At 74.4% G+C, this 56,960-nt stretch carries 49 protein-coding genes and 2 pseudogenes (1 of these 51 running past the window's edge); 28 read left to right on the top strand and 23 right to left on the bottom strand.

The features are described from left to right. Positions 1-547 carry the 5' portion of a branched-chain amino acid aminotransferase gene (locus tag ACFV04_RS02475; RefSeq protein WP_380526283.1) on the bottom strand. It extends 542 nt beyond the left edge of the window, so 547 of the gene's 1,089 nt are visible here — the first part of the coding sequence; it begins with the start codon at positions 545-547; the stop codon falls past the left edge of the window. A gap of 722 nt (positions 548-1,269) precedes the next feature. On the opposite strand from ACFV04_RS02475, the gene ACFV04_RS02470 reads away from it, so the two are divergent. The 4 genes from ACFV04_RS02470 to ACFV04_RS02455 all read left to right on the top strand — a co-directional run bounded on the left by ACFV04_RS02470 (position 1,270) and on the right by ACFV04_RS02455 (position 3,573). Beyond that, positions 1,270-1,623, top strand: a complete 354-nt coding sequence (locus tag ACFV04_RS02470; RefSeq protein WP_380526281.1) for a hypothetical protein — start codon at positions 1,270-1,272, stop codon at positions 1,621-1,623. Further along, positions 1,623-2,234 (top strand): hypothetical protein, encoded by a 612-nt coding sequence (locus tag ACFV04_RS02465; protein ID WP_380526279.1) that lies wholly within the window; start codon positions 1,623-1,625, stop codon positions 2,232-2,234. The genes ACFV04_RS02470 and ACFV04_RS02465 overlap by 1 nt, the downstream gene beginning before the upstream one ends. Beyond that, a complete protein-coding gene (locus tag ACFV04_RS02460) occupies positions 2,213-2,743 on the top strand; it encodes a hypothetical protein (protein ID WP_380526278.1) in 531 nt (176 codons plus the stop codon). Before ACFV04_RS02465 ends, ACFV04_RS02460 begins: the two co-directional genes overlap by 22 nt. Before the next feature lie 410 nt (positions 2,744-3,153). Continuing rightward, positions 3,154-3,573 carry an ArsR/SmtB family transcription factor gene (locus ACFV04_RS02455; protein WP_380336254.1) on the top strand — a complete coding sequence of 140 codons (420 nt, stop codon included), beginning with the start codon at positions 3,154-3,156 and terminating at the stop codon, positions 3,571-3,573. Positions 3,574-3,577: 4 nt separating this feature from the next. On the opposite strand, the gene ACFV04_RS02450 is transcribed toward ACFV04_RS02455, so the two are convergent. From ACFV04_RS02450 to ACFV04_RS02425, 6 genes are all read right to left on the bottom strand, one after another. Continuing rightward, entirely contained in the window at positions 3,578-5,071 is a 1,494-nt protein-coding gene (locus tag ACFV04_RS02450; protein WP_380526276.1) for a nitrate/sulfonate/bicarbonate ABC transporter ATP-binding protein, read from the bottom strand. A 17-nt stretch (positions 5,072-5,088) separates the two neighbouring features. Beyond that, entirely contained in the window at positions 5,089-7,059 is a 1,971-nt protein-coding gene (locus tag ACFV04_RS02445) for an ABC transporter permease (protein ID WP_380526275.1), read from the bottom strand. A gap of 147 nt (positions 7,060-7,206) precedes the next feature. Beyond that, positions 7,207-7,752: a hypothetical protein gene (locus tag ACFV04_RS02440; RefSeq protein ID WP_380526273.1), complete on the bottom strand. Its 546-nt coding sequence runs from the start codon at positions 7,750-7,752 to the stop codon at positions 7,207-7,209. A gap of 173 nt (positions 7,753-7,925) precedes the next feature. Next, the gene (locus ACFV04_RS02435; protein WP_380336264.1) at positions 7,926-8,324 is read right to left on the bottom strand and encodes a winged helix-turn-helix domain-containing protein; all 399 of its coding nucleotides are present in this window, start codon (positions 8,322-8,324) and stop codon (positions 7,926-7,928) included. A 40-nt stretch (positions 8,325-8,364) separates the two neighbouring features. Then, a complete protein-coding gene (locus tag ACFV04_RS02430; RefSeq protein ID WP_380526271.1) occupies positions 8,365-8,646 on the bottom strand; it encodes a hypothetical protein in 282 nt (93 codons plus the stop codon). A 211-nt stretch (positions 8,647-8,857) separates the two neighbouring features. Next, the gene (locus tag ACFV04_RS02425) at positions 8,858-10,510 is read right to left on the bottom strand and encodes an NRAMP family divalent metal transporter (RefSeq protein ID WP_380526269.1); all 1,653 of its coding nucleotides are present in this window, start codon (positions 10,508-10,510) and stop codon (positions 8,858-8,860) included. Between the two features lie 623 nt (positions 10,511-11,133). On the opposite strand from ACFV04_RS02425, the gene ACFV04_RS02420 reads away from it, so the two are divergent. Then, entirely contained in the window at positions 11,134-12,444 is a 1,311-nt protein-coding gene (locus ACFV04_RS02420) for a YhgE/Pip domain-containing protein (RefSeq protein ID WP_380526267.1), read from the top strand. 133 nt (positions 12,445-12,577) lie between these two features. Here the strand turns inward: ACFV04_RS02420 and ACFV04_RS02415 are convergent, their stop codons facing one another. The 4 genes from ACFV04_RS02415 to ACFV04_RS02400 all read right to left on the bottom strand — a co-directional run bounded on the left by ACFV04_RS02415 (position 12,578) and on the right by ACFV04_RS02400 (position 18,277). After that, positions 12,578-14,881 (bottom strand): FdhF/YdeP family oxidoreductase, encoded by a 2,304-nt coding sequence (locus tag ACFV04_RS02415; protein ID WP_380526349.1) that lies wholly within the window; start codon positions 14,879-14,881, stop codon positions 12,578-12,580. 145 nt (positions 14,882-15,026) lie between these two features. Continuing rightward, positions 15,027-15,944 (bottom strand): LysR family transcriptional regulator, encoded by a 918-nt coding sequence (locus tag ACFV04_RS02410; RefSeq protein ID WP_360250796.1) that lies wholly within the window; start codon positions 15,942-15,944, stop codon positions 15,027-15,029. Continuing rightward, positions 15,945-16,904 (bottom strand): formate dehydrogenase accessory sulfurtransferase FdhD, encoded by a 960-nt coding sequence (gene fdhD / locus ACFV04_RS02405; RefSeq protein ID WP_380526265.1) that lies wholly within the window; start codon positions 16,902-16,904, stop codon positions 15,945-15,947. Then, positions 16,892-18,277, bottom strand: a complete 1,386-nt coding sequence (locus tag ACFV04_RS02400; RefSeq protein ID WP_380526263.1) for an MFS transporter — start codon at positions 18,275-18,277, stop codon at positions 16,892-16,894. Before ACFV04_RS02400 ends, fdhD begins: the two co-directional genes overlap by 13 nt. Here ACFV04_RS02400 and ACFV04_RS02395 point away from each other — a divergent pair. Next, positions 18,270-18,473, top strand: a complete 204-nt coding sequence (locus ACFV04_RS02395; RefSeq protein ID WP_380336280.1) for a hypothetical protein — start codon at positions 18,270-18,272, stop codon at positions 18,471-18,473. The genes ACFV04_RS02400 and ACFV04_RS02395 overlap by 8 nt on opposite strands. A 423-nt stretch (positions 18,474-18,896) precedes the next feature. On the opposite strand, the gene ACFV04_RS02390 is transcribed toward ACFV04_RS02395, so the two are convergent. Then, the gene (locus ACFV04_RS02390; protein WP_380336282.1) at positions 18,897-19,367 is read right to left on the bottom strand and encodes a GreA/GreB family elongation factor; all 471 of its coding nucleotides are present in this window, start codon (positions 19,365-19,367) and stop codon (positions 18,897-18,899) included. Positions 19,368-19,532: 165 nt separating this feature from the next. Next, complete coding sequence (locus ACFV04_RS02385; protein WP_380526261.1) at positions 19,533-21,707, bottom strand: UvrD-helicase domain-containing protein; 2,175 nt, start codon at positions 21,705-21,707, stop codon at positions 19,533-19,535. Between the two features lie 660 nt (positions 21,708-22,367). Here ACFV04_RS02385 and ACFV04_RS02380 point away from each other — a divergent pair. From ACFV04_RS02380 to ACFV04_RS02370, 3 genes are all read left to right on the top strand, one after another. After that, a complete protein-coding gene (locus ACFV04_RS02380; protein ID WP_380336287.1) occupies positions 22,368-23,810 on the top strand; it encodes a glyceraldehyde-3-phosphate dehydrogenase in 1,443 nt (480 codons plus the stop codon). A 259-nt stretch (positions 23,811-24,069) separates the two neighbouring features. Continuing rightward, positions 24,070-24,291 carry a hypothetical protein gene (locus tag ACFV04_RS02375; protein WP_380526260.1) on the top strand — a complete coding sequence of 74 codons (222 nt, stop codon included), beginning with the start codon at positions 24,070-24,072 and terminating at the stop codon, positions 24,289-24,291. Positions 24,292-24,324: 33 nt separating this feature from the next. Next, on the top strand, positions 24,325-24,528 hold the full coding sequence (locus ACFV04_RS02370) for a hypothetical protein (RefSeq protein WP_380526258.1): 204 nt from the start codon (positions 24,325-24,327) through the stop codon (positions 24,526-24,528). A 262-nt stretch (positions 24,529-24,790) separates the two neighbouring features. Here the strand turns inward: ACFV04_RS02370 and ACFV04_RS02365 are convergent, their stop codons facing one another. Beyond that, complete coding sequence (locus ACFV04_RS02365; protein ID WP_380526256.1) at positions 24,791-25,318, bottom strand: hypothetical protein; 528 nt, start codon at positions 25,316-25,318, stop codon at positions 24,791-24,793. A gap of 471 nt (positions 25,319-25,789) precedes the next feature. Between ACFV04_RS02365 and ACFV04_RS02360 the strand changes: the two genes are divergently transcribed. Next, positions 25,790-26,323, top strand: coding sequence for a hypothetical protein (locus ACFV04_RS02360; RefSeq protein ID WP_380526254.1), 534 nt, complete (start codon positions 25,790-25,792; stop codon positions 26,321-26,323). 52 nt (positions 26,324-26,375) lie between these two features. Here the strand turns inward: ACFV04_RS02360 and ACFV04_RS02355 are convergent, their stop codons facing one another. After that, the gene (locus tag ACFV04_RS02355) at positions 26,376-26,699 is read right to left on the bottom strand and encodes a hypothetical protein (RefSeq protein ID WP_380526252.1); all 324 of its coding nucleotides are present in this window, start codon (positions 26,697-26,699) and stop codon (positions 26,376-26,378) included. 350 nt (positions 26,700-27,049) lie between these two features. On the opposite strand from ACFV04_RS02355, the gene ACFV04_RS02350 reads away from it, so the two are divergent. The 3 genes from ACFV04_RS02350 to ACFV04_RS02340 all read left to right on the top strand — a co-directional run bounded on the left by ACFV04_RS02350 (position 27,050) and on the right by ACFV04_RS02340 (position 33,335). Beyond that, positions 27,050-28,087, top strand: a complete 1,038-nt coding sequence (locus ACFV04_RS02350) for a hypothetical protein (protein ID WP_380526251.1) — start codon at positions 27,050-27,052, stop codon at positions 28,085-28,087. A 233-nt stretch (positions 28,088-28,320) separates the two neighbouring features. Continuing rightward, entirely contained in the window at positions 28,321-30,255 is a 1,935-nt protein-coding gene (locus ACFV04_RS02345; RefSeq protein WP_380526249.1) for an HSP90 family protein, read from the top strand. Then, positions 30,255-33,335, top strand: coding sequence for a hypothetical protein (locus tag ACFV04_RS02340; RefSeq protein ID WP_380526247.1), 3,081 nt, complete (start codon positions 30,255-30,257; stop codon positions 33,333-33,335). The genes ACFV04_RS02345 and ACFV04_RS02340 overlap by 1 nt, the downstream gene beginning before the upstream one ends. A 179-nt stretch (positions 33,336-33,514) precedes the next feature. Here ACFV04_RS02340 and ACFV04_RS02335 read toward each other — a convergent pair whose 3' ends face one another. Then, complete coding sequence (locus tag ACFV04_RS02335) at positions 33,515-34,729, bottom strand: carbohydrate-binding protein (protein ID WP_380526347.1); 1,215 nt, start codon at positions 34,727-34,729, stop codon at positions 33,515-33,517. 561 nt (positions 34,730-35,290) lie between these two features. On the opposite strand from ACFV04_RS02335, the gene ACFV04_RS02330 reads away from it, so the two are divergent. Beyond that, positions 35,291-35,497 carry a hypothetical protein gene (locus tag ACFV04_RS02330; protein WP_380526245.1) on the top strand — a complete coding sequence of 69 codons (207 nt, stop codon included), beginning with the start codon at positions 35,291-35,293 and terminating at the stop codon, positions 35,495-35,497. Between the two features lie 312 nt (positions 35,498-35,809). Then, complete coding sequence (locus ACFV04_RS02325; RefSeq protein WP_380336312.1) at positions 35,810-36,115, top strand: hypothetical protein; 306 nt, start codon at positions 35,810-35,812, stop codon at positions 36,113-36,115. A 174-nt stretch (positions 36,116-36,289) separates the two neighbouring features. Here ACFV04_RS02325 and ACFV04_RS02320 read toward each other — a convergent pair. The 4 genes and pseudogenes from ACFV04_RS02320 to ACFV04_RS02305 all read right to left on the bottom strand — a co-directional run. After that, positions 36,290-36,722: pseudogene (locus ACFV04_RS02320) on the bottom strand (transposase); the annotation flags it as partial. A gap of 244 nt (positions 36,723-36,966) precedes the next feature. Continuing rightward, a complete protein-coding gene (locus tag ACFV04_RS02315; protein ID WP_380526243.1) occupies positions 36,967-37,941 on the bottom strand; it encodes an Lrp/AsnC family transcriptional regulator in 975 nt (324 codons plus the stop codon). Next, positions 37,931-39,508 carry an MFS transporter gene (locus ACFV04_RS02310; protein ID WP_380526241.1) on the bottom strand — a complete coding sequence of 526 codons (1,578 nt, stop codon included), beginning with the start codon at positions 39,506-39,508 and terminating at the stop codon, positions 37,931-37,933. Before ACFV04_RS02310 ends, ACFV04_RS02315 begins: the two co-directional genes overlap by 11 nt. 128 nt (positions 39,509-39,636) lie before the next feature. After that, entirely contained in the window at positions 39,637-40,539 is a 903-nt protein-coding gene (locus ACFV04_RS02305; protein WP_380526239.1) for a LysR family transcriptional regulator, read from the bottom strand. Positions 40,540-40,677: 138 nt separating this feature from the next. Here ACFV04_RS02305 and ACFV04_RS02300 point away from each other — a divergent pair, with 138 nt between their 5' ends. From ACFV04_RS02300 to ACFV04_RS02265, 8 genes are all read left to right on the top strand, one after another. Continuing rightward, positions 40,678-41,796: a DMT family transporter gene (locus tag ACFV04_RS02300; RefSeq protein WP_380526237.1), complete on the top strand. Its 1,119-nt coding sequence runs from the start codon at positions 40,678-40,680 to the stop codon at positions 41,794-41,796. Between the two features lie 54 nt (positions 41,797-41,850). Then, positions 41,851-42,861, top strand: coding sequence for a GNAT family N-acetyltransferase (locus tag ACFV04_RS02295; RefSeq protein WP_380336325.1), 1,011 nt, complete (start codon positions 41,851-41,853; stop codon positions 42,859-42,861). Continuing rightward, positions 42,854-43,642: an aminotransferase class IV family protein gene (locus ACFV04_RS02290; RefSeq protein ID WP_380336328.1), complete on the top strand. Its 789-nt coding sequence runs from the start codon at positions 42,854-42,856 to the stop codon at positions 43,640-43,642. The genes ACFV04_RS02295 and ACFV04_RS02290 overlap by 8 nt, the downstream gene beginning before the upstream one ends. Before the next feature lie 110 nt (positions 43,643-43,752). Beyond that, entirely contained in the window at positions 43,753-44,610 is an 858-nt protein-coding gene (locus ACFV04_RS02285; RefSeq protein WP_380526235.1) for an ABC transporter ATP-binding protein, read from the top strand. Continuing rightward, positions 44,607-47,132: an ABC transporter permease gene (locus ACFV04_RS02280; protein ID WP_380526233.1), complete on the top strand. Its 2,526-nt coding sequence runs from the start codon at positions 44,607-44,609 to the stop codon at positions 47,130-47,132. The genes ACFV04_RS02285 and ACFV04_RS02280 overlap by 4 nt, the downstream gene beginning before the upstream one ends. 468 nt (positions 47,133-47,600) lie before the next feature. Further along, entirely contained in the window at positions 47,601-48,074 is a 474-nt protein-coding gene (locus tag ACFV04_RS02275) for a hypothetical protein (RefSeq protein ID WP_380526231.1), read from the top strand. Next, complete coding sequence (locus tag ACFV04_RS02270; protein WP_380526229.1) at positions 48,071-49,648, top strand: multicopper oxidase family protein; 1,578 nt, start codon at positions 48,071-48,073, stop codon at positions 49,646-49,648. The genes ACFV04_RS02275 and ACFV04_RS02270 overlap by 4 nt, the downstream gene beginning before the upstream one ends. A gap of 156 nt (positions 49,649-49,804) precedes the next feature. Further along, the gene (locus tag ACFV04_RS02265; RefSeq protein ID WP_380526227.1) at positions 49,805-51,163 is read left to right on the top strand and encodes a DUF2252 domain-containing protein; all 1,359 of its coding nucleotides are present in this window, start codon (positions 49,805-49,807) and stop codon (positions 51,161-51,163) included. 82 nt (positions 51,164-51,245) lie between these two features. Here ACFV04_RS02265 and ACFV04_RS02260 read toward each other — a convergent pair whose 3' ends face one another. Further along, positions 51,246-52,184: an LLM class flavin-dependent oxidoreductase gene (locus ACFV04_RS02260; protein ID WP_380526225.1), complete on the bottom strand. Its 939-nt coding sequence runs from the start codon at positions 52,182-52,184 to the stop codon at positions 51,246-51,248. Between the two features lie 85 nt (positions 52,185-52,269). Between ACFV04_RS02260 and ACFV04_RS02255 the strand changes: the two genes are divergently transcribed. Further along, positions 52,270-53,025, top strand: a complete 756-nt coding sequence (locus ACFV04_RS02255) for a helix-turn-helix domain-containing protein (RefSeq protein WP_380336347.1) — start codon at positions 52,270-52,272, stop codon at positions 53,023-53,025. Here the strand turns inward: ACFV04_RS02255 and ACFV04_RS02250 are convergent. Beyond that, positions 53,004-53,441, bottom strand: a complete 438-nt coding sequence (locus tag ACFV04_RS02250) for a hypothetical protein (RefSeq protein WP_380526223.1) — start codon at positions 53,439-53,441, stop codon at positions 53,004-53,006. The two genes, ACFV04_RS02255 and ACFV04_RS02250, sit on opposite strands and share 22 nt — an antisense overlap. On the opposite strand from ACFV04_RS02250, the pseudogene ACFV04_RS02245 reads away from it, so the two are divergent. The 4 genes and pseudogenes from ACFV04_RS02245 to ACFV04_RS02230 all read left to right on the top strand — a co-directional run. Beyond that, positions 53,440-53,757: pseudogene (locus ACFV04_RS02245) on the top strand (hypothetical protein); the annotation flags it as partial. The gene ACFV04_RS02250 and the pseudogene ACFV04_RS02245 overlap by 2 nt on opposite strands. 28 nt (positions 53,758-53,785) lie before the next feature. Then, positions 53,786-54,337: a GNAT family N-acetyltransferase gene (locus ACFV04_RS02240; protein ID WP_380526345.1), complete on the top strand. Its 552-nt coding sequence runs from the start codon at positions 53,786-53,788 to the stop codon at positions 54,335-54,337. A 181-nt stretch (positions 54,338-54,518) separates the two neighbouring features. Then, positions 54,519-55,439 (top strand): DUF6891 domain-containing protein, encoded by a 921-nt coding sequence (locus ACFV04_RS02235; protein WP_380526221.1) that lies wholly within the window; start codon positions 54,519-54,521, stop codon positions 55,437-55,439. A gap of 79 nt (positions 55,440-55,518) precedes the next feature. After that, entirely contained in the window at positions 55,519-55,977 is a 459-nt protein-coding gene (locus ACFV04_RS02230; RefSeq protein WP_380526219.1) for a hypothetical protein, read from the top strand. A 175-nt stretch (positions 55,978-56,152) separates the two neighbouring features. Here ACFV04_RS02230 and ACFV04_RS02225 read toward each other — a convergent pair. Further along, positions 56,153-56,960 (bottom strand): diacylglycerol kinase (locus tag ACFV04_RS02225; protein ID WP_380526218.1); only part of this gene is annotated, 808 nt, incomplete at its 5' end.

The following is a 56,960-nucleotide window of genomic DNA, read 5'->3' as shown; positions in this document are numbered from 1 at the left end:
GCGTGATGCCGGTGACCCCGCCGGGGAAGTACGGCCCGGCCGGGCTCGCGATGACCGAGTAGACGACCTCCTCGGCGGGCCGCACCCCGAGGAAGGCCTCCGAGGCGAACATGTACGGCCGCAGGTAGAGGCTCGCCTCGCCCCCGGCGCCCGGCACCCACGCCTCGTCCGCGCGGACCAGTTCCTCGACGCTCGCGAGGAAGTCCTCCTCCGGCAGCACGGGCAGCGCGAGCCGCTCCGCGGAGCGGGCGAAGCGGCGGGCGTTGAACTCGGGCCGGAACAGCCGGACGCCGCCGTCGGCGTGCCGGTAGGCCTTCAGGCCCTCGAAGATCTCCTGCGCGTAGTGCAGCACCGACGCGCTCGGGTGCAGCGAGAACGGCGCCAGCGGCCCGACCCGGCGGTCGTGCCAGCCCTCGCCCGTCGTCCAGGCGGCGGTGGCCATGTGGTCGGTGAAGTGCTTGCCGAAGCCCGGCTCGGCGAGGACGGCGCGTCGCTCCGCCTCCGGTACGGGGGTGGTCGTCCGGACCAGCGGGAATGCGGGACGCATCGTCAACTCCTGAGCACCGAAGCGGAATCTGCCCGATCGGGCGCCGGTTGCCGACGCCTCGCCCGTCATGCTAATGGCCGTCAGCCGGACGGGATACGGGACGTGGGGGTCCCCCTGGGGCTGCGCCCGGGCCCGGTCCGGTCGCGGTGAGCGTGACGCCGAGCGTGACGCCGACGGCGAGGGCGAGGCGGCCGGGACGAACCGGGCACGGCGAACGGACACGGAGGTTCCCCCGTAGCGGTGGCGGGTGGATCACCTCTCCTGGCAGGGACGGGACTTCCCGGTCGTGAAGGGGTACGCGATCGAGGTCGAGGGCGTGCCCCGCACCGTCCGCACGGTCGCCGTACCGCGGAGCCTCCAGGACGAGTACCGGGTGGCGGTCCGGCGGGGCGGCGCGGTGGCCGAGGAGCGCCTGACGCTGGAGATGGACGGGGTGGACGCCGCCGTGCCGTGCCGAGCGGCCGACGGAGGACGCGGCGGTTTCCCAAGGGATCCCCTCGATCCTGTGATCGTTCCGGGTGGATCGGGCGGGTTGTGCGACCACCCTTCCAAGCGGGTGTTCAGGCCGGGGGCGGGCGGCAGAACTGCCGCTGGGCTGACCGCCGCTCCACGGAGGAACGGCCGGGGGCCGACCGGCGGCCGGGCGGCCGGGCGGCCGGAGACGGACGACCGACCAACGGCCGACCAACGACCGGGCGACGACCGGGAATCGGGGGAGACGCATGAGCGGCAGTGGCAGTGGCAGTGGCAACGGCAGTGGTGGCAGCGGTGCCGGGGCGGGGTTCAGCGCCCATCCGGACAAGCTCGGGGACGCCGGCGACCAGCTGGTGACGGCGAGCACCGACGTGGGATCGGTCAAGGACACGCTCGGCACGCTGGGCATGTCCGGCGAGGACACCTTCGGCGAGTACGGCGCGGGGGACGCGGCGAAGGCGTTCTGGCAGGCCTGGCAGGACGAGTTGGGCGTGAACGTCGACGCGCTGAAGGACCTCGGCGGCCGGGTGCACACCACCGCGGCCAACTACACCGGCACCGACCACGTCGTCGGTGAGCAGTACCGGCAGCAGGGGGCGTGATGGTGCCCGACCACAGCCCGAACCCGCTCGGCCCGTTCGGCATCGACCTGGGCAACCAGCGGGAGCAGGCCGAGCGGCTCAAGAAGACCATCGACGAGTCCCACGGCATGTGGGGCGCCGGAGACCTCAAGTACGCCGTCCACGACGCCCTGCAGCTGCCGGCGCCCAAGGGGGACCCGGGCAAGCTCGGCGAGTTCGCCGCCGCGTACAACACGGCGAACAGTCAGCTGGACATCATCCAGATGAAGGTGGCGCGGGTCGGCGCCGAGCACCTGCCGGACGCCTGGACCGGACAGGTCGGGGAGAAGGCGGCCGAGGTCGTCAAGGCCGCCGCGGTCACCGTCGACCGGCTCGGCGCCCTGCCGCGCGCCCTGGTCTTCCTCGGTGAGGTGGTCCGCTCCGGCGGCACCCGCCATGCCGCCGCGCTCCCCGAACCGCTGCCCGGCCCGGCGGCCGCCGTGGCGCGCGGCTGGCTGGAGGCGGCCTCGATGGTCGCCGGGGACGTGACCGGGGACCTGCTGGTCGCCCGATGGCTGGACGCGGTCGCCGCCGTCCTGGCGCTGCGGGTCACCCACCGGGAGGCGAGCGCGTGCCGTGGCGCCGGATCCTGATCGCGTCGGTCGCCGTGCTGGCCGTCGCGGGCGTGGCGGGCGCGGTGGTGGTGCACCGGATGACCACCGGCAAGCTCGACCACGGCACGGTCTTCGCCCAGACCTCCGGTGAACTGGGCGTCAGGCCGGGCGAGTTGTTCTCCGTCGAGGTCAGCGCACACCGGGTGACCGGGCAGGTCTGGACCGTGGCCGAACCGGACCCGTCGGCCGGTGCGTCGGTCGGTGCGTCGGTCGGTGCGTCGGCTGGTTCGTCCGCCGGCTCGTCCGCCGGTGCGTCGACGGGAGGTGCCTCCGTGCGGGCCGTGGGCGACGAGTACGTCAAGAACGTCGGTCTCGGGGACCTGGTCGGCGCCACCGGCTCGGCGGGCTCCGGCGGCCGCTACTACTTCGTCTTCCGCGCCGGCCCCGATCCGGGCCGCACCACCATCACCCTGCACAACCCCAACCACGTCGGCCGCCCCGGGAGTTCCGACCAGGACGAGCGGCGCTTCACGGTCGACGTGCGCTGAGCGGGCGCCGGACGCCGAGGCGCCCGGTCGGCGGTAGGGGGCCCGGAGGGAGCGCGTCCGGGAGCGCCCGCCGTGCAGCCCGCACCCCCCGGCCGGGGTGGTTCAGACCCACCCCGCCGGGGGTGCAGGTGGACTATCCGGGCGTCCCCGCCCGCCTACTGTCGATCGTGTGCCGCCGGGACGGCGCGGTGGGGCTCGACCAGGGGTGGGACGTGGGGGCGACGGGGCGCGCAGCGCGGGGGAACGGGCGTCCGGTGGGGGTGACGGGGCGTGCGGAACGGGCCGTGTGCGGGCGAGTGCGGGGTGTGCGCGGGCGGTGTGCGCGCCGGAAGCCGGAAGCCGGCGGGGCCGACGGCCCGCGTACGACGGGGGCCGGGATGAGGACGGGGTGGCGTCGGTACGATCGGTGTATGGGTGGTGCGGACGAAGAAGCCTGGGACTCCGAGGCGACGGAGCGGGCGGTGGCGGTGCTGAAGGCGGTCGCCGATCCGTCCCGGTACCGGCTGTTGTGGGCGTTGAGCCGGCGGGAGGCGCCGGTGAGCGAGCTGGCCGAACTGCTGGGCGCGCACGTGGCGGCGACCTCGCAGCACCTGGCGAAGCTGCGGGCGGCCGGGCTGGTGGTGGCGCGCCGGGAGGGGACGCGGATCTTCTACCGCGCCACCGAGGTGCGCGGCCTGCTCACCGAGGCCGCCCTGATCGCCAACGACCTGCCCTCCCGCCGCGACGGTGGCGACGGCGGCGCGGCCCCGGCCGGGGCGACCGCCCCGCAGCCCTTCGCCCGCGCCGTCCGGGCGGTGCGTCGCCGCCCGGCGACCGGCCAGGCCGGGTGAGCCCTCAGCGGGCCGGGGGCGGCGGGTCCGACCGGTCCGACCTGTACTCCTGCCGGTGCTCCGACCGGTACTCCTGCCGGTCCGCGTCGTACGTGAAGAGTCCGGCGTAGCGCCCCCAGTCGGTCGCGGTCTCCAGCTGCCGGTCGGTCCGGTCACCGGTGTAGTGGCGGGCGAGCAGGTCGCGGAGGAAGCCCGCGCGGACGGTCGCGCCGGGCCGGTCGCCGAGGCTGTTGACGATCAGTCTGATCAGCGGGACGCCGAGGGCGGCGCCGGCGAAGACCGCGCGGGCGTCCTGGGCGTCGGCGTCGGCGAACGCGGCACCGTCCGGGGTGAGGACCAGGTCGTCGCCGTGGAGGGCGGCCAGGCCGAGCAGGTCGAGGGCGTCGACCTGGGGGAGCAGGTCGTCGATGTCGAGGCCGAGTTCGTCGGCGAGGTCGACGAGGTCGCAGCGCCCGCCCCGGTGGGCGATCGTCGCGGCGAGTCCGGAGAGACCGTCGACCGTGGCCGTGGGAAGCGGGGTGGTGGCGACCGTCGGGCGCTCAGGGCGGAGGACGTCGTCGTCGGGTCGGGCTCCGTCCGGTGCGCCGTCGTCGGGCCGGGCCCCCTCCGGTGCGCCGTCGTTCCACCCGACGGGCCCGGAACGGCCGTTCGGACGGGGGTCCTTGGGGCGGCCGGTCATGATCCGGTAGACCCGGTCGACCAGGTCGTCGAAGGCGGCGCAGTCGCGGTCGCGCGGCCGTTCCAGACCGACCTCGACGGTCTCCCGGATGGTGCCGTGCGGGCGGGTGCCGAGGACGACGACGCGGTCGGCCATCAGCACCGCCTCCTCGATGTCGTGGGTGACCAGGACGACGGCCCGGGTCGGGAACTGGCCGGAGTCCCATAGTTCCAGCAGCTCGCCGCGCAGGTGCTCGGCGGTGAGGACGTCGAGCGCGGAGAACGGCTCGTCCATCAGCAGCACGTCGGGTTCGACGACCAGCGCCCGGGCGAAGCCCACCCGTTGGCGCATGCCGCCGGAGAGCTCGCGGGGGTAGGCGGACTCGAAGCCGGTCAGGCCGATCAGGTCGATGGCCTGGGCGGCGGCCCGGGCGCGTTCGCGGGGTGCCACCCCGCGCGCCTCCAGGCCGAGCTCGACGTTCTGCCGGACGGTCAGCCAGGGCAGCAGGGCGAAGGTCTGGAAGACCAGCGCGGTGCCGGGGTTGGCCCCGGTGAGCGGGGTGCCGCGGTAACGGACGGTGCCGGTGCCGGGCGGGAGGAGCCCGGCCAGGCAGCGCAGCAGGGTGGACTTCCCGGAGCCGGAACGGCCGAGCAGCGCGACGATCTCGCCGGACCGGACGGTGAGGTCGATGCCGGAGAGCACGGGCAACTCACCGTCGGCCCCGGCGTAGGCCTTGGTCAGCCCGACGGTCTCCAGCAGGACCTCGTCCTGCCCGGGGGGCGGGGCGGGAACGGCCCGGCGGGCCGTCGAGGCGGCGGCGCGGAAGAAGGGGAGGCGCATCGGCGGGGTCTCCGGGACTAGAGCGAGTAGCGGCGCTCGGCCAGCCGGTACAGCCGGCGCCAGAACAGGCGGTTGAGGGCGACGACGTAGAGGCTCATCACCGCCACGCCGGCGAGCAGGTGCGGGTGGTCGCCGCGTTCGGTGGCCCGGGCGATGTACGCGCCGAGGCCGGTGGCGGTGAGCGTGGTGCCGCCGAAGGTGACCACCTCGGAGACGATGGAGGCGTTCCAGGCGCCGCCGGAGGCGGTGATGCCGCCGGTGACGTATGCCGGGAAGACACCGGGGATGATCAGCCGACGCCAGCGCTGCCAGCCGTGCACGCCGAGGTCGTCCATGGCCTCGCGCAGGTCGGTGGGGATGGCCATGGCACCGGCGATGGCGTTGAACAGGACGTACCACTGGGCGCCGAGCGCCATCAGCAGGATGCCGCCGACGTCGATCGACAGACCGGTGCGCAGCAGCAGCCAGACCGCCAGCGGGAAGAGGAAGTTGGCCGGGAAGCTCGCCAGCACCTGGACGACGGGCTGGGCGATCCTGGTCAGCCGGGGCGAGAAGCCGATCCGCACTCCGACCGGCACCCAGACGACGGTGGCCACCGCGACCAGGACGACGACCCGGGCCAGGGTGGCCAGACCGAGCAGCAGCGGTTCGCCGAACACGCCGAGGCCGGTGCGGTCGGCGAGGTAGCGGCCGAGGTCGACCAGGCCCCAGAGCACGATGCCGCCCGCGACGACGGCGAAGACCACGTCGCCGGCCCGCTGTCGCGCGGGGTGGGGGAGGTGACGGGGGCGGTGGCCTGGGTGGCGGGGGTGGCCTGGGTGGCCGTTGCGGCTGGGAACGCCGGGGCCGGGAACGCCGGGGCGGGCGGGGTGTGCGGGTCGGCCCGACCGCGGCCCGCGGCCGGTGCCGGACAGCCGGCCGGCCCGGCCGAGCGCCCGCCCGACCGGGCGCAGCACCCGGCCGAGCAGGGCGGGCAGGTGCGAGCGGCGCAGCAGGTCGAGGACGACGGAGCGCTGGACCGAGGAGGCCTCGGACTGCTCGTTGCGGAACCGTTCGGCCCAGGCGGTCAGCGGTCGCCAGAAGAGGAAGTTGACGCCCACCACCAGCACGACCATGGTGGCGATCGCCCAGCCGACCCGGCCGAGGTCCCCGGCGGCGATCGCCGCGCCCGCGTACGAGCCGACCCCGGGCAGCGCGTACCGCTGGTCGTCGACGCTGATCGCCTCCGACGCGACCAGGAAGAACCAGCCGCCGCCGAAGCTCAGCATGCCGTTCCAGACCAGGCCGATCATGCCCGAGGGCAGCTCGACCCGCCAGAAGCGCATCCACCGGCTGAACCCGAACGAGCGCGACAGCTCGTCGAGTTCACGCGGCAGGGAGACCAACGAGTGGTAGAAGGCGAAGGTCATGTTCCACGCCTGGGACGTGAAGATGGCGAACACGGCGGCGCATTCGAGGCCCACCATCGAGCCGGGGAACAGGGCGAGGAAGCCGGTCACCGCGACGGTCAGGAAGGCGAGCACCGGCACCGACTGGAGGATGTCCAGGGCGGGGATCAGCACGCGTTCCAGGCGGCGGCTGCGGGCGGCGGCGTAGGCGTAGCCGAAGGTGAAGACGACCGAGACGGCGAGTGCGGCGAACATCCGCAGCAGTGTGCGGGCCGCGTCGTACGGCAGCCGGGCCGGGTCGGTGTCGACGACGGCGTCCCGGGCGGTGGCGAACCGGACGGTGGTGTCCCCGCCGAGCCGCAGCCCGGTGTACAGCAGGACCAGGACGGCGGCCGCGACGACCAGGTCCACCCACACGCCCCGGCCGAGGCGGCCGGTCGTGCGGGGGGTGGGCAGCGGCCCCCGGGACAGGATCCGGGACGGGGCCGTGTCCGGGGACCTGCCCGCAGGCCGGACCGGGGTCGTACCCGGGGTCGTGCCCGGGTCCGTGGCCGGATTCGTGGCCGGATTCGTGCCCGGGGCGGGCTTCGGCAGGGTCATGGCGGTACCTCCGGCGCAAACCCCGGCAGTCTGCTCCGTTCGTACGTCTGTGTGCAAATGGACCTTTGCGCATGGGGTGCACCCCGGAGTGTTTCCGGGGTGCGTCCCGGGCCAGGCCGCGGGCCACCTCGTGGATTGCGTCCCGGATCAGGTTCCGGATGGGGTCTCGGGGGAGGTCCCGGGTGGGGTCCCGGGTGGGGTCTTGGGGGAGGGACGGTTCCGGGCGGCAGTGACCAGGAGGCGGGCGGTCGGGGTGGGAAGGTCCAGGTGGTGGGCGATCCACTGCGGGTCCTGGCCGTGGGTGGCGAACATCCAGGCGGTGTAGAGCCGGTTCAGGCCGGGAGCGCCGGGGGCGAGTAGGAGCGGCCGGACCTGCTCCATCGGAAAGCCCTCCAGGGAGCGGGCCGTGAACCACTGGGTGTCGTCGTCGCCCGGTGCGTTCGTCCCGGCCTGCGCGCTCCGTGCGCTCCGTCGGCGCGCCCGGTCCGCCAGGTCCGCCGGGTCCGCCGGGTTCCGCGGGTCCGCTGTCCGGGCCGTGCCCGCCCGCCGCCGGCCGGTGGCCAGCAGCAGGGCGAGCAGCAGGCCCGCGACCGAGGCGCCGATGAGCACACCGGACAGGAAGAGGCGCAGCGGGCCCGGCGCGAGGCCGACGGCGAGGCCCTGGAGGGCGAGCACGAGCAGGACGCCGGACAACGCGGTCGCTCCGCGGCTCCGGGGAGACCTGCCGTTCCGGGAGGACGGACCGTTCCGGGTGAATGGACCGTTCCGGGTGAACGGGGAGCTCCGGGGGAACGAGGCGGAGCGGTGGAACAGAGCGGTGCGGGTCATGGCGGGTCCTCCTTCGGCGGTGCCGGGAGTGGGTGTGCTCAGGCGACGCGGGCCAGCCGGGGGTCGTACTTGTAGCCGATCTGGCGGACGGTGGCGATCGCCTCCCGGTGCCCGGGGCCGAGCTTGCGGCGGATCCTGGCGATGTGGGTGGCGACGGTGCGGCTCTCGCCGGTGTCCGGGCGGCCCCAGACCGCCTCCATCAGCTGGCGGCGGGAGTGGACCCGCAGCGGGTTGCCGACCAGGTGCGCGAGCAGCTCGAACTCCAGGTAGGGCAGCGGGGTGAGCCGGTGGCCGTCGACGGTGACGGTCCGCTGCTCGGTGTCCACCACGAGGCCGGCGGCGGTGGAGCCGGGTCCGGAGCCGGCTGCGGCGCGTCGGGGCGGGGCGGGGGCGTGATCGGAGAAGACGGCGTCGAGCCTGGGGCGGCGCACGACCATGGCGGATGCTCCCTCGGAGGGTTGGGGACAGGAGGGTCGGTCAGCGGGCGGGGTGCCAGGTGGCCTCCAGCCGGGTGGTGCCGTCCGGGGCGGTGGCGGTCCGCCAACGGGCGCGCATCCCGCTCGTGCGGTCGCCCGCCGGTGTGGCGGCCGGGACGACGGCCGACGCGGCGGCGGCCTGCAGGACGGCGTGGTCCGGCGGGCTCGCTGCCAGCCGTCGGCCGACGGCGGCGAGGGCGGCGAGGGCGGCGCGGGTCCGGCCCCGGTCGGTGGACGGACGGGTGGACGGACGGGCGGGTCGGAAAGCGGCGACGATGGTCATGGCAGGTCACCTCCGTGACGGGTCGGTGGTCGGTCGGCGGTCAGCCGTCAGCCGTCAGCCGTCAGCCGTCGGCCGTCGGCCGTCAGCCGTCAGCCGTCGGCCGTCGGCCGTCAGCCGTCAGCCGTCGGCCGTCAGCCGTCAGCCGTCAGCCATGAGCCTTGTGCCGTGAGTGCCGAGCGGTGGACGGGGTCGGGGGTCCGACGGCTCGGGCTCAGTGGCTCAGCGCGGTCTGGACGATCTTGACGATGACCATCACCATCGCCACGAGCAGGTAGGCCCGCAGGGCGCCCATGCCGACCTTGCGGGCGGTGGACATCACCGGCTTGTCGAGGGTCTCCAACGGGGGCATCCGCCAGTCCTCGCGGCCGGTGCGGTCGACGGGGTCCTCCTTGGTGGCCGTCCGGCCGAAGGTGAACGAGTACCCGGCGACCAGGACGCCGGCGACGCCGCAGCCGGCCATGATCCACAGGATCGCGCCGGAGCTGATGTCCGGCCAGACCACGGCCGCGGTGAGGATCATCGAGAGCGTCACCAGGACGCCGACCACGGCGGAGGTGAAGGCGTTGGTCCTGGGCCCGTTCACCCAGGGGCCGAGCACCGCCCTGTCGTTGCAGAGCAGCAGCAGGAAGACGGTCGCGGAGGGCAGCAGTACCCCGGCCAGCACCTGCACGAACTGCGTCATCAGGCCCTGCGTGTAGTCGGTGGACAGCAGGGTGATCGCCGCTGCCGCTACCACCAGGCCCGCGTAGATCCCGTAGAAGCCCTTGGCGCCCTTCACGCCGCGGTGCAGCGAGTGCTTGATGCCGAACACGTCGCCGATCGCGTACGCGGTGGAGAGCGAGACGGCGAACGCGCCGATGATGGAGGCGTCCAGCAGCGCGATCGCGAACAGCACCCCGGCGAGGTGGCCCGCCTTGGCCTCGATGCCCCGGGCGACGGCGCCCGCGTCGGAGAACTGTCCGAACCCGTCGGTGCCGGCGAACGCGGCGGCGGTGAAGCCCATCATGGCGGCCGCGCCGACGATCACGATCACGATGCCGATCCACAGGTCGGCCTTCTCGTAGGTCATGAAGCGCGGGGTGATCCGCTTGTCGATGACGTACGACTGCTGGAAGAACAGCTGCCAGGGGGCGACGGTGGTGCCGACGATCGAGATGATCACCAGCATCACGGCGGCGAGCTGCCCCGAGCCGCCGGGCACGGTGGGCGTCACGAAGTCGTGCGCCATCTGCGAGGTCCTCGGGTGCACCAGGAAGTAGATCGGCACCAGCAGCAGCGAGCCGACGCACAGCGTCACCGCGACCCGCTCGAAGCGCCGGAACGAGCCGGTGAACGCGGAGGCGATGATGATCGCCGCCGCCAGCACCACCGAGGCCGCCTTCGGCAGTCCCAGGTAGCCCGCCGCGAGCGTCACCCCGATGAACTCCGTCACGAGCGTCAGCGCGTTCAGCAGGAACAGGTCGATGACGCTGAACGCGCCCCAGAACCTGCCGAACCGCTCCAGGATCAGCCGGGCGTGCCCGACCCCGGTGACCGCGCCCAGGCGCAGCACCATCTCCTGGTTGACGTACAGCACCGGGACCAGCATCAGCAGCGTCCACAGCAGTTGGGTGCCGTAGTTCTGCCCGGCCTGCCCGTACGTCGAGAAGGCGCCGGCGTCGTTGTCGCCGACCATCACGATCAATCCGGGCCCGACGATCGCGAGCAGGGTCTTCAGCCGGGCCGACAGTCCCTGCCGCGGTGCGGTGTCATCGAGGCGGACGGTGCCGAACGCGCCCTTGATGTCGCCGATGTGGGCGTCGTCGAGGACCGCCGGGCGGGGCGTCGTCGGCGCCGTGGGGTCGAGGGTGGCGTGCGTGGTCATGAGTTCCTCCCGTGGGCCCCGTGCGGACGGGGCGGGTCGGAGGCACGCGGCGGTACTTCCCTGCAGGTGGGCATGACGCATCGGCGCGCGGCGGTCCGCCGCTCATGAGGAGGTCTCATGAGCGAGGGGGAGTTCGGACATGAGCGCGTCTCATGGGCCAACCCATGAGCAAGTCTCATGAGCTCGACCATGAGCGCGCCTCATGGCGCGAACAGGCATGGCGTAGCCGCGTGCCGGATCGACGCGTCGTCAGAGCGACGTGCAGGGAAGGTCGTTACCGCGTGCCGGAGGTGTGCGAGGGCAAGCGGGGGTAGGGGCAACTGTGGCCCGGACTACTGCATTCCATGTCTCTCGCCTCCTCCCGGCCGGCGCACCCCGTGGTGCGAGTCATCGACGCGGCAAGGAGTTCACCGGTCCGCGCGATGCGACCACCGGTTCACCCCAACTCGTCAGAGCCTATCCCCGCCGGCGGCCCATACTTGCGCACTTGGTTAAACCTTTACCTTTTCGGTCGGGTGGCACGCCCACCCGGGTGACGCGGGGTTTGGCCGTCCGGCCGCCACGGAACGACTTCCCGCCGTACCGGCAGCGGCACCAGGTCGTGCCCGGACCCGAGGGGTGGCATGGCGGCCGAAGGTTCCCAGGAGGCTCCCCGGCAGGCCCGGGCGCTGGCGCTCGCCCGGCGCCCGAAGCTGTGGCTCTTCCCGACCGTCCTGTGCGGCCTGCTGGCCGTCGTGCTCTCGCTGCTCTACATGGGCGGCATCGTGAACCCGACCGGGCACCTGCACCGGCTCCCCATCGCCCTGGTGAACGCGGACCGGGGCGCGCCGCCGCCCGGGCGGCCGGCCAACCTCGGCACCCAGCTGACGAAGGCGATCGTGGCCGGCACGCCCGACAGCACCGTCGACTGGCGGCAGGTGGACGAGGCCGGACTGCGCGAACAGCTCGCCTCCGGCAAGGTCTACGGCGCGCTGGTCGTCCCCGAGGACTTCACCGCGGACGTCACCGCGCTGGTCGCCGGCGGCGCCACGAAGCGCCCGACCGTGACCGTGCTGACCAACCCAGGCCTGGGCAGCCTCGGTTCCTCGATGGCCGCGCAGATCGCCCAGAACGCCGCCCACCAGGCCTCCCAGGCGGCCGGCCGGGAACTGCTCGCCGCCGTTCCGCCCGCGAGCCCCGCGACCGCCGCGGGCCCGGACACCGGCGCCACCGCGCGCCTGTTGCTCGCCGACCCGTTCGCCGTCGCGACCCAGGTCGGCCACCCGATCGGCAGCCGCAGCGGACTCGGCCTGAGCGCCTTCTACTTCACCCTGCTGGCCGTCCTGACCGGCTTCATCGGCGGCAACATCATCCACAACGGCGTCGACGGCGCGCTCGGCTACAGCGACAGCGAGATCGGCCCCTGGCACACCCGCCGGCCGACCGTCCCGATCAACCGCACCCAGACCCTGCTGCTCAAGATGGTCATGACGGCCGGGATCATGCTGATCACCACCTCCCTGGTGCTGCTGTGCACGGTCGGCGTCCTCGGCATGGACGCCCCGCACCAGCCGATGCTCTGGCTCTTCGCCTACTGCGCCAGCCTCGCCGTCGGCCTCGGGGTGCAGGCGATCAACGCCGCGTTCGGCGGCATCGGACAGCTGATCTCGATGTTCGTCTTCATCGCGCTGGCCCTGCCCTCCTCCGGCGCGACCGTGCCGCTGCAGGCGGTGCCCTCCTTCTACCGCTTCCTGAGCGTGTTCGAGCCGATGCGCCAGCTCAGCGACGGCATCCGGGCGATCCTGTTCTTCGACGCCAGGGGCGACGCCGGGCTGGCCCGCGGCTGGACCATGATCGCCATCGGTGCGGTGCTGGCCCTGGCGTTCGGCTTCGGGATGACCCGCTACTACGACCGCAAGGGCCTGCACCGCTGGACGCCCCAGCCGACCGACTGAGCCGCCGGAACCGCGACCCGAACCGGAACCGCGACAGGCACAGCGACCGGGACCGGCACGGCGACCGGGACCGGCGCGTGGACCGGACGGCCGTGGCCGCGGCCGGGACGGGACCGGCGCGTGGACCGGACGGTCAGGCCTTCGTCACGGTCACCGTGAGGTGCTTCATGATCGGCTGGTCGCTCTGCGTGCTGTGGTCGCCGAGCGCACAGAGCACGTTCATCTCCGGCATGTACCCGGCCGCGCAGCCGCGCGGGATGTCGTACGGGACGGCCAGGTAGCCGCTCAGCGAGCGGGTGCTGCCGTCCCGGGCGGTGCTGGTGACGTCCACCCGGTCGAACTCGGCGATGCCGCGCTCGCGCATGTCGTCCTTGTTCAGGAAGACCAGGGTGCGCAGGTTCCGTACGCCCCGGTAGCGGTCGTCGTCCGAGTAGATGGTGGTGTTCCACTGGTCGTGCGAGCGCATCGTGCCCAGGGCCAGGGTGCCGGCCCCGGGGACGACGTCGGGCAGCGGGGCGGCGGAGAACTCGGCCTTGCCGGAGGGGGTGAGGAAGACCAGCTCGCGGGCGGGCTGCTTGATCCGGAAGCCCAGCGGCAGCCGCACCCGGCGGTTGAAGTCCTCGAAGCCGTCCAGGACCCGCGCCATGGTGTCGCGGATCCGGTCGTAGTCCTCGATGTACCACTCCCACGGGGTGGGGCTGTCCGGCAGGGCCGCGCGGGCCATCCCGGCGATGATCGCCGGCTCCGAGAGCAGCTGCGATGAGGCCGGCTTCTTCATGCCGACCGAGAGGTGCACCATGCTCATGGAGTCCTCGACGGAGGTGGACTGCAGTCCGCCGCGCTGCTGGTCCTTCTCGGTGCGGCCCAGGCAGGGCAGGATCAGCGCCTTCCGGCCGTGCACCAGGTGGCTGCGGTTCAGCTTGGTGCTCACCTGGACGGTCAGCTCGCACCCGGCCAGGGCCTCGTAGGTGACGGGAGTGTCCGGCGCGGCGAGCGCGAAGTTGCCGCCCATGCCGACGAAGACCGTGACCGCGCCGCGCCGCATCGCCTCGATGGTGCGGACGGTGTCCAGCCCGTGCTCGCGCGGCGGATCGATCCCGCACACCTCGGCGAGCCGGTCCAGGAACTCCGCGGACGGCCGGTGGTCGATGCCGCAGGTGCGGTTGCCCTGGACGTTGCTGTGCCCGCGCACGGGGGAGGGGCCCGCGCCTTCGCGGCCCAGGTTGCCGCGCAGCAGCAGGAGGTTGACGATCTCCCGGACGGTGTCCACGCCGTGCTCGTGCTGGGTGACGCCCAGGCACCAGCTGAAGATCGACCGGTCCGCGTCGCGGTAGATCCGGGCGGCCTTGAGGACCTCGGCGCGGTCCAGCCCGCTCTGCCGCTCGATCTCCGCCCACGGCGTGGCCTCGCAGACCTCCCGGTAGGCCTCGAAGCCGCTGGTGTGGCGTTCCACGAACAGCCGGTCGAGGGCCCCGTCGTCGGTCGCGGACTGCTCCAGGATCGCCTTCGCCATCCCGCGCAGCAACGCCATGTCGCCGCCGATGCGCGGCTGGAGGTTCAGGGTGGAGGTGCGGGTGGACCGGTTCAGCGCCATGTCCGTGAAGTCGTGCGGGATGATCGTCCGGGTCGCCGCCGCCTCGACCAGCGGGTTGACGTGCACGACCTGCGCGCCCCGTTTGAACGCCTCGGCGAGCGCGGTCAGCATCCGGGGCGCGTTGGAGGCGGCGTTGACGCCCAGGATGAACAGCGCGTCGGCGACCTCCCAGTCCTTGAGGTCGACCGTGCCCTTCCCGGTGCCGAGCGCGGCCTGCAGGGCCCGTCCGCTGGCCTCGTGGCACATGTTGGAGCAGTCGGGCAGGTTGTTGGTGCCCAGCTCGCGGGCCATCAGCTGGTAGAGGAAGGTGGCCTCGTTGCCGAGCCGGCCGGAGGTGTAGAAAGCCGCCCGGTCCGGGTGGTCCAGCCCGCGCAGCGTCCGGCCGACGAGTTCGAAGGCGTCCTTCCAGCCGATCGGCACGTAGTGGTCGGGCGCGGCGTCGTAGACCATCGGCTCGGTGAGCCGCCCCTGGTCCTCCAGCGCGAAGTCGCTCCACCCCGACAGCTCGGTCACCGAGTGGGCGGCGAAGAAGTCGCGGCCCACCCGCTTGCGGGTCATCTCCCAGGTGACGTGCTTGATGCCGTTCTCGCAGATGTCCAGGTGCAGGCCCTTGGTGTCGTCGGGCCAGGCGCAGCCGGGGCAGTCGAAGCCGGTGTTCTCGTGGTTCATCCGCATGACCGCCCGCGGCCCGTCCACGTAGGCGCCCTCGCGGGCCAGGAAGCGGGTCACGCTCCTGGCCGCGCCCCAGCCCGCGGCGGGGTGGTGGTACGGCGCGAACCGCGGCGGAGCGGCGGGGGAGGGGCCGATGTCCGGTTCCCGCGCGGGTTCGCGGCGGGCGGTCACGGCGGCGCCGTCGTCCGAAGCGTCGTCGGGGGCGTCGTCGGAGGTGGTCACGGTGCTCGCCTTCCCTCGCAGGGGCGCGCGGGCGTCGGGGACCCGGCGCTGGACCGAGACTACGTCCGCCCGCCGGGCCCTGCGCGGCGAGCACTCACACGCCCGGCAGGCTGCCCAGCACGGCGGCGACGTCCGTCCGCCGGGCGACGTCCAGCAGCGCGCGGGCCATCACCGAACCCGGCTCGCGGGCGGCGATCACCAGGCCGATCGACGCGCTGTGCACCGGCTCCACCAGCGGGACGGCCTGCATGCCGTGCGGCACCCCGAACACGTGCAGCCAGGCGTAGGGCACGACGCTCGCCCAGTGCCCGGTCCGCACGTGCGCGAACAGCGAGGCCACCGAGTCCGTCTCGACCCGCGGGGTCGGCTCCAGCCCGAGGCCCGCGAACACCTCGTCCAGCACCCGCCGGCCCTGCATGCCCGAGTGCAGCAGGCACAGCGGCAGCCGGGAGGCCTCCGTCCAGGTCGCCCCCGGGTGCCGGGCCAACTCGTCGGCCAGGCCGGTCAACAGGACGTAGCGCTCCTCGTACAGCGGGAGCGTGCGCAGGTCGTCGGCGCCCGGCCCGGGCAGGTAGGTGATGCCCGCGTCGATCTCGAAGTCCCGCACCTGGCGCAGGAGTTCCTCGGAACGCAGATCGGTGGACAGCTCCACCGTGGCCAGCGGGTGGGCGGCGCAGAGCGGCCCGGTGAGCAGCGACACGGCGCCCGAGGCGGTCGGCACCGAGCCGATCCGCAGCCGTCCGCTCAGACCGGTGCGCAGCGCGTCCACCTCGTCCCGCAGGGCGTCCCGGTCGGCCAGGATCCGCCGCGCCCACAGCACGATCCGCTCGCCCTCGGGGGTGAGCCCCTCGTAGGCGCGGCCGCGCCGGACCAGCAGCACCTTCAGTTCGTCCTCCAGCTTGCGGACGGCCTCGGAGAGGGCCGGCTGGGAGACGTGGCAGGCCTGGGCGGCGCGGGCGAAGTGGCGCTCCCGGGCGAGGGCGACGAGGTACTCGAGCTGGCGGAAGAGCATCTACCCGGCCTCCGGCGCGGGGGCGGCGGCCGGGTCCGTTCCGGTTCCGCCGGCGGTTCCGGCGTCGGTGCCGGTTGCGGCGTCGGTGCCGGCTGCGGTCCGGGTGCTGGTGCCGGTGCCGGTGCCGGTGCCGGTGCCGGTGTCTATGCGGTCGGTGCGGGTGTACACGTTCATCGACTCGCCGCGCAGGAAACCGACCAGGGTCAGACCGGTCTCCTCGGCGAGGTCCACCGCCAGCGAGGAGGGGGCCGAGACCGCCGCGAGCATCGGGACGCCCGCCATCACGGCCTTCTGGACCAGCTCGAAGGACGCCCGGCCGCTCACCATCAGCACCGTGCCGCGGGCCGGCAGCAGGCCCTCGCGCAGGGCGTGGCCGACCACCTTGTCCACGGCGTTGTGCCGTCCGACGTCCTCGCGCAGGCAGAGCAGCCGCCCGTCGGCGTCGAACAGCCCGGCCGCGTGCAGGCCGCCGGTGCTGTCGAAGACCTTCTGGGCGGCCCGCAGCCGGTCCGGCAGGGCGGAGAGCAGGGAGGGGGTGACACGCAGTTCGTCCCCGGCGACGCTCCACGACGCGGTGGTGCGCACCGCGTCCAGGCTGGCCTTGCCGCACAGGCCGCAGGAGGAGGTGGTGTAGAAGTTGCGCTCCAGGGAGGCGTCCGGGGCGGGCACACCGGCGGCGAGGACGACGTCCACGACGTTGTAGGTGTTGCCGCCGTCGGCGGTGGCACCGGCGCAGTACCGGATCCCGGCCACCTGGTGCGCGGCGTGCAGCACGCCCTCGCTGACCAGGAATCCGGCCGCCAGGTCGAAGTCGCTGCCGGGCGTGCGCATGGTCACCGTCAGCGGACGCCCGCCGACCCGGATCTCCATCGGCTCCTCGGCGGCCAGGGTGTCGGGGCGGTGCGTGGGCGTGCCCTGGCGCAGGCGCAGCACTCTGCGCGGGACGGTCACTCGGCCCATGGTCGTCGGCTCCTCGGCGGGGTCGTGGCGGACGCTACGCATGAATCCTCGCGCGTTCGGCGGGGGAGGTGCGCCACGAGGTCCGGTTCGGGCAGGTGACGGCGGCTGTGCGCGGCCGTCACGGCCAGGCACAGCACGCCCACCGCGGCCATGCCGGTCAGCAGCGCCGGGTAGGAGGCGTGGCCGGCCGTCCCGGCGAGCAGCAGCGGGGTGAGGAAGCCGCTGGAGGTGGTGCTCTGGTAGAGGGAGGCGGCGCTCGGGCCGGAGGGCCCGGAGGGCGTGCGGGGCAGCCGCTCCACCTCGTGCAGACCCGCGCCGAGCGTCAGCCCGTACCCGGTGCCGAGGACGACGGCGGCCACCAGCACCAGCGCCACCGAGTCGCGCTCGGCGGCGAGGGCACCGACCAGGAGCCCGGCGATCACCGTGGCCATCGCGGTGAGGGTCGCCCGGGCGCTGCCGCGGTCGTCCAGCCGTTCCGCGAAGGGCTGGGCGAGCACGCCCGTGGCGAGGGTGAGCGCCGCCACCAGGCCGCCGAACAGCGGCGCGTGGCCGGGGACGCGGTCGGCGACCAGCGGGGGCAGCACGACGTACGCCACGGTGGCGGAGCCGAGTACGGCGGGGCTGGCGGGAAGTACGACGTAGCGGAAGCGGGGGTGCCGGACGGCCGCGCGGTGTCCGTCGCCCTGTCCGGGGCCCTGTCCGGGGCAGGGGCTGGGGGCCGTGCCGGTGCCGGTGCCGGTACTCGGGGCGGGGCCGGAGCCCGGACCGCGGGCCGGTGCGGTGCTCGGTGTGGTGCTCGCCGCGCTGCCCGGTGCGGCGGCGGGCCCGGTATCGGGCAGGCGGCGGGTGGCCCACAGGACCAGCAGGCAGCCGAGGGCGTGGGCGAGTGCTGGCAGCACCATCGGGCCGGGCAGCCACTCGGCGAGCACCCCGGAGACCAGCGCACCCCCCGAGAAGCCCGCCCCGGTCGCGCACACCGCCCGCCGGGCCGACACCGCGGGCGGCACGGACGGGCCGGAGAGCTCCCGCAGCCAGGCCGCCCCGGCCAGGAACACCAGACCCGCGGCGAAGCCGGTGGCCGCCCGGGCCGCGAACACGGCCGACTCGTCCGCCACGGCCAGGACGGCGCTCGCGGCGGCGGAAAGCACCAGCGCGCCGCGCACCACCCGCCGCCGGCCGTAGCGGTCCGCGGCGGGGCGGCCCAGCAACAGACCGGGCACCAGCCCGACCAGGTACACCGAGAACATGGCGGCCAGCGACAGCGCCGACCAGTCGGTGCGTACCCGGTACACGGTGGCCAGGGCGGTGAACTGGTTCGCGCCCCAGGCGGCGACGGCCACGGCCGCCGCCACCGGGAGCCAGCGGGTGGACATCTGCGTGCTCTGCTCTCTCGCCCCCACGGACGGTTGCGCCGATCCTGCGGACGGCCGGAACCGGCGTGCCGGAACGGGTACGGGACAATTCGGCGGCGGCCCGACGGAAATCGTCTGCGGCGTCGAATCACCCGATGTCGATGTGCTCGGTGTCGTTCTCGCGGAAATCATCGACGTGATGATTCCGGGCCCGTGAATGCCGTCCGGCAGGGCGAGCGGTGTGCGGCCCGGGAAATTCCGGGGGCGGGTGGAGTCGGGGCGAGGGCGTCCACCAGGTCGTCGATGATGACCACGTGCTGCGCCGCCCCTTGCCCGGATTTCTCGGCTCGCCGATTCTCCGGCGTCCCGTTTTACGGTGTCCCTTTTACCGGCGTACCGTTGACCCGGGTTTCGTTTTCCGGATTCCTTCCTGCCAGTGTGGAGTCCGGGGCGGTGGCGCGTCAAAGAGGTGGTTCCTGTGGGGTGATAGGCGCCGCTTATCGTGGATTCCGGAACGGTCCGCCGGATTTCCCCGACCGGGCGATCGGGAATGTCCGCACCACGGTCAGGGCGGTCGGGGCACGGGCCCTTCGAGGGCGCGGCGGGCTCTTCGGGAGCGTGACGGCACGGAGCCGCTGCGCTAGTCCGTGCTCCGCCCCACCGACAGCACCACCGCACTGGTCGCGCCGCCCGGCGTCTCGTAGTGCACCGTCTCCCCGGCGTGGCGCCCGAGCAGGGCCTTGCCGAGCGGACTGTCGGAGGTCACCAGCGTCAGCTCCCGCTCCTCGGCGAGCTCCGCGACCTCGACGGTCTCCTCGTCACCGTCCGCGAACCGCACGGTGACGGTGGACCCCACCCCCACCACCTCCGTCGACGGTGCGCCGGCGACGGACGCCTCCCGTAGGCGCTCCTCCAGCTCGGCGATCCGCCGGTCCAGCCGCGTCACCTCCGACGCCCGCTGCAACTCGTCCGCCGCGTCCGCCCGGTCGCCCACCGGCTCCACGCCGCGCAGCGTCTCGGCCACCTCCCCCCGATCCGTCCGCAGCTGCGCCAACTCCTCCTGCACCGCACGCAGGCCCTCGGCACTGATGGGTTCGGGACCACCGGTCATTGCCTGCTCCCGGGTCTCTCGCGGAACGCTCAAACGCCGGACGCCTCCCATTACCCCACCCTGCCGGGCCCCGGGCAACTCCGGCCGTGGGGGCGCCACTCGGCGCCCGCGGACGGACGGGAACGGTCACCGCGGGAGCGGACCGGAGCGGACCGGAGCGTGCGGTCAGCGGACCAGGGCGTCGGCCCGTCGGGGTTCCGGCGTCCGCGGCTGCACGACCGGCGCGAGGAAGTCGCTCGGTGTGCCGTGCCAGGACACGTGCAGGGCTTCCCGGGCGCGCGTGCACGCCACGAAGAGCAGGCTCAGCTCGCTGTTCAGGTCTTCCTGGTGCTGCTGCGGGTCCGTGTCCTGCGGGGTGATCGCGCTCTGCATGGGCACCATGCCGTCGCTCACGCCCACGACGGCCACGCAGCGGAACTCCAGTCCCTTCATCCGGTGCATGGTGCCGATCCGGACGCCGGGGGACGGCGCGTTTCCGAGCACGTACGCGGGGGTTCCGGCGTGGTCCAGGGCCTGGGCGATGTCGCGGCCGAGCTGGGCGGTCCGGGCGGCGACGCCGATGTCCTCCGGGCGCACGCCCGAGGCGGTCCACTCCCCGATGCGGGCGACGAGCGCCCGGATCTCCTCGGACCTGTCGGCGTGACCGTGCGTCTCGGGATGCGCGCCGTGCAGGGTCGAGTGGTAGCCCACCAGGGACTCCTCCCCGCCGTCCATGTCGTCCGGGCGTTCGCCGGTGAGCAGGGAGGCGGACCAGCTGAGGATCTCGTGCGTGGTCCGGTAGTTGATCCGCAGCCGGGAGGACCGGCCGACCACCTGGATCCCGAGCGAGCGCAGCGAGACCTTGTTCCCGTAGATCCGCTGGTGCGGGTCACCGGCGAGGAAGAGGTCGTCCGGTCCGGGTGCGACGACGGCGCGGAGGAACCGCCACTGCGCGGGGTGCAGGTCCTGCGCCTCGTCGATCACCACGTGCCGGAACGGGCGGTGCCCCTGTTCGTCGAGCGTCCGCGCGGCCTGCGCGCACACCTGCAGGAAGGTCCGCTCCCCGGTCTGTCGCAGGTCCTCCTCGAACGCGGCGACCGCACGCCACAGTTGGGCCCGCTTCAGCGGCCCGAGGGTCGTGCCCCGGCCGGTCCGCGACGCCTTCAGGTACTGCTCCGGGCCCTCGATCGACTGGGCCAGGACGACCTGTCGCCACTCCTGGTCGAGGAACACGTCGGTGAAGTCGACGCCGAGCCGGTCGGCGACCCGCCGCCAACGGGCGAGGACCGCGCGCTGGTTGAAGACGATCTTCAGCGGGGCGCCGCCGAGGGCGCGGCGGAGGAGCTCGTTGGCCAGCGCGTCGACGGTGACCACCCGGACCTTCGCCCTGATCCGCTCGTCCGTGACGAGCAGACCGAGGCAGCGTTCCAGCTCCGCGGCGAGGTCCTTGGTATAGGTGGTGAGCAGCACCGACCCGTCGGGGGCGTCCGGCGGCAGCCGGCGCGCCAGGTGGTAGGTCCGGTGCAGGGCCACCACGGTCTTGCCGGTCCCGGGACCGCCGGTGACGCGGGCCGGACCGTTGTACGACTCCCGGTAGGCGATCCGGTACTGCGCCGGGTGCAGGAAGATCCGCCACGCGTCGAAGGGGCGCTCCAGGATCTCCAGCAGTTCCTCGGGACCGGACACCAGGGCGACCCGGCCGCGCGCGCGGGCCATCGCCGACACCAGCTCGTCCCCGGACCGCTCGGCGCCCGCCGGAGCCGCCGCCCGCGCGTACGCCTGGACGATCTCGCGGTCGATGTCGGCCGGTTCCATCCCGCTGGCGAGACCGATCAGGACGTCGAACTGCTGCTCCGGCAGGACCCGGTGGAGCGCCTCCAGATGGGCTTCGTCGGGCAGCAGCCGGATGATCGGCAGGATCTCCTCGTCGATGCCCAGGCTGCGCAGGACCTTGTCGGAGCGGTCGGCGAAGAGCCGCCGGGGTTCGTCGGACGCCCGGGTCCGCAGCGACTCGGTGGCGCGTTCCAGCGCGACGTCGTTGCGGATCTCGACGCCCTGGGTGGCGGCGTTGACCGAGGCCCGGTGCTTGCCCGCCCAGTCGTTGGCCTTGTCGTGCGGGAGGACCTTCAGCAGCAGGTAGCCGTCGCCCCGGTCGGCCTTGAGGACGACCCCGCGCCAGAAGTCGGTGATCCGGATGGTGCGGATCCGGGGATCCCGCTGGTGGGTGAGCTTCTCCAAGTGCGTGCCGGCGTGCGTCGCCACGGTGAACTTCTCGAAGGTCTCGAAGACCCGCCGCTGCACCGACTTCTCCAGCGCCGCGAACTCCAGCAGGAAGTCCCGGTGCATACCCAGCGTCGCCACGCAGGCCCCCTCACACCTCTGTCCGGTCGGGCAGTGCGCTCACTGTACTGGCCCGGTACCGGCCCGACGATCACTCGGGACGACGGCGGGTGGCCGCCACGCGACGCCGACCGGGGGCGCCCCGCGCGGGGCGGCGTGGACGAACCACCCCGGAACCGCAACGGCTTCCCAAGGTCGGGCGTGGAACGCGCGGGAGCGGGCGGGCGGACGCACGTTCGCTGCGGGTCCGTCCGGTTCGGGCCCGTCGACCCCGCGCCGGCTCGCCTCGTCGCGGGCGTGCCTTCCCGGCTCCGGGAGCCCGTGCGGGGCGTCGCGCCGGTCGGCGCCGAGCCGGCATCGGGTCCGCGTCGGGTCGGCTCCGGGTCCGCGTCGGGTCCGTGTCGGGTCGGCTCCGGGTCCGCGTCGGGTCGGTGGACGAAACGGCGGCGCGCGCCCGGTCGGCGGTGGTGCCTGGCTCCGTCGTCCTCCGGGACGCCGGCCCCCTCGGCGGCGCCGGCGGGTGCTGTCCGAGGGTGGCGGTGATCACCTTCTGGGGTGGGGGCGTGGGGGAAAGTGCAGGTCGGGGGCTTCGGTGTGGGCGCGAAGGGCGGGACCGGCCGCTGGGTCGGGAGCGGGCGAAGCTACCATGTGGGCAACACCCTCAGCTCGAAAGATGGACTTGTGACTGTCAACGACGACGTGTTCACGGACTGGAAGAACCGCGAGGAGATCGCGGAGTCGATGATCCCGATCATCGGGCGGCTGCACCGGGAGCGGGACGTCACCGTCCTGTGCCACAGCCGTTCCCTGGTGAACAAGTCGGTGGTCAGCATCCTCAAGACGCACCGCTTCGCCCGGCAGATAGCCGGCGAGGAGCTCTCGGTCACCGAGACGATGCCGTTCCTGAGCGCGCTGACCGCCCTGGACCTCGGCCCCTCGCAGATCGACATCGGCATGCTCGCCGCCACGTACAAGGCGGACGACCACGGTCTGTCGGTGGAGGAGTTCACCGCCCAGGCCGTCGCCGGTGCCACCGGTGAGAACAAGCTGGAGCGCCGGTCCGCCCAGGACGTCGTGCTGTACGGGTTCGGCCGCATCGGCCGCCTGGTCGCCCGCCTGCTGATCGAGAAGGCCTCGGCCAACGGTCTGCGGCTGAAGGCCATCGTCGTGCGCAACGGCGGCGGCGACGACCTGGTCAAGCGCGCCTCGCTGCTGCGCCGGGACTCCATCCACGGCCAGTTCCAGGGCACGATCACCGTCGACGAGACGAACAACAAGATCGTCGTCAACGGCAACGAGATCACCGTGATCTACTCCGACGACCCGACCAAGGTCGACTACACGGAGTACGGGATCAAGGACGCCATCCTGATCGACAACACCGGCCGGTGGCGTGACCGCGAGGGCCTGTCGAAGCACCTGCGCCCCGGCATCGCCAAGGTCGTGCTGACCGCTCCGGGCAAGGGTGACGTCCCGAACATCGTCCACGGCGTCAACCACGACATGATCAAGCCGGACGAGCAGATCATCTCCTGCGCCTCCTGCACCACCAACGCCATCGTCCCGCCGCTGAAGGCGATGGAGGACGAGTACGGCGTGGTCCGCGGCCACGTGGAGACCGTCCACTCGTTCACCAACGACCAGAACCTGCTGGACAACTACCACAAGGCCGACCGCCGTGGCCGCTCGGCACCGCTGAACATGGTGATCACCGAGACCGGTGCCGCCTCGGCCGTCGCCAAGGCCCTGCCGGACCTCAAGGCGAAGATCACCGGTAGCTCGATCCGCGTGCCCGTGCCGGACGTCTCCATCGCGATCCTCAACCTCCAGCTCAAGCGGGAGACCAACCGCGAGGACGTCCTGGAGTACCTGCGCAACGTCTCGCTGACCTCGCCGCTGAAGCGCCAGATCGACTTCATCGACTCGCCCGACGCGGTCTCCAGCGACTTCATCGGCTCGCGCCACGCCTCGATCGTGGACGCCGGCGCGACCAAGGTCGAGGGCGACAACGCGATCCTCTACCTGTGGTACGACAACGAGTTCGGCTACTCCTGCCAGGTCGTGCGGGTCGTGCAGTACATCTCGGGTGTCGAGTACCCGACCTACCCGGCTCCGGCGGTCTGATCCGTCGGTGGGGTCGTACGACGGGGCGGTGACCGGTTGGTCGCCGCCCCGTCGGCGTACCGGGGTCCTTCCGGCGGCGCTAGGTGCCGGCCGGGTGCCCGGTCGGTCGGCCCGGTCGGTCGGCCCGGTCGGTCGGCACGCGGCCTGCGGTGCCCGGTGCCGGGTCCCGGGTGCCCGAGGGTGGTGATCGGGCGTCGGGCGTCGGCTGGTGGGAGGGGCGGGGACGGCGGACGGGTGGCCGACGGTCGAGTGGGGCGCCGTGCGGCGGCGGCGGGTGCCGGCCGAGGCCGGGCCCGGACGTCCGCTGTTCGCCGAGCGCCGGATCGCGGCTGGCTTCGACGAGGTGTGGTCGGTCGTGGGCGACCTGTCCGGTGAACTGCCCCGCCTGATCAGCGGGTTGCGCTCCTTCGAGGTCGGTCCCGCCGGGCCCGGCGGTCGGCGGGAGGGGGCCGCGGTGAGTGCGGTGGGACACCGGGAGTAGTTCGAGGTCGTGCTGCGTGGCGGGTGGTGCCTGATGCGGAGCCGGGTGCTGCTCGGCGGGATGGCCGCCGTACCGGACGGCGACGGGACGCGCTTCGCCCTGCTCGCCACCCCGCGGGTGCCCGGCGCGGGGCCGGTGCAGCGCTTCTTCGGCGAGCCCGTCGACCGGCGCGGCGAGGTGCTGCTGGACCGCCTGGAGCGGCGGGTCCGGTCACGGTCGGACGCCGTCGGCGAATAGGCGGCGGACGGCGGCGGCCACCTCCTCGGGACGCTCGGCGGCAGGAAGTGCCCGCAGCCGGGCAGGACTTCGGCCGTCAGGCGGTCCGCCGGAGCACCGGCGGGGGAGAGCAGGGCGGGGGGCGGATCACCGGGTCCGGCGCGCCGCCGAGCAGATGGGTGGGGACGGTCAGCCGCGAAGAGTCGTGAACGGACGCTGCCGAGCGGGATGTCGAGGATCTCGGACACCGAATGCTCGTCCATTCCATTGATGTGACGAAACGTCAGAACGGCGCGATGGCCGGGAGGCGGGCGCTCCAGGGCATCGTGGACGTCAGCGGCCAACTCGCCGTCGCGCAGGTCGGGTTGCTCGTCGACGAGACGGGGAGAGGGGTGCGCTGCCGACGGCGGTCCGGCCAGGGCCGGCCGTGGCGCGGCTCACGAACCGGACGGCCTCGCGGGCGGCGATGGTCCGGGCCCGGCGGAACAGTGCTTCGGGGGCCCTGAGTCGGGGGCAGGTTCCGGACGATCGCGATCACCGCTTCCTGGGCGGCGTCGGGGGCGTCCTGCCGTGCGATCGGGGCGCAGACCCGGCCGACGTACGGCATGAGCGGGCTCATCACCTCGTTCAGCGCGAGGGCGTCGCCCTGCTGGGCTGCCCGGACCAGCGGGGCCTGGTCGGGCGCGGTGAGGTCGGGCGCGGTGGGGTCGGTCGGGGCCTGGTCGGTCGGGGCCTGGTCGGTCGGGGGCGGAGTCCGGCGGGGTGGCGCCGGCGGGTGGGTGTCCCGTGGTCGGCCGTCCGCGTCTGTCATGTCGCCCCCGTCGTCGGTCGCTGCCGGCCGCTGTCGGTCGTCGTGCCCGGGTGGACGCTACTGGCCGGGGCGGGCCGCGGCGGCGGGCATGCGGGCGGGAACGTGGGCGGCAGGCGTGAGGGCGGAGGTGGAAGGGGGCGGGGGTGGAAGGGGGTGGAGCTGCGGCTATGTTGAGGGGTCACGGACAGCCGGAGGGAGCGGGCAATGGGGATGGGTGGTCGGCGGATGGCCGCCGGGGTTGCGGCCGGGGTGCTGGCAGCGGTGCTGGCGGGATGCTCGTCCGGGGGGTCGAAGGGCGCCGCGCCGACGGCGTCCGGGGCGCCGGGCGCGGCGGCGAGCGCGGCCGCCGGAACGGCTGCGGCATCCGCGCCCGCGGACCCGGCCGCACCGTCGGCGGCGGGGTCCGGGTCCGGGGCGGCTCCGGCCCCCGCGACAGCGCCCGCGAGTGCACCCGCCTCCGCGCCGGCCCCCGTGGCGGCGCCCACCGCGGACCTGGAGGCGGCGCTGCTGGACGACAAGCTGGTCGGCCAGGTGCTGCCGGACGCCAAGGCGATGGCCGGGTGGGAGGAGGAGAAGCGCCGGGTCGACACCGCCGACCACGCCGTCACCTGCACCGCGGCCAAGCCCTGCGCGGGCAAGCCGCTCAGCGCGTCGGTCCGGTTCTCCTCGGGCGACGTGGTCACCCGCTTCATCGTGGAGACCCTGCCCAGCCGGGACGCGGCGAAGAACCGGCTGAAGGAGACGTACACCTCGTACGCCGCCGGGCCGTTCAAGAAGCTCGACACCCCGGTGCTGGGCAGCGAGAGCCAGGCCTTCCAGGGGCCGCTGGCCGAGGGCGAGGGCGTCGGCATCGTGGTGCGCTCGGGCACCGTGGTGGCGAGCGTGACCACCGAGGGCGGCCCGGTGGACGTGGCCGCGACGCGGCGGTTCGCGGTGATGCTGGTCCAGCGGATCGAGCAGGCGCAGGCGGGCCGGACGCCGGACGCCGGGCCGGGGCCGGCCTGAGTCCGGGTGGCGGGTGCTGCTGACGGGCGCCGGCGGTGCGGCCGTCCGCCCGTCAGCGGTGGCTGGGTTCGTACGGTCCGAGCGTGAGCCAGGTGTCCAACCCGCAGTGGGCCACCCGCCAGCCGGGCAGTGGGCCGTCCGTGCCCACCAGTTCGGCGCAGGCCGCGGTCAGGGCGGCCTCGGCGGTGATCAGGTCGTCGGCGAGGGTGAAGACCACCGCGTCCACGGTGCCGGGCCCGGCCACGATCCGGGCGTGCCCGACCCGGACCGGACCGCGCAGCCCGCGCTCCAGCCCGTCCCGCACGGACTCGGGGGTCGGCTGGTCGGTGCTGCGGGAGCCGTCGGGGGCGCGCAGGTGGAAACGGATGGCGTGCACGGTACCAAGGGTGACGGATCGTCGGTGCGGTGCGGTGCGAGAGACGGTGGCAGATCGCTGTCAGGCAGCAAGATGTCACCCTTGATGCCCGCTGGTGCCGGTTCGGGTGCGGTTGCGCTCCGTGCCCGGCCCCGGGTTCCGCTCCGTGCCCGGCCCCGGTCCTGTTCCCGGCTCCGCTCCGCTTCCGGCTCCGCTCTGCTCCGTCCCCGGACGGGCTCCGCTCCGCTTCCGGCCCGGGAGGGCGCTGGGCTGGGGAAACGGATGTCAGTCGGGCGTGATATGTACTCCATCTGGAGTGGCTGCAGTACGGCCATGCGAAAGATGCCGATGACGTTCGAGGGGGCCACCACATGCCGCTGTTCCGACGCCGCTCCGGCGGGGAGGGCGCGCAGGACCGGGCCGGGTGGCGCGGGTTCGGGTTCGGCCGTCGCTCCACCGCGGCGCCCGCGGCGTCCGGCGGTGCCGAGCCGCGGCTCGACCCGACGTTCGGGGACGCGGCCGTGCGCCTGGTGCTCGCGCAGGCCGCGGCCGGGGACTGGGCCGCGCTGCGCCCCGTGCTGTCCGCCGTCGAGGACGGCGCCGAACTGACGTACCTCGCCGGGGTGATCGCCGACGTGCCCGGGGTCGAGGCGTGGACCGGCCGAGTCCTGGACGACACCCCGGACGACACGGTGGCGCTGCTGCTCTCCGGCGCCCGGCAGATCACCTGGGCCTGGGAGGCGCGCACGGGTGCCCGGGCCAAGAACGTCACCGAGGAGCAGTGGAAGGTGTTCCGGCAGCGGCTGGACACGGCCGAGGAGCAGTTGCTGGAAGTGGCCGAGCGCGAGCCGGCCTGGCTTGCCCCCTGGTACTTCCTGCAGGTCAGCGCCCGCGGTGCCTCGCTCGGTCCGGAGGTCGCCACCTGCCGCTTCGAGGCCGCCGTCCGCCGCTCGCCCGAACACGGCGGCTCCCACCGCCAGCGGCTGCAGCAGCTGTGCGCCAAGTGGGGCGGCTCGCACGAGGAGATGCACGGCTTCGCCCGCTCGGCGATGCTGGCCGCGCCCGAGGGCAGTCACCTCGGCGAGCTGGTCGCGCTCGCGCACCTGGAGCACTGGCTGGACCTCCCGGACGGCGAGGACCGCGCGTACCTGACCAGCCCGACCGTGCTGGCCGAGCTGCAGGAGGCCGCCTTCCGTTCCGTGCTGCACCCGGACTTCGAACCGGTGCGCGGCTGGCAGGGCACCTTCAACACCTTTGCGATGGCCTTCTCGCTGGCCGACCAGCGCAAGACCGCCCGGCTGCTGTTCGACGCGCTGGACGGGGCCGTCACCGAGTCGCCCTGGCACTACCTGTCGGGGGACCCGGTCAGGACCTTCCGCGCCCACCGCGACCGCTGCGCCGCGTACTGACGCCTGCCGTTTCCCGACGCCTGCCGTTCCCGACCCCGACCGATTCCCGGCATCGCCCCGCCCCCGACCCCGACCGTCCCGTGACGCGACCACCCCCGACCGTCCCGTGACGCCGACCGTCCCCTGACGCGACCACCCCTGACCATCCCCTGACCCCGACCGACCCCGAGCGTCCCCTGACGCCGAGCCGCGTCCCCTGACCGCCACCCGCCCCGCGATCGAAAGAGCCTCCGGTGTCCCCGACCGACAACCCGACGAGTGCGCACACCTTCCAGGTGGACCTGCGCGGCCTGGTGGACCTGCTCTCCCACCACCTCTACTCCAGCCCGCGGGTCTACCTGCGCGAACTGCTGCAGAACGCGGTGGACGCGATCTCCGCCCGCCGCGCCCTCGACCCCGCGGCACCGGCCCGGATCACCGTCCGCGCCGACGACGAACTGTCCGTCACCGACACCGGCGTCGGCCTGACCGAGAAGGACGTCCACACCTTCCTCGCCACCATCGGCCGCAGCTCCAAGCGCGACGCCGACGGCCGGATCGACGGCGACGGACTGGCCAGGGCCCGCGGCGACTTCATCGGCCAGTTCGGCATCGGCCTGCTCGCCTGCTTCGTGGTCGCCGACGAGATCACCGTGGTCACCCGCTCCGCCGCCACGCCGGACGCCCCGGTGATCGAATGGCGCGGCAGCTCCGACGGCAGCTACACCATCCGCACCCTGCCCGCCGCCGCCAAGCCCGAGCCGGGCACCACCGTCACCCTGGCCCCGCGAGCCGACGCCGTCGAGTGGACCCGCCCCGGCCGGGTGCTCACCCTCGCCCGGGAGTTCGGCAGCCTGCTGCGCCACGACGTCACCGTGATCGACGCGGGCGGCACCGAGCACCGGGTCAACCGCACCCCGCCGTGGGCCGAGCGCCACGCCTCCCCGCTCGCCAAGCGCGACGCGCTCGGCGAGTACTGCCGCGCCACCTTCGACTTCACCCCGCTCGACACCATCGAGCTGGACCTGCCGCTGGTCGGCCTGCGCGGCGTCGCGTACGTGCTGCCGGACGCGGCCCCGCCGTCGCGGCGCAACGGCCACCGGGTGCACCTCAAGGGCATGCTGCTGTCCGACCAGGCCGACGAACTGCTGCCGGACTGGGCCTTCTTCGTCCGCTGCGTCGTCGACACCGACGGGCTGCGCCCCACCGCCTCCCGCGAGGGCCTGTACGCCGACGAGACGCTGGCCGCCGTCCGGGACGCGCTCGGTGCCCGGATCCGCGACTGGCTGACCGGCCTGTCCGCGAGCGACCCGGCGCTGCTGCACCGCTTCCTGTCCGTCCACCACCTGGCCGTCAAGGAACTCGCGCGCTACGACGACGAGTTGCTGCGGATGATGCTGCCCTGGCTGCCGTTCGAGACCACCGACGGCAACGTCACCCTGGACGAGTTCGCCCGCAGCCACCCGGTGGTGCTGGTGGCCCGTACGGTCGAGGAGTTCCGCCAGGTCGCCCCGATCGCCGGCGCGGCCGGCCTCGGCGTGGTCAACGGCGGCTACACCTACGACCGCGACCTGGTGCACCGGCTGCCCGAGATCCGTCCCGGCGTCTCGGTGTCCGACCTCGACCCGGGCACCGTCACCGCGCACCTGGACACCGTCGACCCGGCCGCCGAGCTGGCCGCCAACGCCTTCCTCGCGATCGCCCGCGAGGTGGTCGGCCGGTTCGACTGCGACGTCGCCCTGCGCAGCTTCCACCCGACCAACGCGCCCGCCCTGTTGCTCGACAACCGGGAGGCCCGGCACGAACGGAACCGCGCCCAACTCGCGGACGAGGCGGACGGGTTGTGGGCGGACATCCTCGGTTCGCTGCGCGCCGAGGTGCCCCGCGCCCAGCTGGTGCTCAACCACCTCAACCCGCTGGTGCGCCGCGCGGCGACCGTGACCAACCGCGAGTTGGCCGTCACCGCCGTCGAGGCGCTGTACGGGCAGGCCGTGCTGATGACCCGCCGTCCGCTCAAGGCCAGCGAGTCCGCGTTGCTCAACCGTTCGTTCATCAGCCTGCTCGACCACGCCATGCTCGGCCACGAGCTCGGTGGAGCCGGTGGAGCGGGCGGCGTCGGTGGAGCAGGTGGAATCGGTGGACCGGGCGGGGCGGGCGGCCCGGACCGCGACGGCGAGCAGGAGGCGTGATGCTGGACACCCCCGACGCGGTGATGGCCGCGTTGCACGAGAACGACTCCCGTCCGTACGGCCGCTCCCGGACCGTCACCGCCGAGGAACTCGTCGACGCCGCCGAGCAGTTCGACGACACCAAGGTCCGCTCGATGGCCCTGCTCGAACTGATGGAGGCCTACGAGTACGACGGCGAGCGCAACAAGATCCCGGTCGTGTTCGCGCGCGTGCTGGGGCTCTGGGACAAGGACCCGGACGGCTTCGGCGACTGGGCCCGCCACCAGGTGTTCTGGCGCTTCAAGTGGGTGGCCGGCTCGCTGCGGCAGAACCCGGACGTGCCGCTGGCGGCCGTCGAGCGCTGGCTCACCGAACTGCGCGACCGCTACCGAGCGGCCGGCTACGGCCTCCAGCCGTACTACGCCGAGCGCTACCACCTGGCCGGCCTCACCGGCGTCGGCCTCCAGGAGGCGTACGAGCTGTGGGCGGGCCGTCCGCGCTCCGAGATGAGCGACTGCCACGCCTGCGAGACCCGCGCCCGCGCCCGGCACGCCCTCGAACTCGGCGACGACGCCCGCGCGCTGGAGGTGCTGGCCCCGGTGCTGACCGGCCGCAGCACCTGCGAGCTGGAGCCCTACCTGAGCCAGTCGGTCGCCCTGCTGCCGCTGCTGCGCCGGGGCCGGCCGGACGAGGCCCGCTCCGCGCACCTCACCGGCTACCGGTTCGCGCGCGGCAAGTCCTCGATGCTGTCCTCCGTCGCCCGGCACATCGAGTTCTGCGCACTGTCCGGCAACGAGCCGCGCGGCCTGGAACTGCTCGCCGAGAACCGCGACCTGTTCGCCGTCACCGGCGAGGCCGCCTCCCGGCTGGACTTCCTGACCGGCGTCGAGGTGCTGATCGCCGGCCTGGCGAGGGCGGGCCACGGCGACCTCGCGGTCAGCGGCCCGGCCGGCACCGCCTGGACGGTGGACACCCTGCTCGCCCACCTGCGCACCGAGGCGGACGCGCTGGCCGCCCGCTTCGACGCCCGCAACGGCACCGACGCGGTCGGCGCCGCGCGGCGCGCGCGGCTGGCCGTCGAGCCGCTGCTGGACGAGCCGTTGGCCCTGGGCGTGCGCGCCGCCGCCGCGCCCGAGCTGTCCGCGGCCCCGGCCGTCCCGCCCGCGCCGCGCCGGACGGTCGAGGCGGAACCGGAGGACTTCACCGCCCTCGTGGTCCGGGCCCGTGAACTGGAAGCCCTCGGGCACCCGGACTCCGACCGGCTCTGGAAGCGGATCGCCGAGCGCGTCGCCGCCGCGGACTTCGCCCACCCCGAGGGCACGGCGGTCGGCAGCCCCGAGCGGCTGCGCGCGGAACTCGCCGAGCAGCGCGCCCACGACGCGCTGCAGCGCGACGCGCACGCCGAGGGCAAGGCCGGGCTGCTGGCCGCCGCGGAGCTGTTCGAGGCGGCGGGGATGCCCGGGCCCGCGTTGATGGTGCGCACCCGGACGCTGATCGTCGAACTCGACCAGGAGCCGGGTCGTGCGGAGGCTGACGCGGCGGCCGGTGGCGCAGCCGGTGACGCGGCCGCGGCCGGTGCGGCGGTTGACGGGGCGGCCAGTGACGGGGCGGCCGGTGACGCGGCCGGCGCTGCGGACGCCGGTGACGCGGATGCGGGGGCCGCCGTCGGCGCCGGCGGGAGCGGGGGCCGGACCGCCGACTGGGCGGCGCTGGACACGGCGCTGGCCCGGGCCGAGGAGCTGCGGGCGACGGGCGAGCTGACCGACGACGACTACCTGATCGTGCTGCAGACCCGCGCCTACGCGGCCCACCACGACCTGGTCGAGGCGCTGCCCGAGCCCTCCGCGGAGACCGCCGCGCGTTTCGAGGCGGCCGTCGGCGGCTACCACCGGAGTGCCGTCGAGCTGGGCTCCGCCCGCCGCGCCGCCACCTCCCGGCAGTACACCGCCGACGCCGCCGCCCGGCAGGGCAGGTTGGCCGAGGCGGCCGACGAACTGCGCGAGGTGCTGGCCGAGTTGGACGCGGCCGAACTGCCCTGGCACACCCCGCGGGTGCTCGGCCTGCTGGGCCAGGTGCTGCTGCAGGGCCGCGAGCCCGGCCAGGCAGTCGAGGTGTTCCACCGGGCGCTGGCCGAGGCCGCGCGCTGGGGCGAGGACTCCTATCCGTACGCGCCGACGTACATGATGCTCGGCCACTCCTGTCTGCAGGTGGGCGACCTCGGGGGCGCGGTCCGCGCGCTGTCGGAGGCGGCCGCGCGCTACGACCGCAAGGGTGCGGAGGCCGTCGAGGAGGCCGCGCAGGTCCGGCTGCAGCTGGCCGACGTGCTGCGCGACACCGGGCGGGCGGCGGACGCGGTCGCCGTCCTGGAGTCGGTGCTGCTGGACGCGTCGGCGGCCGGGCTGGACGTCCGGATCCTCGCCCAGACCCGGCTGGACCTCGCCCGGGGCCTGGTCGAACTGGAGGAGTACCGGGACGCCGCCGAGGAGTACCTGCGGCTGGCCGACCTGGTGGCCGACTGGGAGGACCAGGAGACCCACACCATGGTCGCCTGCGAGGCCACCCTGGCGCTTGCCCAGGCGGACCGCCACGAAGCCGCCGAGGCGGCCCTCGGACGGGCCCGCGAGGCCCATGCCAAGGCTCCGCAGGTCGACCAGATGGCCGCCACGCTGCGGGAGTTGGCGCGGATCACGATACGCGCGGAGGGGGCGGACGGCCTGTCCGCCGCACTGGCGCTGGTGGCCGAGGCGGACGCGGTCGGCGCGACCGCCGACGAGCGCGGTCAGGAGTACAACACCTGGTACCTGCGCGGCGGTTCGCACTACGAGCGGGCGCTCTGCCTGGCCGTCGCCGAGCGGTACGAGGAGGCGCTCGCGGAGGTCGAGCGGGCTGTCGAGGCGTACGGGCAGGGCGGCGATCGGGCCGGGGCGCCGCGGGCGGAGTCGGTCCGGCTGGCCGCCCTGATCGAGGGCAGCGACCTCGGCCGCACCGCGGCGGCGGTGGCCCGGCTGACCGCCGGCATCGCGGAGTGCGAGGCGGCCGGGCTGCCGGAGGCGGCTCAGGTGCTGGCGGAGCTGCGGGAGCGGTTCACCGCGTCGGGGTGACGGGCGGCGCGGGGAAGGACGCCGGGTGACCAGGTCGGGTCGCGGGCGCCGGAACCGAAGGGTGGGGCCCCGGAGTGCGTACGCACCCCGGGGCCCCGCTCGTGTTCGGTCGCGCCGGGCGGGCGGGCGGGCGGGCGGGCGGGCGGTCGGTCGGCCGGGCCGTGCCGTGCGGTCCCGCGTCAGCAGGGGCCGTCGTCGGCCCAGACGCCCCACTGGCCGCTGGCGCTCGGCACCTCGTTCAACGTCCACCACTTGGCGTGGTAGTCGTGCCCGTTGTACGACACCTTGGCGCCGCCGGTGTAGGTGGTGCCCGCGCTCCACGCCGGGGCGGTGCAGGTGCCGGGGGTGCCCGGGCTGGTCGGCGGCGTGGTCGGGGGAGTCGTCGGCGGGGTGGTGGGCGGGGTGGTGGGCGGCGTCGCTCCGGCGAACTTCACGGTGTACTTGGTGAAGTCCCAGTCGTTCTGCGCCACGCTGGAGCAGGAGCCGGACAGCCCCGGGTCCACCGGGCCCTGGCACTGCCGGTCACGGTTGACCGACCAGTAGGTGTACCGGGCCAGGCCGTGCGCGGTGGCGAAGTCCAGCACGGCCTGGAAGTCGGCCTGGCGGAAGTACTCGGCGGCGTCGGTGCGGCCGTTCATCATCGACACGCCCTCGTGGGCGTAGGCGGTGGCCTCGCTCCAGCCGAAGGTCGTCTGCAGGATCCGGTTGAACTTCACCAGCGCGTCGGTCTGCGCCGCCGCGCCGTTGAAGCCGCCGTCGAACGGCATGATCGAGTAGTTGTTCGGCGTGAAGCCCTGGGACTTGGCCTCGTTGAGCATCTGGGTGCCGAACCAGCCGGTGCCCGCGTTGGTGCCGGCGGTGGTGATCGAGACGTACAGGCCCGGGTTGTTCTGCTGCAGGATCCGCGCCGCGCCGATCTCGTTGTGGATGGCCGCGGTGTTCTCGTACTCCGGCTCCTCCAGGTCGAAGTCGATCGCCTTCAGCTGGTACTTGGTGATCACCTTCTGGTAGCCGGCGGCGGTCGCTTCCGGCGTGCCGCACACCTGGCCCAGCTTGGTGCCGCCGTACCCGCCGACGGACACCGAGACGTCCCCGCCCTTGCCGCGGATCGTCTGGATCACGTTCGGCATGGTGGTGTCGCTGTCGATCGAGGAGGTGCCGCCCCAGGCGGGGGAGCAACTGTTGCCCTGGGCCAGGATGAACGCCAGCTGGAAGGCCTTCTGGCCGGTGGCGTCCATGACGGCGGCGGCGTCCGGCGGACTGTTGTCCTCGGGCATCAGGTACGGGGCCGAGGCGTACCAGTTGCTGCCCAGACCGGCCGCGGCGGTGGCGGCGGTGGTGTCCGCGGCGGCGGAGCCGGAGCCGGCGAGTGCGGCGAGGCCTCCGGCCAGCAGACCGAGCACGCCGGTCGCGGCGAGGGCGGCCCGGCCGGGGCGGTGCCTGCGCCGGTGCCGGGCGGGCGCGGAGGATGAGCCGGCGGGTGGCCCGACGCGCTGCTTCGGGTCGACGCGCTGCTCCGGGCCGGTGAACTGCTCCAGGCCGGTGAACTGCTGCGGTCCGGCGGGGAGTTCCGGGTGGGCAGGGTGTTCCGGGCGGGCGGGGTGTGGGGGAATGGCGCGTTCCATCGGAAGCCTTCCAGGAAACGGCAGTGGGGGAAGTGCCTGTTCGCGCCGGAGGTGGGGGTGGCGCGTCGGCAGGGTGAACTGCCCAGGGGCGTGGGGTGGTTGCCATGAGCTCCCACTGGTATAGACCTGTCCCGGAGGTCGGGTCAAGACCCGGCGGAGGGGAAGTGTGAACCCCGAGGAACAGGAGCCTCTGATTCCGGACTCCCGACCATTGACGGCTTCGGCGTTGGTCTGGGCACGTTCTCGAACGGTCGGTCAGCTTTTCGTCCCGCGAGATCTCGTGAGTACGTGCACGGTCTCTCCGATCCACCCTCCCGAGCGGAGGAACAAATGGTTCAGGCGGTTCCCGACCTGGTCGACCGCGTGGTTTCCGGCGGCCGCAAGGCGAATGTCGCGGACGCGTACTGCGCCTGCCCGGCTGGCGCCACCGCGCACTGCAGCGGCGAAGGCCTGTACGTCACGGGGTGCTGCTCCTGGGCCTGTGCGGTCAAGTCGTCCTGCGTCACCTGCGTCACCTGCGTCGGCGGCGGTGGCTGACCCGTACCGGTCCGCAGGCCGAACCGGCCGGCCGCCGCGGGGCCGCCCGTGCCCCCGCCCTGCGTCGGCGGGAGCGCCGACGCAAGGGGGGCCGTGACCGCATACCCGTGGCTCGGCTGCCGCGCCGTGATCGCGGCGGTGTTCGCCTGATCCGCCCTCACCAAGCTCCGCGCGCGCCGCGACGTCGCCTCCGCGCTGCGCGTGACGGCGGTACTGCCGCCCCGCCTGACCGTCGCGGCGGCGATCGGCGTTCCGGTCGCCTGGTACTCCGGCCGTGGATCGTGATCTTGTCGGTCCTTCATGATGGTGCTCATGACTGGTGAACCCCTGTACGTGTCCCTCGCTGAGCTGCGCAGGTCGTTCGACGTACTGCTGAGCCATGTGGAAACTGCCGTGGCGGGCGACACCGTCGCCCTGGACAAGGACTACTTCTGGTCCGTCCCCTCGGACGAGTTGTACGACGTCGCCATGGAGCCGGGGGCCCTGACGATCGGGCAGCTCTCGGAGTCCTGGCAGCATCTGAGGGATCTGCTTGCCGACCAGGATCGTGCCCTGGGATACCACCTGGTGTGGCTCGCCGACGTCCTGCGGGCGATGGGCCAGGAATTTCCGGCGTAGTCACCTCCGGTCGCAGGGCTTGATCGTCATGGCTGCAGGGCTGCTTGCCGCCGGTGGCGGCCGTCACGGGCTCGGGCCTGGTGTCGGCGCCGCCACTGTGACCAGCGGAGCCGATGCCGGAAGTCGTGGACTCGTCCCGCGATCAATGTGGTGAACAGGTGCTGGATCTCGTTGCAGGTGCCGGTCGATCGCGGCGTGCCCGCAGGCGGCGGAGTAGACCGGGTAGACGGCGACCCGGGAGTGCTCGATCCGGCCCGCCGTGCCGGTGCATCGGCGCTGCACGCCCACGGTCGCGGTGCCCTTCTTCAGGTCGCCGGTCTCGTCGACCACGAGCACGGCGTCGGGGTCGTGCAGGTGCTCGACCACGTAGGTGCGAACGTCGTCGCGGACCGCGTAGGCGTCTCACGGCGCACGGCGCACGGTGCAGCAGGTGCTTCATGCCGTCCGGGGTGGCGTCACCCGCGTGCTCGGCCAGGGTCCGGCAGTTCTTCCTCGGTAGGTCGGACAGCAGGCCCAGCACCAGCGCCCGTGCCCGTGCCCGTGCCCGAAGGCGGGGCTCGACCCCGGCGAACCGGCCCGCGATGCGACCCGGCGCCTGGTCGAACATCGACCGCCGATGGGCAGGTACTGCGCTGTGGCCTGCGGCCACCGCCTGATCTTCGTTTGCTGACACAACTCACGATGATCAACGGCGGCCTTCGTGTCGGCTGCCTTTCCCTGTTCGATCGTTGCGGTCGTGGCGCTGCGTCGCACTGCGGCGGAGGTGGGTTCAGGGGCTGGGCCGGGGGCGGCACCAGGACCCGCGGTGAGCGCGTGCGGGGCGATGACCCCGCGCGGGGCCGTGACCCCGGTCAGGACCGTCCGTGTCCCGGTGGCGCCGGGACCGGACCGGCGGCCTTGAGGGTGCGGAGGACGGGGGCGGACTCCAGGGCGGTGATCTCCGGGACGGCGCCCAGCCGCTCGGTCACATACCGGTGGAGGTCGACCGGGTCGGTGCACAGGGCGAGGGCGGCGAGGTTGCTGGGGCCGGTGGTGGCGGCGACGAAGGCGAGTTCGCGGTGGGTGGCGAGGGCACGGCCGACGCGGTCGAGGTGGGCGGGGGCGACCCCGATCCACAGCAGTGCCTGCATGCCCGCGCCGAGGAGCCGGGCGTCGAGTTCCACGTCGAGGAACACGGTTCCGTCGGAGCGGAGTTCGGCGAGCCGGCGGGCGACGGTGGCCGGAGTGCGGCCGGTGGCGGCGGCGAGGTCTCCGAGGGGTGTGCGGCCGTCCCGGTGCAGTGCGCCGAGGAGGGTCAGGTCGGCGGGGTCGAGGCCGCCGGACGGCGGACCCGCGGCGGTGGGGCGGAGCCGGTCCTGCTGTTCCTCGCTGAGCGCCTCGGTGCTGACCGGCCAGGCGGTCGGGCCGCCCCGGTAGGTGTGCAGCAGGCAGTGGGCGGAGACGTCGGTGACGGCGGCGGTGCGGGGGATGTCGCGCAGCAGCAGGCTGTGGCCGTCGGGGCCCGGGCCGGTGTCGACGATGGCGGTGATCTCGGTGCCGCCGGAGGTGAGCTTCACCCAGGCGGTGTCGGTCCGCCGGACCAGTGCCTGGGCGAGGTTCTGGGCGGTGTGCGGTCCGGCGGTGAGACGGAGCAGCCACTGGGCCCGCCCGGCCCGGTGCGGGTCGGCGAGGCCGACCACTCTCAGGCCGGCCTCGGCCCGCAGCCGTCGGTAGCGGCGGGCGACGGTCTGCGGGGAGACGTCGAGGACGGCGGCGATCCGGTTGAACGGGGCGCGCCCGTCGACGCGCAGGGCGTGGACGAGCGCGCGGTCGAGGTCATCGAGCATGCGGGGGTTCCCGGTGGTCGGACTCACCGTCCGATTCTGCCGCGTGGACGGGGGGACCGGTGCGGGCGCCCTGAGCGTCGCTCATCAGGTGTCCCGCCACGGCGACGGCCGCCAGCACGCCGACCGCCATCCAGCAGGCGTGCTGCGCCCCGGCGGTGTCCGGGGCGGCCAGGTAGATCCGGCCGAGCACTGCGACACCGAGCGTGGAACCGAGCTGCTGGACGGCGTTGAGCAGGCCCGCCGCCGAACCGATCTCCTGCGGTCGCAGCGGCTTCAGCGCGGTGGTGAAGAAGGCGGGCGTGAACAGCCCGTGGCCGAGCCCGACCACGGCGAGCGCGTACGGCAGTGCCTCGGGTCGTTGGCCCGTCCGGTAGGCGCCGGCGGCGGCCACCATGCCGACCGCCATGACGGCCACCCCGGCGGGCATCACCCGCGGCCCGTACCGCCGGACCAGCGACGACCCTGCCCACAGCGAGCCGACGGCGAGTCCGGCCGACATCGGCAGCAAGGTCAGGCCGGAGGCCAGCGCGTCGGCGCCGCTGCCGATTTGGAGCTGCAGGACGACGACCAGGCCGAGTCCCGTGGTGGCGGCGAAGGCGAGCGCGAGGGTGACCAGCGCGGCCGGGAACCTCGGAGCGGCGAACAGGCTGGGCTCGACCAGGGTGTCGCGGCCGCGCCGGGCCCCGCGCCGTTGGTGGACGGCGAAGGCCGCGGCGGCGACCACGCCGGCGACCGTTCCGACGGCCGGCCACACCGTCGGCGCGTTCCCGGTGGCGAGCAGCGGCAGGACGACCAGCCCGGTGGCGAGCGCCGCGAGCGCGCTGCCGACCGGGTCGAGGCCGGGGCGGCGAGGGGCGCGGTCCTCGGTGAGCAGCGGGGCGAGGGCGAGGACGGCGAGCGAGAGCGGGAGGTTGACGAGGAAGACGGCGCGCCAGGAGGAACCGAACAGGTCGGCGTGGGTGAGGATCCCGCCCAGTACCGGGCCGGCGACCGCCGCCAGCCCCATCACCGGACCGATGGCGCCGAGCGCCCGAGCCGTCTCCGGGCCCCGGAACATGGCCTTGATCAGGCCGACGGTCTGCGGCACGATCACGGCGGCCGCCGCGCCCTGGACGGCCCGGAAGGCGAGCAGCGCGCCGAGCGTGGGCGCGCAGGCACAGGCCAGTGAGGCGAGCAGGAAGCCTGCGACCCCGATCCGGAACACTCGCCGCCGCCCGACCCGGTCGCCGAGCCGCCCGCCGGTGAGCAGGAGGACGGCGAACGGCAGCGTGTACGCGGTGGTGAGCCAGGGCACGGCGGCGGTCGGCCCGCCGAGATCGGCGCGCATGCGTGGCGCGGCGACCTGCACGATCGTCGCGTCCAACAGGTTCATCGCCTCGGCGGTGAGCAGCGCGCACAGCGCCCACCAGCGGCGTGGGTGCGCGGGGGTCGGCGGAGCGGGCGACGACGGCTCGGCCTTCGCCCGCGCGGCCTTCTCCCGTACGGCAGTGGGGTGCACGGCCGTGGCCGGCGTGGCCGTCGGCTGCGTGGACGGTGCGGACAGCGGGCGCGGCGGGTGTGCGGACAACGGGTCCTCCCTCGGGTGTACGGCGGAATGCCGTCACCCTCCGGCCGTACGGGCGCGCCGACCAGTCACTGCCGGCCGGACCGACGGGAAGTTCCACCGACCCTGATCCCGGCGCCGAAAAACTCCACTCAGGCCGGTGCCGCGGCCAGGGCCTTGCCCTTCGTCATCGCCCCCACTCCCACGAGCAGCCCGCTGACCACCGGGGACCATGGCCGCCCGGCCGGGCCGGTGAGCGTGAGGGTCCGGTGCACGGCGGGCCGGATCGGGACCAGCACGCAGTCGGCCGGGAGCATCGGAAGGGCGAGCGCGGGCATGACCGAGACACCGACCCCGGCGTGCACCATGCCGATCAGGGTGTTGAGGTCGCGGATCCGGTGCCGGGGAGCGAAGCGGGTGCCGGCCCGCCGGTAGGCCTCCCGGATGTGGCGCTCGCAGCCGCCCTCGGAAAGCAGGAAGTCGTCGTCCTCCAACTCGGCGACGTGGATGCTCTCCTGGCCGGCGAGCGGATGGTCGCGGCGCAGCAGTGCGTGCATCGAGTCCGCGCCGAGCGCGACCGCCCCGGGCAGCGGCGGCCCGGCGTCCACCAGGACGGCGGCGTCCACGGTGCCGGCCTCGAGCCAGGCGGGCAGCTCGGCGTCCTCGCCCTCGAAGACCCGGACGGTGACCTCCGGGTATGCGGCCTTCCAGTCTCGCAGCAGCCCGGGCAGCAGCGCCTGGCACACGGTGGTCGGCGCGGCCAGCCGGACGGTACCGGTCAGGCCGCCGGTGTGCCGGGTCGCGACGGTGCGCACGGCGGCGGCGGAGGCGACGGCGGTTCGGGCGTGCGGCAGGACCTGTTCGCCCAGCGGGGTCGGCCTGCAGGGCACCCCGCGCATCAGGACGGGGGCGCCGAGGACCCGCTCCAGGGCGCCGACGGCGTGCGAGACGGCGGACTGGCTGATGCCCAGTTCGTCGGCGGCCGCGCCGAAGCCGCCGGTGTCGGCGACCGCGACCAGTGCCCTGAGCTGGGCCAGGTTGACGTCCGTGGTCATCGGGCGTCCTGGGGCGTGTGACCTGGGGACATGAGACTTCCTCATCCACGTCGGAGTGCCACTTGTTGGACTCATGCTCGGACGCCGGGCCACCCTCTGTCCAGCAGGGAACACCGGAGGAATACGGGGGTGGTTGCGGTGCGACGATGGCTGCCGGCCTTTGCGGCACTGTCGGGGATCTGGGGTGCGAGCTTCGCCCTGATCAAGGTGGCGGTCGATGCGGGGGTGCCGCCGGTCTGGGTGGCGCTGTGGCGGTGCCTGCTGGGCGCGGTCACGCTGGGCGTCGTCCTGGTGCTGCGCGGTGAGCGGATCCCGCGTGACCGTGCGCTGTGGGGGCACTCGGCGGTGGTCGCGGTGTTGCTCAACACCGTGCCGTTCATCCTGTTCCCGTTCGGCGAGACCAGGGTCAGCTCGGTGCTCGCCGGGGTGATCAACGCGACCACTCCGCTGTTCACCCTGGCGTTCGCGGTGCTCACCGTCCCCGAGGAACGCCGCCCGGGCGCCCGCCGGCTGCTCGGCCTCGCGCTGGGGTTCGTCGGGGTGCTCACCGTGCTCGGGGTCTGGCACGGCGTCGGCCCCGGCGAGGCCGCCGGCGGGCTCGCCTGCCTGGCCGCCGCCTGCTGCTACGGGGCGGGCTTCGCCTACCTGCGGCGCTTCCTGTCCGGCCGTCCGGAGTCCGTCACCACCCTCTCCGCCCTCCAGATCGGCTGCGCCGCCGCGGAGTTGGCGGTGATCGCGCCGCTCGCCGCGGGAGCCCCGCACTGGCCCGGGGCCGGCCCCGCCGCCGCCCTGCTGGTGTTCGGCATGGTCGGCACCGGCTTCGCGTACCTGCTCAACCTCGGTCTCGTCCGGACCGCGGGCACCACCGCGGCCTCGTCCGTCATCTACGTGATGCCGCTGTGGTCCACCGCGATCGGTGCGCTGTTCCTCGCGGAGCCGGTCGGCTGGAACGCCCTGGCCGGCGGCGCCCTGGTGGTCGCGGCCGTGGCGTTGACCCGGCCCGCCCGGCGGCGGACCGTGCCCGTCGTGCCTGACGCATCCGACGCCGCCGCGCCCGGCATACCCGTCGGGCACCGCGTGTCCGACGAGGCGGACGAGGCGCCGAAGCCGTGTCAGGCCGTCGGTCAGGGCGCGCGCCGCCCCGGCGACGGCGCGTACGAAGATGCCGCGCATGGGGATCTCCCTCCTGAACGGAACCTCCCGGACAAGCCGGTGGGAACCGGGCTGATCGGACAGCCGTATTCGTATCCGACCTGACGTTCGGTGTCCACTGAATTACGGAATGTCTCCGGTCCCGGTTAGGGTGGCGCCGTGGTGAGGTCGTGGGACGCGGCGGTGGAGCGGGCGCAGGACCGGCTGGCGGCGGGTCCGCGGCTGGGGGCGGTCGGCGAAGGGGAAGAACGGCGGTTCGCGCGCTGGGACTTGGCGTCCCTGGTCGAGGGCGAGCTGGGCGAGCCGGTGGAGCCGGACGGTCTGGCGCCGCCGGCGGAGCGAGGCTGGCGAGAGCGGCTGGGCGAGAGCGGCCGGGAGTGGCCCGGCGGGGAGCTGTACCGCCGCCGGTACTGGATCCACGGTGACGACGGCGCCGTGGCGGGCACCGTCGCGGTGGACAACTGGACCCGGGGCCCGGGCCAACTCGCCGTCTCCTCCCTCTACGTGAGCCCGGCCGCGCGCGGACGCGGACTGGCCGCCGCCGCACTGGACGAGGTGTACGCGGCGGCCACCGCCGAGGGCCTGCCCGGGTTCCGCCTGGAGGCGCACTGGACCTGGCGGCCGGCGGTCCGCTACTACCTGCGCCGCGGGCTGTGGGTGGTCGGCTGGAAGCGCTCGCTCGCGCTGGCGCGGATGCCCCAACTCCCCTCCTACCGGGTGCGCGAGGTGGACGGGCGGCTGCTCCTGCTGGTCGCCGACCGGCTGCACGGCTGGGTGCCGATACTGACCGCCGGCCGCGAGGGCCGCTGGCTGCGCCTGGACGAGACCGCCGACTACCGGGGCGCCGACGGCTGGGTGCACGACTACGCGCGCTCGACGCTGGCCCTGCACCTGGCGCTCGCGGGCTTCCCGCTGGTGCGCGGCCCGCAGTGGTGGGCGGAGGCGTGGCGCTGGTCGGACGGCGGTGAACCGGAGGGGCTGGCGTACCGGATGGAGGACTTCGAGCGGGCCGCCCGCCGGCCGGGGCCCTCCCCGTACCGCGGGGCGCCGGTCCCCGCGCCGCAGGGGCCCGCGCAGGACACGGTGCGGACCCCCGCGCAGGACGCGGTGCAGCCCACTGCGAGGCCGGCTGCGCCGGCGCCGCAGCTGGCAGACTCGGGGGATGGCTGAGATCGAGATCGACGGCGCCCCCGCCGACCCGGCGCGGCTGGCCGCGCTGGGGCTGCTCAACTACGGGCACTTCACCACCCTGCGCGCCGAGGCGGGCCGGGTCCGCGGCCTGACGTTGCACCTCGACCGGCTGGTCCGGGACTGCCGCACGGTGTTCGCCGCCGAACTGGACCGGGCCGCGGTGCGGGAGCGGATCCGCTCGGTGCTGCCCGCCGACGGCGCCCCGGTGGTCGTCCGGGTCACCGTGTACGACCCGGCGCTCGGCCTGGAGCGCCCCGCCGCCCCCGCCGTGCCCGCCCTGCTCGTCACCACCCGCCCGGCCGCGACGGCCGAACCCGCCCCGCTGCGGGTGCGCACCGCGGTGTACCGGCGCGAGTTGCCGGAGGTGAAGCACGTCGGCCTGTTCGGCCTGGTGCACCACCGCCGACGGGCCCAACTCGCGGGCTACGACGACGTGCTGCTCGTCGACCCGGACGGCCGGGTGACCGAGGGCGCCACCTGGAACGTCGGCTTCCTGGACGGGGACGGGCTGGTCTGGCCGGAGGGCCCGAGCCTGCCCGGCGTCACCGAGGCCCTGCTGTCCGGCGCGTACCGGGGGCGGCAGTCCCGCGCGCCCCTGCCCGCCGCCGGGCTGGGCCGCTTCGCCGCCGCCTTCGCGGTGAACGCGGGCGTCGGCGTCCGGCCGCTGGCCGCCGTCGACGGCACCGCCCTCGACCCGGCGCACCCGGTGCTCGCCGAACTGCGCGCGGCTTACCTGGGGATCACCGCCGAAGCGGTGTAGGGATAACCCCACCTCCGGTCCGCCGGTGGCCTCCATGGTCCGCGGGGCGCCGTCTTCCTAGCGTGGAGCACGTTGACGACGAGCGACGCAGAACCGAAGGAAGGCCCTCCATGGCACGCCGCCACGACCGCCGCAGGACCGCCGAGCGCGCGGGCGACCCGTACGCCGCCGACGCGCACGACGGCGCCCCGTACGGTTCCGACCGGTACCCCGGACCGCAGCCGGGCCCCGCGATCGAGCTGCGCGGCGTGCGCCGCACCTACGGGCGTGGGGCGGGGACGGTGCAGGCGCTGCGCGGGATCGACCTGGCGCTCGCCCCGGGCAGCTTCACCGCCGTGATGGGGCCCTCCGGCTCCGGCAAGTCCACCTTCCTGCAGTGCGCGGCGGGTCTGGACCGCCCGGACGCCGGCGAGATCCGGCTCGGCGGTGAGGAGATCACCGCACTCGGCGAGAAGCGGCTCACCGAGCTGCGCCGCAGCCGGATCGGCTTCGTCTTCCAGTCCTTCAACCTCCTGCCCTCGCTGAGCGTCGAGCAGAACGTGCTGCTCCCGCAGCGGCTCGCCGGGGAGCGCCAGGACCGCGCCCGGGCCCGGGAACTGCTGGAACGGGTCGGCCTCGGCGGGCACGCCGGGCGGCGGCCCGGCCAGCTCTCCGGCGGCCAGCAGCAGCGGGTCGCGATCGCCCGTGCGCTGATCACCCGCCCGGACGTGGTGTTCGCCGACGAGCCGACCGGGGCGCTCGACACCCGCACGGCGCACGAGGTCCTGGAGCTGCTGCGGCAGGCGGTGGACTCCCTCGGCGCGACCGTCGTGATGGTCACCCACGACCCGGTGGCCGCCTCCTTCGCCGACCGGGTGCTGTTCCTGGCCGGTGGCGCGATCGTCGACGACCTGCCGCACCCCGGCCCGCAGGCTGTCGCCGACCGGATGGTCGCGCTCACCGCCCGCCCGGTGGGAGTGGCGGCGTGACCAACGGACTCGCGCGCGCCTCGGTGCGCTTCCGGCCCGCCTCCTTCGTCGGCACCCTGGTCGCCCTGCTGCTCGGCGCCGCCGTCGTGACGGCCTGCGGAGTGCTGCTGCAGACCGGCCTCACCGCGCGCCTCGAACCCGTCCGGTACGCCTCCGCGCCCGTGGTGGTCGCGGCCGAACAGGCGGTGGAGATCCGGAAGAAGGTCGGCGAGGACACCCAGACCCAGGAGCAGGCCACGCCGGAGCTGGCCCGCACGGACGCCGCGCTGGTGGGCCGGCTGACCGCCCTGCCCGGCGTCGCCGCCGCCCGGCCGGACACCGCCTTCCCGGTCACCGCCGCGAGCGGCACCCCGGCCCTGACCGGCCGGGGACACGCCGCCCTCGGCATCGCCGGACCGGCCGACCGACTGGTCGAGGGCCGCGCACCCGGCGCGAACGAGGTGGTGCTCGACGCTGACACCGCGCGCGCCGCCCACCTCGCGCCCGGCGCGAACCTCAGGCTCACCGCGCCCGGCGGCACCGCCGACTACCGGGTCTCCGGCCTCGCCGCCGCCCAGACCACCGGCCCCACCGCCTGGTTCGCCGACGCCACCGCCGACCGCCTCTCCGGCCACCCCGGGCGGATCGACGCCATCGCCGTCCAGCCCCGCGAGGGCGTGACCGCCGCCGCCCTCGCCGCACAGGTCCGTCAGGCCGTCGGCGGCGCGGCGAAGGTCCACTCGGGAGACGACCGGGGAGCCGTCGAACACCCCGCCCTCGGGGAGGCCCGGACGATGCTGATGGGCATCGGCGGCACCTTCGGCGGCTACGCCACCATGACCGCGATCTTCGTGGTCATGAGCACCGTCGCCCTCGCCACCGGCCAGCGCGCCCGCGAGTTCGCCCTGCTGCGCGCCGTCGGCGCCACCCCGCGCCAGATCCGCCGCACCATCGCCGCCGAGGCGGTGCTGGTCGCCCCGGCAGCCGCCGCGCTCGGCGTCCTGCCCGGACTCGCCCTCGCCCGCTGGTGGTTCGGCCAGCTGACCGAACGCGGCGCCGTCCCCCCGGGCGTCCGCCTCGACATCGGACCGCTGCCGATGCTCGCCGCCGTCCTCACCTGCACCCTCGCCGCGCTCACCGCCGGCTTCCTGGCCGCCCGCCGTCCCTCCAAGCTGCGCGCCGCACAGGCGCTCGGCGAGGCAGCCGTCGAGACGCCCCGCCCGGGCCGGGTGCGCGCCGTCCTCGGGCTGCTCCTCGCCGCCGGCGGCATCGCGATCGCCGGCGTCGCCGCCGCCCTGGACGGCGAGAAGGCCGCCCAGACCGCGCTCGGCGTGGTCATGTGCCTCATGCTGGCCGTCGCCCTGCTCGGCCCCTGGGTGGCCCGGATCGCCGCCACCGTGCTCGGCGTCCCGCTGCGGGCCGGCGGCGCACCCGGCTCGCTCGCCGCCGACAACACCCGCGCCAACGCCCGCCGACTCGCCTCCGCGATCACCCCGATCGTCCTCGTCACCGCCTTCTGCGGCACCCTGCTGGTCCTGCAGAGCACCCTGCGCCACACCTCCGGCGAGAACGTCCGGGCCGGCATCACCGCCGACCACGTGATCGGCGCCACCGGCCCCGGCCTGCCCGCCGGGACCGCCGCACGGGCGGCCGAGGTACCCGGCGTGGACACCGCCGTCGGCGTGCTCCGCACCGGCCTGGTCGTCGAGAGCGGCGGCGGGCTGAGCTCCGCCCCCGCGCTGGGCGTCGACGGCGACCCGGCCCGGCTGTCGAAGGTCCTCGACCTGGGTGTGCGCACCGGCTCGCTCGCCGACCTCGGCCGCGCCCCCGACACCGTCGCCCTGAGCACCGGCCTCGCCGACACCCTGGACGCCGGGGTCGGCGACCGCGTCCCGCTGCGGCTCGGCGACGGCACCGCCGTACGGCCCCTCGTGGTCGCCGTGTACGAGCGCGGCCTCGGCGTCGGCCAGGCGGTGCTGCCCCGGGCGGCCGTCGCCGCGCACGTCACCGCCGACCAGGACAGCCAGGTGCTGGTCGCCGACGCACCGGGCGCCGACCGGGCGGCGGTGGCCGCCGGGCTGGGCGCGACGGCTGGGACGAGCGTGACCGACCGGGCCGGATTCGCCGCCCGGGCCGACAAGGACATGGAACTCAACGGCTGGGCCAACACCGTGATGGCCGGCGTGCTCGGCGGGTTCGCCGCCGTCAGCGCCGCCAACACCCTGGTGATGACGGTGCTCGACCGCCGCCGCGAGGTCGCGCTGCTGCGACTGGCCGGCACCACCCGGCGACAGGTGCGCGGCATGATGCGCTGGGAGGCGCTGCTGGTGGCCGCGACCGGGCTGGCGGTCGGCGCGGTGATCGCCTGGATCACGCTGGTGCCGGTCACCCGGGGCGTCGCCAACGCCTCCCCGTACGTCCCGCCGATGCTCGGCCTGCCGCTGGCCGCCGGCGCCGTACTGCTCTGCCTAGGCGCGACCGGGCTGCCGGTCCGAGCCCTGCTGCGGACCCGGCCGGTGGAGCTGGCGGCGGCGCGGCAGTAGACCGGCTGGCGGTGAGCTGAGTTCATGAGGCGGCCCCATGAGAGGAACTCATGGGGCCGCTGCTCCATGAGTTCGTCTCATGCCTCGGCTCATGAGTGGGCCGCATGCCTCGGCCCCATGAACGTCGCTCATGTGGCCTCCGATGAGGAGAACTCATGGAACTCCCGGGGGTGCGTCATGAGCCCGCCTCATGGGGCCGGGCGTGAGCCCGCCTCATGGTGTTCGCCATGAGCCCGCGTCATGACGCGCCCCGGCGAGGAATCCATGAGACCCGGGGGAGCGAAGCTCATGACAGGTGCCCTTGAGGACTGCTCAAGCACGTCCCTCGTCCGGGTGACAAAGGCGGGACGAGCAGGCGCAATGGGGTAACGGGATGGCCCAAAAGCCTTTATTGGAGCTGATCGTGATTTCGGATCAGCTACGCTCTCGCCCGCCCCGACCGACCGCCGACGCAGAGAGTAGCCCGACATGAGCAGTCCCCCTGACGCCCCCGTGCCCCGCTGGCCGCTGATCCTGCTGCGCACCACCGCCACCACGCTGGCCCTGTTGGCCCTGCTCCAGGTCATGCTGGCCGGCAGCTTCCTCAACGGCACCTACGACTCCCTCAAGGACCACGAGGGCAACGCGATGACGCTGGCCACCGTCGTGGTGCTCCAGCTCGGGGTGGCCGTCGCGGTCCGGTGGCCCGGCCGCGGTCCGCTCTGGCCGTTGTGGACCACCCTGCTGCTCACCGTGGCGGTCATCGGCCAGATCGGCGCCGGCTACGCCAGGGCGCTCGGCGTGCACGTCACCCTCGGCGTGCTGCTGGTCAGCGGCATCCTGTTCGCGCTGGTCGGTGCCTGGCGGCTGCCGCTGCCGGTGCGGGCGGGGCTGCCCGGGGCCGGCCCGGACGGCAGCGGCCGGCTGCCGCGCCCCGCCGGGCCGGTGGAGGTGTCCAAGTGAACCGACGCCGGTTCCTGGGCATCGGCGCCTCCGTCCTCGGCGCGGGCGCGCTGGCCGCGGTCGCCGTCCCCTCGGCCGCCCGGCTGCTCGCCGAGGGCCGCCCGGGGCGGCTGCTGAGCAGTGACCTCGACCTGCCCGAGGCCTTCCGGGCCCCGCTGCCGGTGCCGGCCGTGCTGCAGCCGGTGCGCTCCGACGGGACCGCCGACTACTTCGAGATCACCCAGCAGGTCGCCAAGCTGGAGATCGTTCCCGGGGTTCGGACCGAGGCCTGGACGTACGGCGGCACCTTCCCGGGGCCGACGCTGGTCACCCGCTCCGGGCGGGCGGCGGTGGTCAAGCACCGCAACGAGCTGCCGGTGCCGTCCGTCACCCACCTGCACGGCGGGCACACCCCGGCGGACAGCGACGGCTACCCGGTCGACCTGCTGATGCCCGTCGGGTCGTCGGCGGACGCCGCCCAGGGCATGCCCGGCATGCAGGGGATGCCGGGCATGCGCCACGCGGCGGGCCGCACCGCCGTCGGCGAGCGCAGTTACACCTATCCGGGCAAGCAGCGTGCCGCCACCCTCTGGTACCACGACCACCGGATGGGCTTCACCGGGCCGGCCGTCTGGCGCGGACTGGCGGGCTTCCACCTCGTCCAGGACGACGAGGACGGCGCCCTGCCGCTGCCGCGCGGCGCGCGCGACCTGCCGCTGATGCTCGCCGACCGGTCCTTCGCCGCCGACGGGTCCTTCAAGTACCCCGCCACCGACCCCGCGCTCGGCGAGCCCGGCGTCACCGCCGCCTACGCCAACGGGGTGCTCGGCGACGTCATCCTCGTCAACGGCGCCCCCTGGCCCCGGCTGGACGTCGACCGCCTCCGCTACCGGCTGCGCCTGCTCAACGCCTCGAACGCCCGCCTGTACCGGCTCGAACTCGACCCGCAGCCCGCCGGCGGCGGCGCCCTCGTCCAGATCGGCTCGGACGGCGGCCTGCTCGCCGCGCCGGTCGCCCACGACGGGATCGAGATCGCCCCCGCCGAGCGTTTCGACGTCGTGGTCGACTTCTCCCGCTACGAGCCCGGTACCCAGGTGCGACTGGTCAACCGGTTCGGCAGCGGCCGGACGGCCGAGGTGATGCGGTTCGACGTCTCCTCGAAGCAGGTGACGGACGACGCGACGGTGCCGGACAAGCTGGCCGCCGTCGAGGCCCTGGACGCGTCCGCCGCCGTCACCACCCGCGACTTCACCTTCCGCCGCAGTCGCGGCGACGGCTGGACCATCAACGGCGCGCCGTACCGGCCCGGCGACAGCATCGCCACGCCCGCCCTCGGGACGGTCGAGCGCTGGCGCTTCTCGTCGGACCTGCACCACCCCGTGCACGTCCACCTGGACCACTTCCAGGTGATCGGGCGCAACGGCGCGGACCCGGGCCCGTACGACGCCGGCTGGAAGGACACCGTGGACCTGCGCCCGGCGGAGGCGGTCGAGGTGCTGGTGCGCTTCACCGACTACGCGGGGGCGTACATGCTGCACTGCCACAACCTGGAGCACGAGGACATGGCGATGATGGCGGACTTCACGGTGCAGTGAGCCGGCCCGGCACTCGCCCGCCCGGTTTCACCCGGGCGGGCGAGTACCGGCGGGCGTGTGCTGCGCGCTCCGGCACTCGTGTCCTAGCGTCGCGGGGAGGGGCACCCGCGGCCTCCCCGCCGCGGGGAGGACCCCGCCGACGGACGGAGCCGCCGCATGACCACTCCCGCCGATCGCCGCCGCCGCGGCCGGGCAGCCCGTGACCGCGTCTCCCGGGCCGACCACGGCCGGTGGATCCCCGCCGCAGACCGGCCGGATCCGGTCGGCGTGCTGGAGCGGCAGGGCGAGGACCGGGTCGCCGAGCTGTTGCCGATCCGCTACGGGCGGATGGCCGCCAGTCCCTTCGCCTTCCTGCGCGGGGCCGCCGCCGTGATGGCGGCCGACCTCGGCGCCGTCCCCGACACCGGCCTCACCGTCCAACTCTGCGGCGACGCACACCTGGTGAACTTCGGGGTGTACGCCTCGCCGGAACGCGCCCTGCTCTTCGACGTCAACGACTTCGACGAGACCTACCCCGGCCCCTTCGAGTGGGACGTCAAGCGGCTCGCCGCCAGCGTCGCCGTCGCCGCCCGCGACAACGGTCTGGACGAGGAGCGCGTGCGCCGCGCCGCCCGCGCCTCCGCGACCGGCTACGCGACGGCGATGCGGCACCTGGCGGGCGTGGGCGAACTGGAGGCGTGGTACGCCCGGGTGGACACCGCGGACCTGGTGCCGCTGTTGACCAAGTCCGGGCAGCGCAAGCGCTTCGAGGCCGGACTCGAGCACGCCCGACGCCGCACCAGCCTGCAGGCCTTCGGCAAGCTCACCGAGGAACGGGACGGCCGGCGACGCATCATCAGCGCGCCGCCGCTGATCGAACCGCTGAAGAAGACCGAGCTGCGCGGCGTGGGCAAGGTGTTCAGCGACTACCGGGCCACTCTCGCCGAGGACCGCCGGGTGCTGCTGGACCGCTACCGCTTCGTCGACGCGGCCACCAAGGTGGTCGGCGTCGGCAGTGTCGGCACCCGCTGCTTCATCGTCCTGCTGGAGGGCCGGGACGGCCGCGACCCGCTGTTCCTGCAGATCAAGGAGGCCGGCCGGTCGGTCCTGGAGGACCACCTGCCGCCCACCCGGGTCGAGGCCGAGGTCGCCGCCCACCACGGCGGCCGCCGGGTGGTCACCGGACAGCACCTGATGCAGGCCGCCAGCGACATCTTCCTCGGCTGGACCACGGGCCCCGCCGGGCGCCACTTCTACGGCCGCCAACTGCGCGACATGAAGGGTTCGGTCGAGATCGGCGAGATGCGGCCGTCCGGCCTGCGCGCCTACGCCGACCTCTGCGGGCGCACCCTCGCCCGTGCCCACGCCCGGACCGGCGACCGCATCGCCATCGTCGGCTACCTCGGCAGCGCGGACACCTTCGCGGACGCGGTGGCCGAGTTCGCGGTGCGGTACGCGGACCGGACGCTGGTGGACCACGGGGAGCTGGTGGCGGCGATCGAGGACGGGAGGATCACGGCGACCCACGGTGTGTGAGCGCCGGGAGCACCCGGAGCACCCGGAGCGCTGGCAGCGCCGGGAGTGCCGGCAGCCTCCGGCGGACCCGTGGGCCGCGGGGTCACCGCGCCCCGGGCCCCACGAGGGCGGCCAGCTTCTCCAACTGGTCGCGCTGACCGTCCAGTTCGAGTGCCCCGAGGCGGGCCACGACGTGCCGGGCGCCGGCGGACGCGTAGCGGGCGAGGGTGGCGGCGACCTCGTCCGGTGCGCCGAGGGCGAAGGCCTGGATCTTCTCCGTCTCGGCCAGCGGCAGGCCGTAGTTGGACCGGGTGTAGGCGTCCATGGTCCGGCGGGCGGCCTCCGCGTCGCGGTCGATCCGGACGTTGACGAAGAGGGCGGGGGCGACGGCCTCCGGCGGGCGTCCGGCCCGCTCGGCCGCCGCCCGGACGACGGCGAGCCCGGCGGCGTAGTCCGCCGGGTCCGGCGGGTAGGGCAGCCAGCCGTCGTAGTGGCGACCGGTGCGGTCCAGGGCCGCCGGGGTCGCGCCGCCGAGCCAGACCGGCGGCCCGCCGACGCGGAACGGCGCGGTGGCGGGCGGGAGTTCGGTGAAGGAGTGGAACTCGCCGTGGAACTCCTTCGCCCCGGCCCACAGTGCCCGCCAGAGGGCGACCGTCTCGTCCAGCCGGGCGAAGCGGCGCTCCCACGGCACCTGGGACAGCTCGTGCAGCGGGCGGCCGAAGCGCCCCGGGAAGCCGGCGCCGACCGCGACCGTCAGCCGGCCGCCGGAGAGCTGGTCCACCGAGGCCAGCGTCTGCGCGGTCTGCACCGGCCGGCGCAGCACCGGCAGCAGGGCGCCGGTGCCCAGCCGGATCCGTTCCGTCACCGGGGCGGCCGCGGCCAGCATGGTGAGCGGTTCGATCCGCGGGCCGAGCAGGGAATCGTTGACGAACAGCGAGGAGAAGCCCAACTCCTCGCTGCGGCGGGCGAACGCGACCAGCTCGCGGGGGCCGTGCGCGGCCCACTGGTCCTGGCCGGTGGGGAGGAAAACGCCGATGTCCATGCCGTCGATACTGCTCACCGACGTGCACGGTCTCAATTCCCTCGGGGGAATGGCGGACCGCGGCCGTCCGGGGTTGGCTGGTGGTGTGGACTTCCCCCGAGCGCTGCGTGAGCGCCGAACCAGCCGCCGTCTGAGCCAGCTCGACCTCGCCACCCGGGCGGGCACGACCCAGCGGCACCTGAGCTTCATCGAGTCCGGCCGGTCGGCGCCGGGCCGGGCCATGGTGGTCCGGCTCGCCGAGTCGCTGGACCTGTCCCTGCGGGACCGCAACGAGCTGCTGCTGGCGGCCGGTTACGCGCCCGTCTACCCGGAGACGCCACTGGACGGGCCGTCGCTGGCGCCGGTGCGGGAGGCGATCGGCCACGTCCTGGCCGGCCACCTCCCGTACCCGGCCCTGGTGGTGGACCGCCGCGGCGACGTGGTCGCCGCCAACGCCGCCGTGGACGTGATCACCGAGGGCGCCGACCCGCGGCTCGTCGGCCCCGGCACCAACGCCTACCGGCTGGCCCTGCACCCGGACGGCCTCGCCCCGCGCATCCTCAACTTCGCCGCCTGGGCCCGCCACATCGTCGAGCGCACCAGGCACCTCGGCGACCTCCACGAGGAGTTGAGCTCCTACGTGCCCGAGGCGGAGGTGGGGGAGCACCACCTGGGCTTCGCCGTCCCGCTGGAACTGCGCACCCCGCTCGGCGAGCTGCACCTGATGACCACGGTCACCACCTTCGCCACCGCCGTCGACGTCACGCTCGCCGAGCTGAAGCTGGAGGCGTTCCTGCCCGCCGACGCGGCGACCGCCGAGGCGCTGCGGGCAGCCGCCGGTCAGAGCCCGGGGAACTGGTAGTCGGCGGTGATCCGGCCGTCGGCGTCCAGGACGACGAACTCCTCCCCGCCGCCGACCGGTTCGCCGCCGTCGACGGGCACCATCTCCCAGCCGAAGCGGACCACGTCCCGCAGCCGTACGGCGTCCGGCCGGGCACGGAAGGTGAACCCACCGGACGCAACGAACTCCTCGTAGGCGCGGGTGACCCGGAACTCCAGCTCCTCGTAGCCGCGGGCTTCGAGGACGGGCTCCGCGAACCCGACCCGGGCGGCCGCCGTGCGGGCCTCGACCGGCGGGTGCAGGAGGTGCGTCCCGCCGTCGGCCCACAGCCGCTCGATCGCCTCCCGGCGGGCGCCCGGGTCGGACTCCGTCCACAACATGGCGTAACGGTCGGCGAGTTGCTGGGCACTGGTGGTGACGGGAAGGTCGGTGGTCATGGCGGACTCCTTGCTGGGATCGCTCGGTGGATCGACCGACGGGATCGCTCGGTCTCGGTGCGACCCATCCTCGGAGCGACCCCGCGGCCGGACAATTCCCGCCGGGGAATGGCCCGCTCGCGCGGCGTGTGTGCCCTTGGCGCCGCCGGGGCCGCGCGCGGCGGGGCCGAGCAGCGGCGCACCCGGCCCGTCGGGCGGCCGCCGCGGGGAGGTGGCTATTCCGCTTGCCCGGGCGGGCGCGGTGCCGTTGGGTTGGCACCATGGACGAACCGCTGAACCGGCCGTCGGACCGAGCGTCGGACCGACCGCCGAGCCGACTGCCGAGCCGACTGCCGAGCCGACCGCTGACCGAACTGCGCACCGAACGCCTGCTGCTCCGCCGCTGGCGGGAGTCCGACCTTGCCCCGTGGGCCGCGATGAACGCCGACCCCGAGGTCCGCGAGCACCTGGGCGACCCGCTCACCCGCGAGCGCAGCGACGCCTCGGTGGCGCGGTTCGAGGCGGCGATCGAGCGGCGCGGGTACGGCTGGCTGGCCGTCGAGTTGCGTGGGAGCGGTGAGTTCGTCGGCTTCGCCGGCCTGGACGACATCGAGGAGACGGACCCGGTCGACGGCGTCGAGATCGGCTGGCGCCTGGCCCGTTCCGCCTGGGGCCACGGCTACGCCACCGAGGCCGCCCGCGCCGTCCTCGGGTACGGCTTCGACACCCTCGGCCTCCCCGAGGTCCTGGCCATCACCACCGCCGCCAACCACCGCTCCCAGGCGGTCATGCGCCGCCTGGGAATGACCCACGACCCCGCCGAGGACTTCGACGACCCCGCCGCCCCGGAGGGGCCGCTGCGCCGCAACGTCGTGTTCCGGGTCCGCCGGGAAGACCAGCCGTCCCAGGTCGGTTGACAGCTGACAGCTGACGGCTGACGGGGGGCGGGCGGCGCGGGCGGACGGCGGGGGCCGCCCCGGCAGGGGCCGGCGAAGCCTCGGGGGCGATGGCCGGAGGGCCGGCCGGGTCCGCTCGCACCCGGGCTGAACTGGGGCTTCGGCCGGGGCGGTTGTCAGTCGTGTGTGCAAGGGTGGACCCATGTTGGCGATCACGGTACAGACGAACGACGGGCAGCGGCTGTCGCGGCCGAGCGCGGACGAGCTGGCGGGGCTGGTCCTGCGCATCGGCGCGGAGGACGACCGCTTCCTCGTCGTGGAGCGGGTGCCGGACCTGCCGGACGTGTTCGTCCAGGTGTGGCACGCCGACGGCGAGGACTACACGCTGGAGCACCGCGACGGCTCCGCCCAGCGGCACTTCGAGGTGCGGCTGGACGGGCCCGATCCGGTGGCCGCGGTGATGACGGCCTGGGCGCGCGGCGACGCGGGCTGGGCGGACGGTCTGGACTGGCAGCCGCTCGACATGGGCCCCGCACCGGAGCCCGTGCCGCCACCGGAGCTGGGCGCGGACGAGCGACGGGAGTTGGAGGACCGGCTGCGGCTGACGCTGGCCTGCGGGTACACCGACCGGGCGCGGCTCGCCGAGGAGGCCGAGGAGTACCTGGTGTCGGGCGGGCGCCGTCCGCTCTCGCGCGCCCAGGCCGAGCAACTCGCCGACCGGCTCTGGCTGGAGCGCGTCGGCGAGCAGACCGGCTGGCTCGGCGAGACCGACCCGGAGCGCCTCGCCCGTGCCTTCGCCGCCCTCGACGCCGACGGCATCACGGCCCGGGAGCACTTCAGCTGCTGCCGTTCCTGCGGCGAGGCCGAGATCGGCGCCGTCGGTGCCCCGGCCGCCCGCGGTTTCGTCTTCTTCCACTCCCAGTGCACCGACTCCGCCGCCGCCGGCCGCGGTCTGTCCCTCCTCTACGGTGGCTTCGACGGCTCCCCGGCGACCACCACCGCCATCGGGCACGAGGTGGTGGCGGCCCTCACGGCGGCCGGACTGCCCGCGGTCTGGGGCGGGGACCCGTCGGACGCGATCGAGGTGCGTCCGCTGCTCTGGCGCCGCCGCCTGGGCGGGTGACGACGGTTGGTTCACCCCGTCCTGCCGGGCCGGGGGCCGAGGTGGAAGTCCGGGACGGAGACCGTGGAGGGGCCGGGCAGTGAGCGATGACGTCCTGTCGGTGATCCCGGCGGACCCGTACTGGCAGCCGGAGCCGGCGGCGGCCGAGCGGGCCGTCGCGGTGGTGGCCGGGCTGGTCGAGGCGGACGACGACGCCGAGGTGGAGGTCGGCTGGTACGAGCGTCCGACGGTGGTCGACTGCGGGGAGAACCTGGAACGGATCGGGTGCCCGCACTGCGGCGGCTTGATCGAGCCGGTGTGGTGGGCGGACCTGTCGGAGGAGCACGCGGCGGACGGCTTCGCGACGCTCGCGGTGACGGTGCCGTGCTGCGGCAGCGCCACCACGTTGGACGTGCTCGGCTACGACTGGCCGTGCGGGTTCGCCCGGTTCGAGATCGAGGTGTGGAACCCGGAGCGGCTCTGCTTCGCGGAGGCGGAACTCGCCGTGATCGCCGCCGCGCTGGGCCACCCGGTGCGGCAGGTCAGGGCGCGCCTGTGACGGGTGAACGGCGCCGGGTGAACGGCGGTGGCCGAACGGCTGCGAGTGAGCGGGGCGGGTGACGGTCGACGGGTGACGGTCGGGGAGTGACGGTCGACGGGTGACGGCGACCGGCGGCGGGTGAACGGTTCCGCCGGCTGCGGTCCGACCGGTCGGCCGGCCGGACCGCAGCGTCTCACGGCACCAGCAGGTGCAGGGCGTTCCGCCGCACCGTGACCTCGACCGGCAGCGGCGCGATGAATTCGCCGTCGGCGTAGGCGGTGATGCCGGGGGAGTCGATGCGCAGGGACGTCGTGCGCAGGGTGGTGACCTCGGAGCGGGTGGTGTGGGTGCCCTTGAAGAGGGTGGGGAAGAAGCGGGCGATCCGCAGCCGGGGCATGGCGTCGACGAGGGTGACGTCGAGCAGGCCGTCGTCCGGGAGGGCGTCCGGGCACATGAGCATGCCGCCGCCGTAGCTGCTGGTGTTGCCGACGGCGGCGAGGGTGAGGTCGCGTTCGATGACGGTGCCGTCGGCGAGGGTGATCCGGAACGGGAGCGGGCGCAGGTTGGCGAACTCGATGAGGATGGCGAGGTTGTAGCGCATCCGGCCGCGCGGCCAGCGCAGGCGGTTGGTGCGGTCGCTGACCAGGGAGTCGAAGCCGGTGGCGAGGATGGAGCCGTACCAGCGGACCGATCCGTCCGGGCCGGTGATCCGGCCGAGGTCGACCGCGCGGGTCCGGCCGGCGGCGATGACGTCGGCGGCGGCCTCGGGGGATCCGAGCGGGAGGCCGTAGGCGCGGGCGTGGTCGTTGCCGGTGCCGGCCGGCACCACGCCGAGCGGGACGGTGGTGCCGGCGAGGGCCTGCAGGGCGAGGTTGATCATGCCGTCGCCGCCGACGACGGCCACCGCGTCGACGCCGTTCGCGGCCGCCTCGCGGGCGAGGCGGAGGGCGTCCTCGGCGGAGCGCCCGGCGTGCGGTTCGGCGTCGACGCCGAGGGAGCGC

Source organism: Kitasatospora sp. NPDC059599 (genome assembly GCF_042735125.1).
In the GTDB taxonomy this organism is placed as follows: Bacteria; Actinomycetota; Actinomycetes; order Streptomycetales; family Streptomycetaceae; genus Kitasatospora.
This window is presented reverse-complemented; position numbering and strand designations above follow the sequence as displayed.

Bases quoted from the DNA above. Each gene is read 5' to 3' on its own strand.
- ACFV04_RS02315 (WP_380526243.1), bottom strand. From the start codon at position 37,941: ATGCTCGATGACCTCGACCGCGCGCTCGTCCACGCCCTGCGCGTCGAC.
- ACFV04_RS02410 (WP_360250796.1), bottom strand. From the start codon at position 15,944: ATGCTCTTCCGCCAGCTCGAGTACCTCGTCGCCCTCGCCCGGGAGCGC.
- ACFV04_RS02455 (WP_380336254.1), top strand. From the start codon at position 3,154: ATGGGTGGTGCGGACGAAGAAGCCTGGGACTCCGAGGCGACGGAGCGG.
- ACFV04_RS02325 (WP_380336312.1), top strand. From the start codon at position 35,810: ATGACTGGTGAACCCCTGTACGTGTCCCTCGCTGAGCTGCGCAGGTCG.
- ACFV04_RS02370 (WP_380526258.1), top strand. From the start codon at position 24,325: ATGCGGAGCCGGGTGCTGCTCGGCGGGATGGCCGCCGTACCGGACGGC.
- ACFV04_RS02390 (WP_380336282.1), bottom strand. From the start codon at position 19,367: ATGACCGGTGGTCCCGAACCCATCAGTGCCGAGGGCCTGCGTGCGGTG.
- ACFV04_RS02400 (WP_380526263.1), bottom strand. From the start codon at position 18,277: ATGTCCACCCGCTGGCTCCCGGTGGCGGCGGCCGTGGCCGTCGCCGCC.
- ACFV04_RS02305 (WP_380526239.1), bottom strand. From the start codon at position 40,539: ATGACCACGGACGTCAACCTGGCCCAGCTCAGGGCACTGGTCGCGGTC.
- ACFV04_RS02445 (WP_380526275.1), bottom strand. From the start codon at position 7,059: ATGACCCTGCCGAAGCCCGCCCCGGGCACGAATCCGGCCACGAATCCG.
- ACFV04_RS02420 (WP_380526267.1), top strand. From the start codon at position 11,134: ATGGCGGCCGAAGGTTCCCAGGAGGCTCCCCGGCAGGCCCGGGCGCTG.
- ACFV04_RS02265 (WP_380526227.1), top strand. From the start codon at position 49,805: ATGACCACTCCCGCCGATCGCCGCCGCCGCGGCCGGGCAGCCCGTGAC.
- ACFV04_RS02465 (WP_380526279.1), top strand. From the start codon at position 1,623: ATGGTGCCCGACCACAGCCCGAACCCGCTCGGCCCGTTCGGCATCGAC.
- ACFV04_RS02425 (WP_380526269.1), bottom strand. From the start codon at position 10,510: ATGACCACGCACGCCACCCTCGACCCCACGGCGCCGACGACGCCCCGC.
- fdhD (WP_380526265.1), bottom strand. From the start codon at position 16,904: ATGGGCCGAGTGACCGTCCCGCGCAGAGTGCTGCGCCTGCGCCAGGGC.
- ACFV04_RS02285 (WP_380526235.1), top strand. From the start codon at position 43,753: ATGGCACGCCGCCACGACCGCCGCAGGACCGCCGAGCGCGCGGGCGAC.
- ACFV04_RS02250 (WP_380526223.1), bottom strand. From the start codon at position 53,441: ATGACCACCGACCTTCCCGTCACCACCAGTGCCCAGCAACTCGCCGAC.
- ACFV04_RS02260 (WP_380526225.1), bottom strand. From the start codon at position 52,184: ATGGACATCGGCGTTTTCCTCCCCACCGGCCAGGACCAGTGGGCCGCG.
- ACFV04_RS02470 (WP_380526281.1), top strand. From the start codon at position 1,270: ATGAGCGGCAGTGGCAGTGGCAGTGGCAACGGCAGTGGTGGCAGCGGT.
- ACFV04_RS02435 (WP_380336264.1), bottom strand. From the start codon at position 8,324: ATGGTCGTGCGCCGCCCCAGGCTCGACGCCGTCTTCTCCGATCACGCC.
- ACFV04_RS02350 (WP_380526251.1), top strand. From the start codon at position 27,050: ATGCCGCTGTTCCGACGCCGCTCCGGCGGGGAGGGCGCGCAGGACCGG.
- ACFV04_RS02365 (WP_380526256.1), bottom strand. From the start codon at position 25,318: ATGACAGACGCGGACGGCCGACCACGGGACACCCACCCGCCGGCGCCA.
- ACFV04_RS02235 (WP_380526221.1), top strand. From the start codon at position 54,519: ATGTTGGCGATCACGGTACAGACGAACGACGGGCAGCGGCTGTCGCGG.
- ACFV04_RS02275 (WP_380526231.1), top strand. From the start codon at position 47,601: ATGAGCAGTCCCCCTGACGCCCCCGTGCCCCGCTGGCCGCTGATCCTG.
- ACFV04_RS02430 (WP_380526271.1), bottom strand. From the start codon at position 8,646: ATGACCATCGTCGCCGCTTTCCGACCCGCCCGTCCGTCCACCCGTCCG.
- ACFV04_RS02340 (WP_380526247.1), top strand. From the start codon at position 30,255: ATGCTGGACACCCCCGACGCGGTGATGGCCGCGTTGCACGAGAACGAC.
- ACFV04_RS02330 (WP_380526245.1), top strand. From the start codon at position 35,291: ATGGTTCAGGCGGTTCCCGACCTGGTCGACCGCGTGGTTTCCGGCGGC.
- ACFV04_RS02450 (WP_380526276.1), bottom strand. From the start codon at position 5,071: ATGCGCCTCCCCTTCTTCCGCGCCGCCGCCTCGACGGCCCGCCGGGCC.
- ACFV04_RS02290 (WP_380336328.1), top strand. From the start codon at position 42,854: ATGGCTGAGATCGAGATCGACGGCGCCCCCGCCGACCCGGCGCGGCTG.